59 protein-coding genes are annotated in these 54,441 nt (G+C 62.7%); 41 read left to right on the plus strand and 18 right to left on the minus strand.

Annotation, left to right across the window (positions count from 1 at the left end; all coding sequences use genetic code 11):
- A partial coding sequence (locus FJ959_RS28635) for a porin (protein WP_140633338.1) occupies positions 1-1,046 on the plus strand: 1,046 nt, incomplete at its 5' end.
- A 241-nt stretch (positions 1,047-1,287) separates the two neighbouring features.
- The gene (locus FJ959_RS28640) at positions 1,288-2,355 is read left to right on the plus strand and encodes a site-specific integrase (RefSeq protein ID WP_140517794.1); all 1,068 of its coding nucleotides are present in this window, start codon (positions 1,288-1,290) and stop codon (positions 2,353-2,355) included.
- A gap of 134 nt (positions 2,356-2,489) precedes the next feature.
- Here the strand turns inward: FJ959_RS28640 and FJ959_RS28645 are convergent, their stop codons facing one another.
- Positions 2,490-3,386 carry an alpha/beta hydrolase gene (locus FJ959_RS28645; RefSeq protein ID WP_140633341.1) on the minus strand — a complete coding sequence of 299 codons (897 nt, stop codon included), beginning with the start codon at positions 3,384-3,386 and terminating at the stop codon, positions 2,490-2,492.
- A gap of 175 nt (positions 3,387-3,561) precedes the next feature.
- Entirely contained in the window at positions 3,562-5,607 is a 2,046-nt protein-coding gene (locus FJ959_RS28650; protein WP_140517796.1) for a lytic transglycosylase domain-containing protein, read from the minus strand.
- Between the two features lie 303 nt (positions 5,608-5,910).
- Here FJ959_RS28650 and dapA point away from each other — a divergent pair, with 303 nt between their 5' ends.
- The 3 genes from dapA to FJ959_RS28665 all read left to right on the plus strand — a co-directional run bounded on the left by dapA (position 5,911) and on the right by FJ959_RS28665 (position 8,091).
- Positions 5,911-6,792, plus strand: coding sequence for a 4-hydroxy-tetrahydrodipicolinate synthase (gene dapA / locus FJ959_RS28655; RefSeq protein WP_140517797.1), 882 nt, complete (start codon positions 5,911-5,913; stop codon positions 6,790-6,792).
- Positions 6,793-6,817: 25 nt separating this feature from the next.
- Complete coding sequence (smpB, locus tag FJ959_RS28660) at positions 6,818-7,297, plus strand: SsrA-binding protein SmpB (RefSeq protein WP_140494616.1); 480 nt, start codon at positions 6,818-6,820, stop codon at positions 7,295-7,297.
- A gap of 83 nt (positions 7,298-7,380) precedes the next feature.
- Positions 7,381-8,091 carry a GH25 family lysozyme gene (locus FJ959_RS28665; protein WP_140633344.1) on the plus strand — a complete coding sequence of 237 codons (711 nt, stop codon included), beginning with the start codon at positions 7,381-7,383 and terminating at the stop codon, positions 8,089-8,091.
- Between the two features lie 14 nt (positions 8,092-8,105).
- Here FJ959_RS28665 and FJ959_RS28670 read toward each other — a convergent pair whose 3' ends face one another.
- Both FJ959_RS28670 and FJ959_RS28675 read right to left on the minus strand, forming a co-directional pair.
- Positions 8,106-8,768, minus strand: a complete 663-nt coding sequence (locus FJ959_RS28670; RefSeq protein WP_246678906.1) for a uracil-DNA glycosylase — start codon at positions 8,766-8,768, stop codon at positions 8,106-8,108.
- 11 nt (positions 8,769-8,779) lie between these two features.
- Complete coding sequence (locus FJ959_RS28675) at positions 8,780-9,361, minus strand: NYN domain-containing protein (RefSeq protein ID WP_140494612.1); 582 nt, start codon at positions 9,359-9,361, stop codon at positions 8,780-8,782.
- Positions 9,362-9,694: 333 nt separating this feature from the next.
- On the opposite strand from FJ959_RS28675, the gene rpoZ reads away from it, so the two are divergent.
- The 4 genes from rpoZ (at position 9,695) to FJ959_RS28695 (ending at position 13,451) form a co-directional block, all read left to right on the plus strand.
- On the plus strand, positions 9,695-10,096 hold the full coding sequence (gene rpoZ / locus FJ959_RS28680; RefSeq protein WP_140494610.1) for a DNA-directed RNA polymerase subunit omega: 402 nt from the start codon (positions 9,695-9,697) through the stop codon (positions 10,094-10,096).
- A 128-nt stretch (positions 10,097-10,224) separates the two neighbouring features.
- Positions 10,225-12,453, plus strand: coding sequence for a bifunctional (p)ppGpp synthetase/guanosine-3',5'-bis(diphosphate) 3'-pyrophosphohydrolase (locus FJ959_RS28685; protein ID WP_140633347.1), 2,229 nt, complete (start codon positions 10,225-10,227; stop codon positions 12,451-12,453).
- Between the two features lie 28 nt (positions 12,454-12,481).
- Positions 12,482-13,060 (plus strand): orotate phosphoribosyltransferase, encoded by a 579-nt coding sequence (gene pyrE, locus FJ959_RS28690; RefSeq protein ID WP_140517801.1) that lies wholly within the window; start codon positions 12,482-12,484, stop codon positions 13,058-13,060.
- A 10-nt stretch (positions 13,061-13,070) separates the two neighbouring features.
- Entirely contained in the window at positions 13,071-13,451 is a 381-nt protein-coding gene (locus FJ959_RS28695) for a VOC family protein (protein ID WP_140559458.1), read from the plus strand.
- A 6-nt stretch (positions 13,452-13,457) separates the two neighbouring features.
- Here FJ959_RS28695 and FJ959_RS28700 read toward each other — a convergent pair whose 3' ends face one another.
- Positions 13,458-13,979, minus strand: a complete 522-nt coding sequence (locus FJ959_RS28700) for a GNAT family N-acetyltransferase (RefSeq protein WP_140633350.1) — start codon at positions 13,977-13,979, stop codon at positions 13,458-13,460.
- A 216-nt stretch (positions 13,980-14,195) separates the two neighbouring features.
- On the opposite strand from FJ959_RS28700, the gene FJ959_RS28705 reads away from it, so the two are divergent.
- From FJ959_RS28705 to FJ959_RS28745, 9 genes are all read left to right on the plus strand, one after another.
- On the plus strand, positions 14,196-14,795 hold the full coding sequence (locus tag FJ959_RS28705) for a DUF2062 domain-containing protein (RefSeq protein ID WP_140494599.1): 600 nt from the start codon (positions 14,196-14,198) through the stop codon (positions 14,793-14,795).
- A complete protein-coding gene (gene acpS, locus FJ959_RS28710; protein ID WP_140494597.1) occupies positions 14,792-15,205 on the plus strand; it encodes a holo-ACP synthase in 414 nt (137 codons plus the stop codon). The genes FJ959_RS28705 and acpS overlap by 4 nt, the downstream gene beginning before the upstream one ends.
- A 77-nt stretch (positions 15,206-15,282) precedes the next feature.
- Positions 15,283-16,032 carry a signal peptidase I gene (gene lepB / locus FJ959_RS28715; protein ID WP_140494595.1) on the plus strand — a complete coding sequence of 250 codons (750 nt, stop codon included), beginning with the start codon at positions 15,283-15,285 and terminating at the stop codon, positions 16,030-16,032.
- A gap of 4 nt (positions 16,033-16,036) precedes the next feature.
- A complete protein-coding gene (gene rnc, locus FJ959_RS28720; protein ID WP_140494593.1) occupies positions 16,037-16,762 on the plus strand; it encodes a ribonuclease III in 726 nt (241 codons plus the stop codon).
- The gene (era, locus tag FJ959_RS28725; protein ID WP_140633353.1) at positions 16,759-17,691 is read left to right on the plus strand and encodes a GTPase Era; all 933 of its coding nucleotides are present in this window, start codon (positions 16,759-16,761) and stop codon (positions 17,689-17,691) included. Before rnc ends, era begins: the two co-directional genes overlap by 4 nt.
- A 5-nt stretch (positions 17,692-17,696) precedes the next feature.
- On the plus strand, positions 17,697-18,587 hold the full coding sequence (locus tag FJ959_RS28730) for an aminoglycoside phosphotransferase family protein (RefSeq protein ID WP_140633356.1): 891 nt from the start codon (positions 17,697-17,699) through the stop codon (positions 18,585-18,587).
- A 581-nt stretch (positions 18,588-19,168) separates the two neighbouring features.
- Positions 19,169-20,305: a porin gene (locus FJ959_RS28735; protein ID WP_140633359.1), complete on the plus strand. Its 1,137-nt coding sequence runs from the start codon at positions 19,169-19,171 to the stop codon at positions 20,303-20,305.
- 132 nt (positions 20,306-20,437) lie between these two features.
- Positions 20,438-21,208 carry a DNA repair protein RecO gene (recO, locus tag FJ959_RS28740; RefSeq protein ID WP_140494585.1) on the plus strand — a complete coding sequence of 257 codons (771 nt, stop codon included), beginning with the start codon at positions 20,438-20,440 and terminating at the stop codon, positions 21,206-21,208.
- On the plus strand, positions 21,205-21,723 hold the full coding sequence (locus tag FJ959_RS28745) for a PaaI family thioesterase (protein ID WP_140555803.1): 519 nt from the start codon (positions 21,205-21,207) through the stop codon (positions 21,721-21,723). Before recO ends, FJ959_RS28745 begins: the two co-directional genes overlap by 4 nt.
- Before the next feature lie 45 nt (positions 21,724-21,768).
- Here the strand turns inward: FJ959_RS28745 and FJ959_RS28750 are convergent, their stop codons facing one another.
- Positions 21,769-22,233, minus strand: a complete 465-nt coding sequence (locus FJ959_RS28750; RefSeq protein WP_140580886.1) for an NUDIX domain-containing protein — start codon at positions 22,231-22,233, stop codon at positions 21,769-21,771.
- Positions 22,234-22,488: 255 nt separating this feature from the next.
- Here FJ959_RS28750 and FJ959_RS28755 point away from each other — a divergent pair, with 255 nt between their 5' ends.
- The 8 genes from FJ959_RS28755 to FJ959_RS28790 all read left to right on the plus strand — a co-directional run bounded on the left by FJ959_RS28755 (position 22,489) and on the right by FJ959_RS28790 (position 30,474).
- Positions 22,489-25,233: a DUF2339 domain-containing protein gene (locus FJ959_RS28755; RefSeq protein WP_140555802.1), complete on the plus strand. Its 2,745-nt coding sequence runs from the start codon at positions 22,489-22,491 to the stop codon at positions 25,231-25,233.
- Between the two features lie 52 nt (positions 25,234-25,285).
- Positions 25,286-25,528, plus strand: coding sequence for a type II toxin-antitoxin system VapB family antitoxin (locus FJ959_RS28760; protein ID WP_140520954.1), 243 nt, complete (start codon positions 25,286-25,288; stop codon positions 25,526-25,528).
- Positions 25,528-25,944 (plus strand): type II toxin-antitoxin system VapC family toxin, encoded by a 417-nt coding sequence (locus FJ959_RS28765; protein WP_140633363.1) that lies wholly within the window; start codon positions 25,528-25,530, stop codon positions 25,942-25,944. Before FJ959_RS28760 ends, FJ959_RS28765 begins: the two co-directional genes overlap by 1 nt.
- A gap of 158 nt (positions 25,945-26,102) precedes the next feature.
- Entirely contained in the window at positions 26,103-26,615 is a 513-nt protein-coding gene (locus tag FJ959_RS28770; RefSeq protein WP_140555800.1) for an RNA polymerase sigma factor, read from the plus strand.
- Positions 26,616-26,617: 2 nt separating this feature from the next.
- Positions 26,618-27,409 carry an anti-sigma factor gene (locus FJ959_RS28775; RefSeq protein WP_140555798.1) on the plus strand — a complete coding sequence of 264 codons (792 nt, stop codon included), beginning with the start codon at positions 26,618-26,620 and terminating at the stop codon, positions 27,407-27,409.
- Positions 27,410-27,614: 205 nt separating this feature from the next.
- Complete coding sequence (locus FJ959_RS28780) at positions 27,615-28,712, plus strand: GNAT family N-acetyltransferase/peptidase C39 family protein (RefSeq protein WP_140555797.1); 1,098 nt, start codon at positions 27,615-27,617, stop codon at positions 28,710-28,712.
- 5 nt (positions 28,713-28,717) lie between these two features.
- Entirely contained in the window at positions 28,718-30,181 is a 1,464-nt protein-coding gene (locus tag FJ959_RS28785) for a RimK family protein (protein WP_140494569.1), read from the plus strand.
- Positions 30,182-30,201: 20 nt separating this feature from the next.
- A complete protein-coding gene (locus tag FJ959_RS28790) occupies positions 30,202-30,474 on the plus strand; it encodes a DUF3303 family protein (protein WP_140494567.1) in 273 nt (90 codons plus the stop codon).
- A gap of 18 nt (positions 30,475-30,492) precedes the next feature.
- On the opposite strand, the gene FJ959_RS28795 is transcribed toward FJ959_RS28790, so the two are convergent.
- Positions 30,493-31,410 (minus strand): LysR substrate-binding domain-containing protein, encoded by a 918-nt coding sequence (locus FJ959_RS28795; protein WP_140633366.1) that lies wholly within the window; start codon positions 31,408-31,410, stop codon positions 30,493-30,495.
- 115 nt (positions 31,411-31,525) lie between these two features.
- Between FJ959_RS28795 and FJ959_RS28800 the strand changes: the two genes are divergently transcribed.
- On the plus strand, positions 31,526-32,416 hold the full coding sequence (locus FJ959_RS28800) for a fatty acid desaturase family protein (RefSeq protein ID WP_140633369.1): 891 nt from the start codon (positions 31,526-31,528) through the stop codon (positions 32,414-32,416).
- A gap of 9 nt (positions 32,417-32,425) precedes the next feature.
- Here the strand turns inward: FJ959_RS28800 and FJ959_RS28805 are convergent, their stop codons facing one another.
- From FJ959_RS28805 to FJ959_RS28815, 3 genes are all read right to left on the minus strand, one after another.
- Complete coding sequence (locus tag FJ959_RS28805) at positions 32,426-34,567, minus strand: EAL domain-containing protein (protein WP_140580898.1); 2,142 nt, start codon at positions 34,565-34,567, stop codon at positions 32,426-32,428.
- 63 nt (positions 34,568-34,630) lie between these two features.
- A complete protein-coding gene (locus FJ959_RS28810; protein ID WP_140517817.1) occupies positions 34,631-35,263 on the minus strand; it encodes an HD family hydrolase in 633 nt (210 codons plus the stop codon).
- The gene (locus tag FJ959_RS28815; RefSeq protein ID WP_140624531.1) at positions 35,263-36,123 is read right to left on the minus strand and encodes a folate-binding protein YgfZ; all 861 of its coding nucleotides are present in this window, start codon (positions 36,121-36,123) and stop codon (positions 35,263-35,265) included. Before FJ959_RS28815 ends, FJ959_RS28810 begins: the two co-directional genes overlap by 1 nt.
- A gap of 82 nt (positions 36,124-36,205) precedes the next feature.
- Between FJ959_RS28815 and FJ959_RS28820 the strand changes: the two genes are divergently transcribed.
- The 3 genes from FJ959_RS28820 (at position 36,206) to FJ959_RS28830 (ending at position 38,615) form a co-directional block, all read left to right on the plus strand.
- On the plus strand, positions 36,206-37,537 hold the full coding sequence (locus tag FJ959_RS28820; protein WP_140633372.1) for a dihydroorotase: 1,332 nt from the start codon (positions 36,206-36,208) through the stop codon (positions 37,535-37,537).
- Positions 37,538-37,589: 52 nt separating this feature from the next.
- Positions 37,590-37,817: a hypothetical protein gene (locus FJ959_RS28825; RefSeq protein WP_140494553.1), complete on the plus strand. Its 228-nt coding sequence runs from the start codon at positions 37,590-37,592 to the stop codon at positions 37,815-37,817.
- 66 nt (positions 37,818-37,883) lie between these two features.
- Positions 37,884-38,615 carry a nucleotidyl transferase AbiEii/AbiGii toxin family protein gene (locus FJ959_RS28830; protein ID WP_140633375.1) on the plus strand — a complete coding sequence of 244 codons (732 nt, stop codon included), beginning with the start codon at positions 37,884-37,886 and terminating at the stop codon, positions 38,613-38,615.
- A gap of 19 nt (positions 38,616-38,634) precedes the next feature.
- Here the strand turns inward: FJ959_RS28830 and FJ959_RS28835 are convergent, their stop codons facing one another.
- From FJ959_RS28835 to FJ959_RS28850, 4 genes are all read right to left on the minus strand, one after another.
- Positions 38,635-39,429, minus strand: coding sequence for a hypothetical protein (locus FJ959_RS28835; RefSeq protein ID WP_181171931.1), 795 nt, complete (start codon positions 39,427-39,429; stop codon positions 38,635-38,637).
- Between the two features lie 69 nt (positions 39,430-39,498).
- Positions 39,499-39,756: a hypothetical protein gene (locus FJ959_RS28840; protein ID WP_008874920.1), complete on the minus strand. Its 258-nt coding sequence runs from the start codon at positions 39,754-39,756 to the stop codon at positions 39,499-39,501.
- A 387-nt stretch (positions 39,757-40,143) separates the two neighbouring features.
- Complete coding sequence (locus tag FJ959_RS28845) at positions 40,144-40,518, minus strand: TIGR02301 family protein (protein WP_140494550.1); 375 nt, start codon at positions 40,516-40,518, stop codon at positions 40,144-40,146.
- Positions 40,519-40,580: 62 nt separating this feature from the next.
- Positions 40,581-41,015 carry an NUDIX domain-containing protein gene (locus tag FJ959_RS28850; protein ID WP_140494548.1) on the minus strand — a complete coding sequence of 145 codons (435 nt, stop codon included), beginning with the start codon at positions 41,013-41,015 and terminating at the stop codon, positions 40,581-40,583.
- Positions 41,016-41,138: 123 nt separating this feature from the next.
- Here FJ959_RS28850 and FJ959_RS28855 point away from each other — a divergent pair, with 123 nt between their 5' ends.
- Positions 41,139-41,915, plus strand: a complete 777-nt coding sequence (locus FJ959_RS28855) for an SOS response-associated peptidase (RefSeq protein ID WP_140565025.1) — start codon at positions 41,139-41,141, stop codon at positions 41,913-41,915.
- 65 nt (positions 41,916-41,980) lie between these two features.
- On the opposite strand, the gene FJ959_RS28860 is transcribed toward FJ959_RS28855, so the two are convergent.
- Positions 41,981-42,136, minus strand: a complete 156-nt coding sequence (locus tag FJ959_RS28860; protein ID WP_140494544.1) for a hypothetical protein — start codon at positions 42,134-42,136, stop codon at positions 41,981-41,983.
- Between the two features lie 416 nt (positions 42,137-42,552).
- On the opposite strand from FJ959_RS28860, the gene cysS reads away from it, so the two are divergent.
- From cysS to rarD, 8 genes are all read left to right on the plus strand, one after another.
- Positions 42,553-44,001 carry a cysteine--tRNA ligase gene (gene cysS / locus FJ959_RS28865; protein WP_140633378.1) on the plus strand — a complete coding sequence of 483 codons (1,449 nt, stop codon included), beginning with the start codon at positions 42,553-42,555 and terminating at the stop codon, positions 43,999-44,001.
- Between the two features lie 256 nt (positions 44,002-44,257).
- A complete protein-coding gene (locus FJ959_RS28875; RefSeq protein WP_140633464.1) occupies positions 44,258-44,614 on the plus strand; it encodes an endonuclease domain-containing protein in 357 nt (118 codons plus the stop codon).
- Positions 44,611-44,997 (plus strand): VOC family protein, encoded by a 387-nt coding sequence (locus FJ959_RS28880; protein WP_140555781.1) that lies wholly within the window; start codon positions 44,611-44,613, stop codon positions 44,995-44,997. The genes FJ959_RS28875 and FJ959_RS28880 overlap by 4 nt, the downstream gene beginning before the upstream one ends.
- A gap of 6 nt (positions 44,998-45,003) precedes the next feature.
- Complete coding sequence (locus FJ959_RS28885; protein WP_140633381.1) at positions 45,004-45,495, plus strand: GFA family protein; 492 nt, start codon at positions 45,004-45,006, stop codon at positions 45,493-45,495.
- A complete protein-coding gene (locus FJ959_RS28890) occupies positions 45,492-45,968 on the plus strand; it encodes a GFA family protein (RefSeq protein WP_140633383.1) in 477 nt (158 codons plus the stop codon). Before FJ959_RS28885 ends, FJ959_RS28890 begins: the two co-directional genes overlap by 4 nt.
- Complete coding sequence (gene pip / locus FJ959_RS28895; RefSeq protein WP_140633386.1) at positions 45,965-46,924, plus strand: prolyl aminopeptidase; 960 nt, start codon at positions 45,965-45,967, stop codon at positions 46,922-46,924. The genes FJ959_RS28890 and pip overlap by 4 nt, the downstream gene beginning before the upstream one ends.
- Before the next feature lie 187 nt (positions 46,925-47,111).
- Positions 47,112-48,728, plus strand: a complete 1,617-nt coding sequence (gene cimA / locus FJ959_RS28900; RefSeq protein ID WP_140494530.1) for a citramalate synthase — start codon at positions 47,112-47,114, stop codon at positions 48,726-48,728.
- A gap of 83 nt (positions 48,729-48,811) precedes the next feature.
- Positions 48,812-49,738, plus strand: a complete 927-nt coding sequence (gene rarD / locus FJ959_RS28905; RefSeq protein WP_140494526.1) for an EamA family transporter RarD — start codon at positions 48,812-48,814, stop codon at positions 49,736-49,738.
- Here the strand turns inward: rarD and FJ959_RS28910 are convergent.
- Together FJ959_RS28910 and FJ959_RS28915 are read right to left on the minus strand one after the other, a co-directional pair.
- Positions 49,716-50,714 (minus strand): transporter, encoded by a 999-nt coding sequence (locus tag FJ959_RS28910; RefSeq protein WP_140494524.1) that lies wholly within the window; start codon positions 50,712-50,714, stop codon positions 49,716-49,718. The two genes, rarD and FJ959_RS28910, sit on opposite strands and share 23 nt — an antisense overlap.
- A 177-nt stretch (positions 50,715-50,891) precedes the next feature.
- On the minus strand, positions 50,892-51,182 hold the full coding sequence (locus FJ959_RS28915; protein ID WP_140555775.1) for a muconolactone Delta-isomerase family protein: 291 nt from the start codon (positions 51,180-51,182) through the stop codon (positions 50,892-50,894).
- 119 nt (positions 51,183-51,301) lie between these two features.
- On the opposite strand from FJ959_RS28915, the gene FJ959_RS28920 reads away from it, so the two are divergent.
- On the plus strand, positions 51,302-52,198 hold the full coding sequence (locus FJ959_RS28920) for a LysR substrate-binding domain-containing protein (RefSeq protein ID WP_140633388.1): 897 nt from the start codon (positions 51,302-51,304) through the stop codon (positions 52,196-52,198).
- Positions 52,199-52,243: 45 nt separating this feature from the next.
- Here the strand turns inward: FJ959_RS28920 and FJ959_RS28925 are convergent, their stop codons facing one another.
- On the minus strand, positions 52,244-52,855 hold the full coding sequence (locus FJ959_RS28925) for a TIGR00730 family Rossman fold protein (RefSeq protein WP_140517827.1): 612 nt from the start codon (positions 52,853-52,855) through the stop codon (positions 52,244-52,246).
- A gap of 128 nt (positions 52,856-52,983) precedes the next feature.
- On the opposite strand from FJ959_RS28925, the gene FJ959_RS28930 reads away from it, so the two are divergent.
- Positions 52,984-54,351 carry a LysM peptidoglycan-binding domain-containing protein gene (locus FJ959_RS28930; protein WP_140633390.1) on the plus strand — a complete coding sequence of 456 codons (1,368 nt, stop codon included), beginning with the start codon at positions 52,984-52,986 and terminating at the stop codon, positions 54,349-54,351.
- Positions 54,352-54,441: the final 90 nt, after the last annotated feature.

Genomic DNA, 54,441 nt, shown 5'->3' on the forward strand with positions numbered 1-54,441 from the left:
CCGCTGAATACGTCAAGATTTGCGACGTCTACGGCGCTGGCTACTTCTACATCCCCGGCACCGAGACCTGCCTGCGCATCGGCGGCTACATCCGTTATGACATCGGCGGCGGCGACGTCGGTTCGTTCAATGGTTCGAAGACTGCGGACCACCAGGACGGCTCGGTAAATGACACCTGGCACAAAAATGCCCGCTTCACGCTGAAGACCTGGACCGGCCAGGAAACCGAACTCGGCACCTTGAAGACCTACACCGAGACCCGCTTCAACTTCGGCAACGACAACGCCATCGAGTTCGCCAACACCGCCCACAACAAGGACGTCTCGCTGAACTTCGCCTGGATCCAGCTCGGTGGTCTCCGCGTTGGTAAGGACGAATCGGCCTTCGATACGTTCGTCGGCTACGCCGGCAACGTGATCCAGGATACGCTGGTTCCTTATGGTGACTTCGACACCAACGTCGTTCAGTACTACTTCGACGCCGGCAACGGCTTCTCGGCCGTGGTCTCGCTCGAAGAAGGCGCGGGCGTTGTCGGCACGATCGACAGCTACGTTCCGCATGTCGTCGGCGGTCTGAAGTGGACGCAGGGCTGGGGCGCCATCAGCGGTGTCGTCGCTTATGACAGCAACTACGAAGAAGTTGCCGGCAAGGTTCGCTTGGACGTGAACGTCAACGACGCACTGTCGCTGTGGGTCATGGGCGGCTACGGCACCGATGACAACCTCAACGACGACGCGGGCAATGTTATCGACGCTCATGGTCGCGGTTTCTACAAGCAGTGGGGCGGCAACTGGGCTGTCTGGGGCGGCGGTACCTACAAGTTCAACGAGAAGACCTCGTTCAACGCGCAGGTGTCGTATGACGATTGGAAGAACCTGGGCATCGCGGCGAACATCGCCTACGACGTCGTCCCGGGCTTCACGGTCACGGCCGAAGTCGACTACCTCAATGCAGGCAGGTTCGACGACGCCGACTTCTCCAACTGGACCGGCGCCGACAAGAAGAGCAGCATCGGCGGTATCCTCCGCTTCCAGCGCTCGTTCTAAGGGCTGGTTCCATACAGGTGAAATCCAGCCCGGGCGCATCAACGCCCGGGCTGTTTTTGTTTCGTGACTGGATCAAGGCAAACAGAAGGAACAGGGGGTAACGGTAGCTGAATAGAGTCCGTGGGATGGTTTCGTGGGATCCGCTGATGGCGGATGAAATCACAACTGCGTGATTCAAATCTCTTGAAAGGACGCTCCCAAGCGGATAGGGCTGAATCTATCCCACTCGGGGGTGTGGCAAATGATGACGACCGAAGCGATTCAAGAGGGCGAGCCCTCCGATCATTTTTCGATGTTTTCTTCTCAGAACTCAAAGTTTAACTACACCTACAATAGGATACGAGAAGTAAAATCGCATAGGGTTGGAGATCTTTTTTCGGCATATCGAGATATATTGTGGGATGATGGGCGACATAAATACAATGTCAGCTCGTTCATCGGCGAGATAGACGAGATTCTGCTCGGGGAGCGTTTCAGCGCCTTTGACCAGAGTACCCTGGACAACCTTATCGGCACCTTGCGCCAGCGCGGCAACAGCAACGCAACCATCAATCGGAAGATGGCTGCCCTCAGCAAACTGCTGCGCAAGGCCTACAAGATGGGAGATATCCACAGCCTGCCCGAGTTCCGCCGCCAGAAGGAGCGGTCGGGACGGATTCGTTTCCTTGAAAGGGACGAGGAGGCCAGGCTGTTTGCTGCCATCAGGAGCCGCAGCGAGAATGCCTACCGGCTTTCCGTCTTCCTGGTCGACACTGGCTGCCGCCTTGGCGAGGCGCTCGGGCTGATCTGGAACGACATCCAGGAGCATCGCGTCTCCTTCTGGATCACCAAGTCCGGCCGAAGCCGCACCATTCCGATGACCGAGCGTGTCAAGGAAGTGATCAAGCTGCCTCCCGGCGAAGGCCGTCGGCCGAAAGGCCCGTTCACCACATTCAGCCAGGCTCAATACCGTGCCATCTGGAACGATGCGAAGGCCGAAGTCGGTCTGGCCGCCGACGACCAGGTGGTGCCGCACATTCTGCGCCATACCTGCGCCTCGCGTCTTGTTCAGGGCGGTATCGACATCAGGCGCGTGCAGATGTGGCTCGGCCACCAGACCCTGTCGATGACGATGCGCTATGCGCATCTGGCCACCAATGACCTCGACGGCTGCGTCACCGTGCTGGAAGTACCCCGGTCTGGCGGCGCCGACAGCGTGAAGGCAGCGCCCGAACCGTCCCCGCGCGCTGCCGCGCGCGGTGCGGCAGACCAGCCGGCAGCCGTGAAGACCACGGCTAAGGCAATGAAGAAGGCCTCAAAGTCCCGATAAGTTCACGCTTTGAAGACGCTGTGGACAACCAATTCCGTGGATCCCCCGATCTGCGGGTTATTTCAGGCATGCTATTCCGGCTTCGGAACCTACCTTGGTCGCCCTGCTGTCGTTTGCCTCGCCGGCAACGGTTTTTAAAGGCGGGTCGGCAGCCGCTCGGCTCTGTCGAGGAAAGCGGCGATGTCGCCCGGCAAGGTTCCGGTTTCGAGAAAAGGGGCGTGACCCTGGCCTTCGACGGTGATCGTCTGCATTGCCGGATGGCGCTCCCGCATCTGCCGCTGTGTGTCCACCGACAGCAAACTCGAATTGGCGCCGCGTATGGCGAGCATGGGAAGGGCCGACAGCGCGTCGAATTGCGGCCACAGCGCCGGCAGCGGCTGCGTCAGGTCGAGATTTGCAACAGTGTCGACCAGCTTCGGGTCGAAATCCGGCAGCAGGCCCTGATCCGTTTCGCGGTAGAGCGCCAGCACCATGCGATCCCAGTCCGCATCGGCGAGCGCTGAAAAATCCCGGCCATGAACGCGGCGTTGGGCTGCCACTGCTTCGGCGAAGGTCTTCGGCTTCGGTTTGCGTTCGAGATACGACTGGATATAGGCAAGGCCGGCCGGCTCGATCACCGGTCCGATATCGTTCAGCACGATCGCTTTCAATATGGCCGGCCGCAGCGCACCCAGGACGTGAATGACCAGGCCGCCGCGCGAGGTGCCGACGAAGGCGGCTTCCTCGATTCCCAATGCCGCCAGTCCGGCAAGAATGTCGCCGGCTTCGACGCCGACATTGTAGCGGCTGACATCGGGATCATAATCGGACTGCCCGCGGCCGCGACAGTCAAAGGCGACGACCTTGCGTGGGCTTCCCGCTTTGCCGGCCAAATAGAGCGCGAGTTCGTGGAAGTCGCGTGCATTGCGGGTGAGCCCGGGCAGACAGACGACTGGCCAATGTCGCGAATTTGCGTCGCCATAGATCCGGGCATGGAGCTTCAGCCCATTGGGTCCCGCGTAGAAGAAATCGGAGAAACCTTCGCTCGCCATTGGAATGCTGCCCCTTGCTCTCGCCGGATGGTCCGTCTGCTACAGGCGAGGGAAGGGATGGTCAAATGGAGCAGTTACTTCTCCTCTTGCGGGCCGAAGGTGGCGAGGCCCTTCACTCAGCCAAGGCGAGTGGATCCGCGCGAGGCCAACTCCTCTCGCAAGGAAACGAAAGCCGTCAACTTCGCCCGTTCACAAGATCTCCCACAATGTCATACTTGCCGGAAATGCGCATCTTGTACACCTCGTAGTTCTCCATCACGCGCTGCACATAACTCCTTGTTTCCGTGTAAGGAATCCGCTCGATCCAGTCAACGACGGCGTCGATGTCCTTGCCGCGCGGATCGCCGTATTTCGCCACCCATTGGGCAGCGCGGCTGGGGCCGGCATTGTAGCCGGCGAAGGTCAGCACATAGGAGCCGTTGAAGCGGTCGAGCTGCTGGCCGAGGAAGGCCGAGCCCAGCGTCGCATTGTAGCCGGCATCGGTGGTCAGGCGTGCCTGCGAGAATTGCAGCCCGGCCTTCTTCGCCAGTTGCTTGGCGGTTGCCGGCATCAGCTGCAGCAGCCCGCGCGCGCCGGCGCTCGATATGGCGCCGATGTTGAATTCGCTTTCCTGGCGGGCGATGGCATAGGCCAGCGCCTTGCCCGAACCGGAAATATCGGCGCTATCGGGGATGACCCCCAAAGGATGCGACAGCGCGCCGACATCGATGCCACGCGCGCCGGCGATCTTGCCGATCTTGAGCGACATGAAGTGGTTGCCCTGCTTTTCCGCCAGCACGGCCAGGAGCGCCAGTTCGCCCGGGCTGGTCAACTGTCCTGCAAGGTCACGATAGAGCGTTTCGGCATAACGGTCGTAGCCCGCCTCCTGCAGCCGCTTGATGGCGGCGACGGCTTCGCGACCGGCAAAACTCTGGCGGTCGGCGGCACTCGGTGTGGGATAGACGATGTTCAGCGTCGGGCGACCAATGCGCTCGGCGGCGAGCTGGCCGTAGAATGTCGTGCCATAGGCCGCCGCGCGCGCAAAATAGTCCTTTGCGTTACCTGGACCACCAACTTCGGCGGCGCGGCCGAGCCAGTAATAGGCGCGCGACAATGTCATCGGCCCCTGCGCAAGGTCGGCGATGCGCGCGAAATGTGTTGCGGCAAGCCTGGGATCGTTCAGACCGCGCAGCGCGTACCAGCCGGCATGGAATTCGGCTTCGGCGGCGTTCGCTGTGCTTTCGGCCGCATGCATGGCGACGATCCTGTAGGCGGCTTTCATGTCACCCTTGTCGACCAGCTCGCGCGACAGTACCCGGCGCTCCACCCACCAGGCATCCGGGTCGACCAGCGCTTCGCGATCCGTCGGCGCCTTCATCACGATGGCGGCGGCGTCGGCAATATTGTCTTGCTTGCGAAGATATTCGGCTTGCGCGAAGAAATAGCCGGCAGAACGCTGTGAAGCCGGCACCGCCTTGAGCAGCTTGGGGGTGTTCTTGTCGCCCTTGTCGGCCGCCGCCCAGGCGGTGGCCAGTTGCTCCGCTTGCGCCGGGCCGGCGACGCGCTGCGCCGCGCCGACCCGGTCGGCGTAGAACATGCGCTCCATGCGGAATCGGTGATCGGCGGCCGGGATCAGCCCGCCGAACTCCTTGATCAGCGCTGTCTCGTCCTTGGCCTCCAGGATCGCGGTGCGCCAGAACGGCACCAGCACCGAACGCGCCGCCTCTGCCTTGCCCAGGGCCACATAGGCGCGGGCAAGAAGCATCACGCCTTCGAATGTCTGCGGCTGGCTGCCGTCGAACGCCTGCACAACGATGTCGGGGGCGGGGTTCTCGCGATAGAGTGCGCGTTCGCTGTTCTTGCGCAGCGCGGTTGTCCCCGGCCAGTTGGGCAACATCTTCGCTGCGGCCGCAATGTCGCCGCTCGGCATCTTGTCGCCGCCATACAGCGCGATTGCCCAGGCAAGGATGTGCTGGTCGAGCGAACCGGCGGAAAGGGCATCGCGCGCGGCGCGGGCACCGGGAATGTCGCCCGCCGCCAGTGCGTCCAGACCGCTCTTCAACTGCACGATGCTGGCAGAGGGGGCCGTATCGCGTGGACCCGCATCTTGCGAGCTTTGCATGCCGGGCACCGGAATGGCCGATGTCAACTGCACGTCGACGCTGCCGCCGATCGCCATCTCGGGCATCAGCGCGACGACCGCGCCCAGGAGCGCGAAAAGATGAGGCCGCCTAGTCGGCATCGTTCAGCCTTTACACATCACCAGCAGGCGCGGAAGCTTCGCGATCTGGACCAGACCGTAAACTTAGGTCATGAAGGGCCAGTTAACAAAAGGTTATCGAGGCCGTTCGAATTGCGTTTGCTGGCAGAATGGCAATGCTTGCCGCGCAACCATGTCGAGACTATGGTGCGCCGCCTCGCTTTCGGTTAGAAGGCGCGACATTAAGACCAGAGACGAAAACACCCATGCCTATCGCCCAAAAGTGGCTACCGGTTTTGGGATAACGATATGCGTGAACAAGAAGTCCCAAGGAGTTGGACGAACATGCTGAGAGGCTCGCTGACCGCGCTCGTGACACCGTTCGAAAAGAGCGGGCGTTTCGACGAGAAAGCCTTTCGCGCCTTTGTCGACTGGCAACTTGCGGAGGGCACGACAGCCCTTGTTCCCGTTGGCACCACCGGCGAGTCGCCGACGCTGTCGCATGACGAGCATCGTCAGGTGGTCAAGGTCTGCATCGAGGCGGCCAGGGGCCGCGCCCCGGTCGTCGCCGGCGCTGGCTCCAACAACACCGCGGAAGCGATCGGCCTGGTCCAATATGCCGAACAGGCAGGCGCCGATGCTGCACTTGTCGTCACTCCCTACTACAACAAGCCGACGCAGCGCGGCCTCTATGAGCACTTCGCCGCCGTCGCCAGGGCAACCAAGCTGCCGATCATCATCTACAACATCCCGCCGCGCTCGGTCATCGACATGATGCCGGAGACGATGGGCCGGCTGGCGCACGACTTCAAGAATATCGTCGGCGTCAAGGACGCGACCGGCAAGGTCGAACGGGTTTCCGAGCAGCGTATGACCTGCGGCAAGGATTTCATCCAGCTTTCCGGCGAAGATGCATCCGCGCTCGGCTTCAACGCGCATGGCGGTGTCGGCTGTATCTCGGTGACGGCCAACGTCGCGCCGCGGCTTTGTGCTGAATTCCAGGAGGCGACGCTGTCCGGCGACAGCGCCAAGGCGCTGGAATTGCAGGATCGCTTGCTGCCGCTGCACAAGGCGATCTTTATCGAACCCGGCGTATCCGGCGCCAAATATGCGCTTTCGAAGCTCGGCAAGGTCGAGAACGTGCTGCGTTCGCCGCTGGTCACGGTCGAACAGTCGACGGCCGAAAAGATCGACGCGGCGATGAAGCACGCCGGCTTGATAAATTAGGGATGAGGCGCCACCTCTCCGCATTATGAATCAAGTCAGAAAAGCCGATCCCAACAACAAGACCGTTGCGGAAAACCGCAAGGCGCGGTTTTCCTATGAGGTGCTCGACACGATCGAGGCCGGCCTGGTGCTGACCGGCACCGAGGTCAAGTCGCTGCGCCAGGGCCAGGCCAACATCCAGGACAGCTATGCCTCGGTCGAGGGCGGCGAGATTTGGCTGATCAACTCCTATCTACCGGAATATCTGCAGGCCAACCGCTTCAACCACGAGCCGCGCCGGCGCCGCAAACTGCTGCTCAACAAGCGCGAGATGGCCAGGCTGTCGCAGAGCGTCGACCGCGAAGGCATGACCCTGGTGCCGCTGAAGATCTATTTCAACGACCAGGGCCGGGCCAAGCTGCTGCTCGCCGTAGGTCGCGGCAAGAAGCTGCATGACAAGCGCGAGACGGAAAAGCAGCGCGACTGGTCGCGTGAGAAGGGCAGGCTCTTGAAAGAGCGCGGGTGACCGCCACCAGGCGGTAGCCAAGCGGATAAGTGTTTGGCTTTCAGGGTTCTAGCCAAGGAGGCAGAATACCGGAGGGGACAGTCTTGAAGAACCGGATCATCCTCTGGGGATCGGTCAGCCTGGTTTTTGCAATGCTCATGGTCGCTGGCGGCTTCTTCTATTTCCATGCGTTTTCTCCGGATCGCGGCAAATATCCTGTCAGGGGCATCGACGTTTCGCATCATCAGGGCCGGATCGACTGGCGACGCGTTGCCGCCGCCGATGTCGCCTTTGCGGTCATCAAGGCGACCGAGGGCGGCGATCATGTCGACGATGCCTTTGCCATCAATCTGCGCGAGGCTCGTGCTGCCGGGCTCGCTGTCGGCGCCTATCACTTTTTCACCTTCTGCCGGCCGGGCGCCGACCAGGCGAAGAATTTCATCGCCGTGGTGCCGCACGACCAGCCTTTGCTGCCGCCGGTTGTCGACATCGAGTTCGGCGGCAATTGCCCGCAGCGTCCTTCGCCCGAACAACTCGACACCGAACTCCAGGCCTTCCTCGGTCCCGTTGAAGCCGCCTTTGGCAAGAAAGCCATCATCTATCTGACCGACGATGCAGCAACGGCCTATGCAGGACAGATCGCCGCCCGTCCGCTCTGGCTTCGCTCACTGCTGCTCGAGCCGGGTCGCGACGATTGGGTCTACTGGCAGTACCACAACAGTGGCCGGGTCGAGGGCATCGTCGGTGACGTCGACCTGAACGTCCTGCAAGGCGGTCAGGAGACGCTGGCCGCGTTGTTCGCGCCGGCGTTGTAAGGCAATTCCAGACCCTACGAATCCAGGAACGCCGCAATTTCCCTGAAAACGCTGACGAACATCGCTTCGGTCAGCACGCCGGTGTTGGTGTTGTAGCGCGAGCAGTGATAGCTGGAAAACAGCGTGATGCCCCCGGCCTCCTGCCGCCCGCCATGCTTGAAGGGATAGGCGGCGACGCGCTGGCCCAGTGCCCGCACGGTCGACTGGTGCGCGATCGAACCAAGTGTCAGCACGGCCCGCATATTGGGAAACCGTGCGATCGTCGGCACAAGGAAAGTCCGGCAGGTGGCGATCTCGGCGCCCACAGGCTTGTTCTCGGGCGGCACGCAGCGGACGGCGTTGGTGATTGCCGTTCCAACGAGCTCCAACCCATCGTCAGGCCGCGCCTTGAACTCGCCGCGCGCCAAGCCGTGCGCGATCAACGTGCCGTAGAGCAGGTCGCCGGCATAGTCGCCCGTGAAAGGCCGGCCGGTGCGGTTCGCTCCGCGCAGGCCGGGCGCAAGCCCGACGATCAGCAGCCGGACCGAATCGTCGCCTTCGGGCGGCAGGAAGGTCGGAACCGGCGCGTTGAACCACGATGGCTCGCGTTGCCGCCACTCGGCAATGAAACCGTGCAGCCGCGGACAGAGCGGGCAATCGCGATCGGGTTCCGGGGAGGCGGCCAGATGTGCGGCCAACGCAGCCGCCCTCAGTACTCGTCCTCTTCCGTCTCGGCCGGTTCGGGTCGGCGCACCGGCCTTTCGGAAGGATCGCGGCCCACCTCGTTCTTCAGCGTCATCAGGTCGATGAAATGGTCGGCCTGGCGGCGCAGATCGTCGGAGATCATCGGCGGCTGCGAGGCCATGGTCGAGACGATCGACACCTTGCGCCCGCGCCGTTGCAGCGCCTCGACCAGCGTGCGGAAATCGCCGTCCCCGGAGAAGATGACATAGTGGTCGACGACATCGGCCAGTTCCAGCGCATCGACGGTCAATTCGATGTCCATGTTGCCCTTGATCTTGCGGCGGCCGGTCGAGTCGGTGAATTCCTTGGCCGGCTTGGTGACGACCTTGAAGCCGTTATAGTCGAGCCAGTCGATCAGCGGCCGGATCGAGGAATATTCCTGATCCTCGACCAGGGCGGTGTAATAGTAGGCGCGCAGCAGGTAACCGCGTTTCTGGAAGCTCGACAGGAGCTTGCGATAATCGATGTCGAAACCGAGCGCGCGCGACGTGGCGTAGAGATTGGCGCCGTCGATGAACAGGGCGATCTTTTCACGGGGGTCGAACATGGAAAAATTCCTTTTCGAAATAAGCGGCCGTCAAAACGAAATGCGACTATCAGTAGGGTTCGCAATAAACCGGCTGACCTTACGCTTTTCGAAATAACGCCAGTTTTGTGGCAATCCAAGGGTGCGTTGCCGCACTGCAAGCAATTGTGATCGCCGGCTTGGTACCGGGCGCACCGGAGCTCGACTGAAACCGGTTTTGGGGGAAATCCGACAAAGCAATGACAGATCCTGCGTTCTCCGGCCCCGGCATTCCATAATGCTTGTATTTCGGCGGCGTTCGGGTTATTGACCGCGCCTGTTTTCCATTAAATCCAGGCATGAAAGGGGCAATCCATGGCCCGCGTAACCGTTGAAGATTGCATCGACAAGGTCGACAACCGCTTCGAGCTGGTGCTTCTGGCCGGCCACCGTGCTCGTCAGATCAGCCAAGGCGCGCAGATCACCGTCCCGCGCGACAATGACAAGAACCCGGTCATCGCACTGCGCGAGATCGCCGACGAGACATTGTCGCCCGACGACCTCAAGGAAGACCTGATCCATTCGCTGCAGAAGCATGTCGAGGTCGACGAGCCCGAAGCCGATGGCGAGGCGATCGCCGATCAGACCGGCGCAGCCGTCACGGCCGCCGATACCGATGATGCGGAGGACAACATCGCCTTCGATCGCATGACCGAGGAAGACCTGCTGGCCGGCATCGAAGGCCTGGTGCCGCCGGAAAAGAGCGACGACTACTAAGACTGCTTTGCGGAGGCGCCTGGAACAATCTTCCGGCACTTCCGTCCCGGCAGTTTCGTGGCTATCTATGACATGCGCCGTGCAGCAGTGCGGCGCATGATTCATTTCATCGCCGAGAGATTCCGCCCATGATGCGTCAGTATGAGCTTGTCGAGCGCGTCCAGCGCTACAAGCCTGACGTCAACGAGGCGTTGCTCAACAAGGCCTATGTCTATGCCATGCAGAAGCATGGCCACCAGAAGCGCGCTTCCGGCGACCCCTATTTCTCGCATCCGCTCGAAGTCGCCGCCATCCTCACCGAAATGCACATGGACGAGGCGACGATCGCCGTCGCCCTGCTGCATGACACGATCGAGGACACCACGGCGACCAGGGCCGAGATCGACGAACTGTTCGGGCCCGAGATGGGCAAGCTGGTCGAGGGTCTGACCAAGCTGAAGAAGCTCGACCTCGTCTCCAAGAAGGCCGAGCAGGCCGAGAACCTGCGCAAGCTTCTGCTGGCGATCTCGGAAGACGTGCGCGTGCTTCTGGTCAAGCTCGCGGACCGCTTGCACAATATGCGCACCCTCGACCATGTGCCGGAAGCCAAGCGCCTGCGCATCGCCGAGGAGACGATGGATATCTATGCGCCGCTGGCCGGGCGCATGGGCATGCAAGGCATGCGCGAGGAGCTGGAGGAGATCGCCTTCCGCTACATCAATCCGGAAGCCTATCGCGCCGTCACCGCCAGGCTCGCCGAGATTTTCGAGCGCAACAAGGATGTGCTGTCCGAGATCGAGAAAGCGCTGTCGGCTCTGTTCGAGAAGCATGCGATCAATGCAGGCGTCAAAAGCCGGCAGAAGAAGCCGTGGTCGGTGTTCCGCAAGATGGAGGCCAAGGCGCTCTCCTTCGAGCAATTGTCCGACATTTTCGGCTTTCGCGTCGTCGTCGACAATGTCGAGGACTGCTATCGCGCGCTTGGCGCCATCCACACCGCCTGGTCGATGGTGCCCGGCCGTTTCAAGGACTACATCTCAACACCGAAGCAGAACGACTACCGCTCGATCCACACCACCATCGTCGGGCCGTCGCGTCAGCGCGTCGAGCTTCAGATCCGCACCCGCGAGATGAACAAGATCGCCGAATATGGCGTCGCCGCCCATTCGATCTACAAGGATACCGGCGGCAAGGCGAACGGCACGGCCCATTCGATCTCGAAGGAAACCAATGCCTATGCCTGGCTGAGGCGCACGATCGAACAGCTCGCCGAGGGCGACAATCCCGAGGATTTTCTCGAGAACACCAAGCTGGAACTGTTCCAGGATCAGGTGTTCTGCTTCACCCCCAAGGGCATGCTGATCGCGCTGCCGAAAGGTGCCACGCCGATCGACTTCGCCTATGCGGTTCACACCGATGTCGGCGACACCTGCGTCGGCGCCAAGGTCAACGGCCGCATCATGCCGCTGATGACGGAGCTGAAGAATGGCGACGAGGTGGAGATCATCCGCTCCAAGGCGCAGGTGCCGCCGGCCGCGTGGGAATCCGTCGTCGTCACTGGCAAGGCGCGCGCCGCCATTCGCCGCGCCACCAAGAACGCCATCCGCAAGCAGTATTCGGGTCTTGGCGCGCGCATTCTCGAACGGGCTTTCGAGCGGGCCGGCAAGAATTTCACCAAGGAAAACCTGAAGCCCGTCCTGCACCGGCTGGCGCGCAAGGACATCGAGGACGTGCTGGCGTCCGTCGGCCGCGGCGAATTGGCGTCCACCGACGTCATGAAAGCCGTCTTCCCAGATTACAAGGACGAGCGCGTCACGCCGGCGGCGCCCAAGCAGCGCGAGGAAGGCTGGTCGAAGATTCGCAACGCTGCCGGCATGCTGTTCCAGATCCCGGGCCGTGCCGCGCGCAAGGACAAGGACCAGCCGCGCGACGGCGCTGTGCCGATCCGTGGCGTGCGCGGCGACCTGCCGGTGCGTTTCGCGCCGGAAGGGGCGGTGCCTGGCGACCGCATCGTCGGAATCGTACAGCCGGGCACCGGCATCACCATCTATCCGATCCAGTCGCCGGCGCTGCAGGCTTTCGACGACCAGCCCGAGCGCTGGATTGACGTGCGCTGGGACATCGACGAGCGCACCAAGGAACGCTTTCCCGCTCGTGTTTCCGTCACCGCCATCAATGCACCGGGATCGCTCGCCGACATCGCTCAGGTCGTTGCCTCGAACGATGCCAACATCCATACGCTGTCAATGGTGCGCACGGCGCCCGATTTCACCGAAATGCTGATCGATCTCGAAGTCTGGGATCTGAAGCATCTCAACCGGCTGCTGTCGCAGCTCAAGGACAATTCGAGCGTCAGCGATGCACGGCGTGTCAATGGCTAACTCGGCTGATCTACACGGGGATAGACGGATGAATACGGACGAAGTGCTGGATATTTTTCGCCAGGCTGGTGCTGTCCTGGAGGGGCATTTCATCCTGACGTCGGGTCTGCGCAGCCCTGTCTTCCTGCAGAAGGCGCGCGTGTTCATGCATGCCGATAAGACCGAGCGGCTGTGCAAGGCGCTGGCCGAAAAGATCCGCGCCGCCGTGCCGGGTAAAATCGACTATGTCGTCGGCCCGGCCATCGGCGGGCTGATCCCGGCCTACGAGACTTCGCGCCATCTTGGCGTGCCGGCGATCTGGGTCGAGCGGGAAGGGGGCGAGTTCCGGCTGCGCCGCTTCGAGATCGCGCGCGGCGCGCGTGTCGTCATTGTCGAGGACATCGTCACCACTGGATTGTCTATCCGCGAGACCATCGACTGCCTGCGCGAACTTGGCGCCGAGGTCACGGCGGCGGCCTGCATCATCGACCGCTCGGCGGGCAAGACCGATGTCGGCGTGCCGCTGATCGCCCTCGCCGAGTACGAGGTGCCGGCCTATCCGGCCGATCGGCTGCCGCCGGAACTCGCCGCCATACCGGCGATCAAGCCGGGCAGTCGCAATATCTGAGAGGGGCGGGATGATCATCAGTATCGATCATTTCGTGCTGACGGTGGCCTCACTCGAGGCGACCTGCGCCTTTTACCAGCGCGTTCTGGGCTTTAAGCGCATCGATACGCCGGGCCTGCCGACAGCCCTGGCTTTCGGCAACCAAAAGATCAATGTCCACGAGGTCGGCCGCACCTTCGAGCCGAAGGCGAAGTCGCCGACGCCCGGAGCCGGTGATTTCTGCCTGATCACCGATCGGCCGCTCGGCGAACTCCTCGCCAGTCTCGAAGCCGATCGTGTGGCGGTGGAACTTGGACCAGTAGAGCGGATCGGCGCACGCGGCCGCATGATGTCTGTCTATTTCCGCGATCCCGACGACAATCTGATCGAGGTCAGTGAATATCTGGAATAGCCGCCGTTAAATCCGCGCGAGATCGAGCAGCATTGCGCAGCGCCGGCTCACCGGCATGCCGTGCGCGGCTTCCTGTCTCAGCCACCCGGCGAGCCGCGCATCGATCTGCGCATCCTCCAGGACGCGGAATCCGAACTTTCGGTAGAACGGCACGTTCCAAGCAACATCGCGAAATGTCGTCAGCGTGATCGTTGCAAGGCCGCGCCGCCTGGACTCCTCGATGACGGTCTCCAGCAGGGCTCGGCCGATGCCCGAGCCTTGCCACTCAAAACGAACGTCGAATTCCAGGATATGCAATGCATCGTCCTCAACGCTGGCGCTCAAGAAGGCGATGGCGCGGTCGCGCTTGTCCGTGGCGACCCAGCATGTGCCCTCCGTGGTCAGCGCGCGGTGCCGCTCGACGCTCATGTTGCCGTTTTCGGCGATCCAGGCGAGGTCCGGTATGGAACGAAACGCCAGCCCGGCGGATTGCTCGATATCGGGCAACTCTTTCGCCTCGTCGTCGCGCGCTGGTCGAATGGTGGCCATGCCGGCCGTCCTTCTTTTCCTCAGTTTCGCCTCAATGGCGATCTTGTTACCCCCTGCGGCAGACCATCGCGGCAGCGTTTCGTTGTTCCGAAGGCAGCCTGTCGCTATATCAAAGTCGTTGTTGCCTTTCTGCGCCCCGGAAGCGCAAGATAAGTTGCTGTGACCTGGCTTGGGTGGCAGGACGGCGGGTATTGGTAGATCAGGAATTGGAATAGAGTGCTTTTTCGACGCCGCGAGCCTGATGGCCTCTTGGAGCGGGTGCGTACCTATCTATGGCCGCGCCGGTCGTTTTCGCGCTCGCTGCAGTACTTCTCCAAGCGCATCCTGCGGCTGAAGGCCACGCCGCATGCGGTGGCGGCCGGCGTCGCCGCTGGCGTCTTTGCTTCGTTCTTTCCGGTGGGTTTCCATTTCGCCATTGCCGCGGTGCTGTGCTGGCTCATAGCCGGCAATCTGGTGGCGGCCGCACTTGGCGCCGTATTCTTCGGCAATCCACTGACGTTCCCGCTGCTGTGGGGCGCCTCCTGGGAGACCGGCAAGCTGATCCTGCACAGCCGCCTGCCGGCGCACGGCCCGCCAGCACATCTGGGCGAGATGCTGCACAACCTTTCCTTCGCGCAATTGTGGGCCCCGGTGCTGAAGCCGATGCTGATCGGTGCGATACCGCTTGGACTGGCCTTTGGGGTTCTGTTCTACGCCATCACGCGCTGGGGCATGAACGCCTTTCGCGAGCAGCGGCGCAAACGGCTGGCAGAGCGCGCGGCCCGCCATGAGCAATCGTCTCACCCAAACGCAAGCATCGGTTCCACCGCGCGATGATCATCGGCATCGGCAGCGATCTGATCGATATCAGACGCATTGAAAAGTCCTTGGAGCGCCATGGCCAGCGCTTTATCCAGAGAATCTACACCGAGGTCGAGCAAGCCCGCTCCGAAAACCGTCGGGCGCGGGCGGCCTCCTACGCCAAGCGCTTCGCAGCCAAGGAGGCCTGCGCCAAGGCACTGGGCACCGGCCTGGCGCAGGGCGTGTTCTGGCGCGACATGGGTGTCGTCAATCTTCCGAGCGGCGCGCCCACCATGGCACTGACCGGTGGCGCCGAGGCGCGGCTGAACGCGATTCTGCCAAAGGGCCATCGGGCGATGATCCATCTCACCATCACGGATGATTTTCCGCTTGCTCAAGCCTTTGTGATCATCGAAGCGTTGCCCGTCGAACAAGCGCCACATTGATTGCATCTGACCACCGGCATGACGTTGCCCAGCGCGCGCCGAGACTCTATACCATCCAACGCACAATCGAGGACGACATGAGCGTGGCTGAAAAACCCCAGAAGAAATCCGGCGGGCTTGGCGAAACCGTCAGCGTCATCGTCCAGGCGCTCTTGCTTGCCTTGGTCATTCGCACGCTCTTGTTCCAACCCTTTTCCATCCCGTCGGGTTCGATGCGGCCGACGCTGCTCGAGGGCGACTATCTCTTCGTCACCAAATGGTCCTACGGCTATTCCCGTTATTCGCTGCCCTTCGGCCCGGACATCTTCTCGGGCCGCATCTGGGGCTCCGAGCCGAAGCGCGGCGATGTGGCTGTGTTCAAGTTCCCGCCGGACCCGTCCGTCGACTATATCAAACGTGTGGTGGGCCTGCCTGGCGACAAGATCCAGGTGAAGGACGGCCAGCTGTTCATCAACGGCGTCGGCGTGCCGCGCGTGAAGACCGGACAGATCGACAATCCCGACATCACCGAAAAGGATTATCCGATCGACGTCTATCGCGAGACGCTGCCCAACGGCGTCAGCTACGACACGCTGGATCTGTCGCCGAACTCGATCGGCGACAACACGCGCGAGTTCGATGTTCCGCCCGGTCACTATTTCATGATGGGCGACAACAGGGACAACTCCGCCGACAGCCGATTCTCCGTCGGCTACGTTCCGGCCGAAAACCTGGTTGGCCGGGCCAACCTTGTTTTCTTCTCGATCGCCGGCAAGGCGAGCCCGCTCGAAATCTGGAAGTGGCCGTCGCTTATGCGTGCTTCGCGCCTCTTCCACTTCGTTAATTAGGGTCATGGCGGCGACAAGACGGCTGACCGCCGACGCGCTCGCCGAAGCGCTGGTGGAGCGCACGGGCCATGCCTTTGCCGACCGCCGGCGCCTGCAGCGTGCCTTGACCCATGCCAGCGCCCGCGGCGCCAATGCCGGCACCGACTATGAGCGCTTTGAGTTCCTGGGCGACCGGGTTCTCGGCCTCGTGGTGGCCGATATGCTGCTGGCCGCGTTTCCCGATGCGGCGGAAGGCGAATTGTCGCTGCGGTTCAACGCGCTGGTCAATGCCGAGGCGCTGTCGGAGATCGCCGAACATATTGGTCTGCCGGAGCTGATCCGCGCCGGATCCGACGTTCAAGGGCTCGAGGGACGCAAGCGCGTCAATCTGCGCGCCGACGCACTGGAATCGCTGATCGCCGTGCTCTACCTCGACGGAGGGCTGGAAGCGGCGCGCGCTTTCATCCACAAATATTGGCAGCCGCGCTCGCAGGCGTCGGGCGCCGGCCGACGCGACGCCAAGACCGAGTTGCAGGAATGGGCGCATCAGGCGGCAAGCGCCGTGCCCGTCTACCGCATCGATAGCCGCGAGGGGCCGGATCACGATCCGCTGTTCACCGTCAGTGTCATGGTTGGTGGGTTTCAGCCGGCTGTCGGCAGCGGCCGCTCCAAACGCGAGGCCGAGCAGGCCGCCGCCGCCGCCCTTCTCATTCGTGAAGGTGTCTGGATCGATCAGGGAGACGCGGCATGACAGCCACGGAAGACACGGTTCCGGCCGCGCCTGCGGCCGTTACGCATTCCGGCTTCGTAGCGCTGATCGGTGCGCCCAATGCCGGCAAGTCGACGCTGGTCAATCAGCTTGTCGGCGCCAAGGTGTCAATCGTCACCCACAAGGTGCAGACGACGCGTGCCATCGTCAGAGGCATCGCCACGCACGACAACGCGCAGATCGTCTTCGTCGATACGCCGGGCATCTTCAAGCCGAAGCGGCGTCTCGACACGGCAATGGTGACGACAGCCTGGGGCGGCGCCAAGGATGCCGATATCGTGCTGCTCCTGATCGATGCCGAGCGTGGCATTAGAGGTGATGCCGAAGCCATTCTCGAACGCCTGAAGGATGTGCGCCAGCCGATGGCGCTGATCCTCAACAAGGTCGACCGCGTCAAGCCGGAGGCGTTGTTGGCGCTGGCGGCAGCAGCGAACGAAAGAGTGCCGTTCAAGCGCACCTTCATGGTTTCGGCGCTGACCGGCTCGGGCTGCAAGGACCTCCTCGATTACCTTGCCGAGGCGCTCCCGGTGGGGCCCTGGTATTATCCGGAAGACCAGATCTCCGATCTGCCGATGCGCCAGCTCGCCGCTGAGATCACTCGCGAGAAGCTCTATCTCAGGCTGCATCAGGAACTGCCCTATTCCTCGCACATCGAAACCGAGAAATGGGAAGAGAAGAAGGACGGCTCGGTGCGCATCGAGCAGGTCATCTATGTCGAACGCGACAGCCAGAAGAAGATCGTGCTCGGCCACAAGGGCGAGACCATCCGCGCCATCGGCCAGGCGGCGCGTATGGAAATCGCCGGCATCCTCGAGCAAAAGGTGCATCTGTTCCTGTTCGTCAAGGTGCGCGAGAACTGGGGCGACGATCCCGAGCGCTACCGCGAGATGGGGCTCGAGTTTCCGCACTAGGATGGATGGTTAGCAAGTCGAATATCGACGCAGCTTTGGTCAGCCGGTTGATCGCGGCGCAGTTTCCTCGCTGGAGGGATCTTGCGGTTCGGCCGATTGAACCTGGCGGATGGGACAACAGAAGCTTTCGTCTCGGCGACGAGATGACCGTTCGGTTGCCCAGTGCCGCCGCCTATTCCCTGCAAGTGGAGAAGGAACATCGCTGGCTGCCGAGGCTGGCGCCGCTGTTGCCGCTGCCCATCCCTATACCGCTGGCGATGGGAGCCCCGGCCGAAGGCTATCCGTGGCATTGGTCCGTCTACAGGTGGATCGAAGGTGAGACTGCAAAGCGCGAGCGTATCGCCAACCTGTCGGAATTCGCGGCGGACCTGGCCGGCTTTCTGGTTGCGCTGAAGCGGATCGACCCGGCTGGCGGACCGGGGCCGGGCCAACACAATTTCTTTCGCGGCGGGCCGCTGAACGTCTATGACGGGGAGACGAGACAAGCGATCGCGGCGCTCGACACCCGTATCAACGCCGGCGCGGCAAGCGCTGTCTGGGAAACGGCTCTTGCCGCCCCTTGGCAAGGCCCGCCCGTCTGGTTCCACGGCGATGTCAGCTGGGGCAATCTTCTGGTTGAACACGGCAGGCTAAGCGCGGTGATCGACTTCGGCACCTCCGGCGTCGGCGAGCCCTCATGCGATCTGGCGATTGCCTGGACATTGTTCGAGGGAAAGAGCAGGGGGGCCTTCCGCGCTGGCCTCGGCGTCGACGACGCGACCTGGGCGCGCGGCCGCGGCTGGGCACTGTGGAAGGCGCTGATCACCGCCGCCGGCGAGATAGACGTCAACTCGGCCGAGATCGAACAATCCTGGCGCGTGATCGACGCGGTGCTGGCCGACCACAGGCGCCGGTAATAATGACCCAAACCGTTGGCTGGTGGCTATCGACCAGGGACGCCGAGGTTCCGTTGGGTCGACTTCTCAGTTGGCCAGCGCGGATTCTTGCAGACGAGTCCGCCGACGTCGGATTGATCTTCCCATCATGGCCTGTGGTCCGTCCCGGCGTGTCCGTGACCCGCTGAAAAGACTCCTTCGAGGGGATCGGCTTCGGTTTCACGTGGCTGGGGAATGGCTAGGTAGAAACGACCATGGAAGTGGGTTTATTTACGCGAAGTTTCTCAAACAATTGGTGTTCGTAGAATATCATCATAAAATTGGAACATACAGGGAATTATTACGGAAATATGACAATGTTCCACTTGTGCGGTGCCGTAGTCTGAAGTGAATTCTCCAGTGCTATTTCTGCAACACGGATTTAATCTATGTCATCAATCCCGAATGTTTGTGAAATTGTCATTGAAGGCGGAAGATTGATGGGTATGTTCGCCGCGAAAAGGGGACGCGGTGCGGGCCTTTTTCGTTGTGGTGAGGCGGGAAAATATATCCGCCAACCAAAATCCGAAGCCATTTTTAACTTTGACTGGAGAGGTCAGAAAATGAACATCAAGAGCCTTCTTCTCGGCTCAGCCGCGGCACTGATCGCGGTCTCCGGCGCTCGCGCCGCTGACGCTGTCGTCGTCGCCGAGCCGGAACCCGCTGAATACGTCAGGATCTGCGACGTCTACGGCGCCGGCTACTTCTATATCCCCGGCACCGAGACCTGCCTGCGCATCGGCGGCTATCTCCGCTATGACATAGGCGTCGGGGACAGCGGCACGCTGGATGGCGTCAACAACGTTGCCGATCACATGGACGGCGATAGCCACGACACCTATTACAAGAACATGCGCTTCGCGCTGAAGACCTGGACCGGCCAGGAAACCGAGCTCGGTACGTTGAAGACCTACACCGAGACTCGCTTTCAATTTGGCAACAGCAGCGGCGACTATGAGACTGGCGGCACTGGCTGGCAGGCCGGCAACAAGGCGACCACCCTCAACTTCGCCTGGATTCAGCTCGGCGGCCTGCGCGTCGGTAAGGATGAAACGGCATACGATTCGTTTATCGGCTATGCCGGCAACGTCATCCAGGACACGATCATCCCGTACGGTATCAAGGATACCAACGTCGTGCAGTACTATTTCGACGGTGGCAGCGGCTTCTCGGCCGTGGTCTCGCTCGAAGAAGGTACCGGCGTCAACACGATCGACAGCTATGTTCCGCATGTCGTCGGCGGCTTGAAGTACAAGGGCGACTGGGGTGCGGTCACCGGCGTCGTCGCATATGACAGCAATTACGAGGAAGTGGCCGGCAAGGTTCGCTTGGACGTCAATGTCGGCAAGGAACTGACGCTGTTCGTCATGGGCGGCTACGGCACCAACGACAACATCAACGACTTCGGCACGGGCCGCACCCAATACAAGCCGTGGGGCGGAAACTGGGCGATCTGGGGTGGCGGCACCTACAAGTTCAACGACAAGACCTCGTTCAACGCCCAGATCTCCTATGACGACTGGAAGAACCTCGGCGTCGCTGCCAACGTCGCATACACGATTGTGCCCGGTTACACGATCACGGCTGAAGTCGATTACCTCAATGCAGGAAAATTCGACGACGCCGACTTCAACAACTGGACCAAGGCCGACAAGAAGAGCAGCGTCGGCGGCATCCTCCGCTTCCAGCGCTCGTTCTAACGGATCGACTGACCCCACCAGACCCGCCCGCAGCTGTGCTGCGGGCGGCTTTTTATGCACCCTTGCGAGAGCCAGCCCAGGCACCAAGCCCGTACCTTGATTTCGCCACCCGATCGGTGAAATGCTCCAGGCATGGAATGGCGCGACGAGGGAATCATTCTCGGCACCCGCAAGCATGGCGAAACCAGCGCCATCCTCGAGGTGATGACGCGTGCGCATGGCCGCCATCTCGGCCTCGTGCGTGGCGGGCGCTCGCGCAAGCAGCAGCCTGTTCTCCAGCCCGGCAACCGTGTCGACCTGCTTTGGCGGGCGCGCCTTGATGAGCACCTCGGCACGTTCCAGGCCGAAGCGATCGAGATGAATGCGGCCAGGTTGATGGAGAGTGCGGTCGCCGTGTATGGCCTGCAGACCATGGCCGCGCATCTGCGCCTGTTGCCCGAGCGCGACGCCCATGGCGGCCTCTACGAGGCGCTGTCGGTGATGATCGTGCATCTCGATGACGTCGATGCGGCCGGCGAACTGGTGGCCCGTTTCGAGCTCCTGATCCTCGACGAACTGGGTTTCGGTCTCGATCTCAGCCAGTGCGCCGCGACCGGCACGCGGCAGGATCTTGCCTATGTCTCGCCGAAATCGGGCCGAGCGGTGTCGCGGGAAGCCGGCGCGCCCTGGCGCGACAAGATGCTGGCGCTGCCGGCCTTCCTGCGTGGCTCCGGCCTGCGCGCCGATCCGGCGGCGATCCAGGATGCCTTCCGGCTCACCGGCTTCTTCTTCACCCGTCACGTCTACGAGCCGCGCGGCATCGAGCAGCCGGACGCGCGCTCCGGCTTCCTCGCCGCGCTGCGCAAGCACCACACGACAAAAGGCCTGTCGGGAGAAACCGCCGCGAGAGAAATCATCACATGAGCGAAGTGGAACTTTATCCAGGCCGGGTCTCGCCGCTCGGCCTCGGCACCATTCCGCATGCCGACATGCTTGCCTACACCGGCCTGGAACTTTTGCAGCGCATCATCGATGGCAAATATCCGGCGCCGCCGATTTCCTTCCAGCTCAGCTTCGCGCTGACCGAAGTCTCGGAAGGCCGTGCCGTGTTTCGGGGTGTGCCGAACGAGCGCCACCTGAACCCGTTGGGGGGCGTGCATGGCGGCTGGGCGGCGACACTGCTCGATTCGGCGCTTGCCTGCGCCGTGCAGACGCTGCTCGCAAAAGGCGAGGCCTATACGACGGCGGAATTCAAGGTGAACCTGACGCGGCCGATCACGCCCAGGACCGGAGAGGTGGTCTGTGAGGGCAAGGTCATTCACAAGGGCCGCACGCTGGCCGTTTCGGAAGCGACGCTGAAGGACGCCGGCGGCAAGCTGCTGGCTTTCGGCACCGAGACATGCTCGATCTTCCCGGCCTCCAATCTGGCGGCACGATAGGAATCGTCCTAAGGCGCACTGGGCGAGCGGTGATAACAGCGGATGTTATCCGGCATTTTGCCGTTCCACGAAATCGTCCAGGATCGCGCGCTGGCCTTTGAGTATCTTGAGACCGGCCTCCAACTCTGAAAACCAACCGGCCCGGTCCACTTCGGGAAATGCCTTCATGGATCCCGACCGTGGTGGCCACTCCATGGTGAACATGTTGCTTTTGATGGCATCGGTGTCGACGTCGGCCTCGACGCTCCACGCACTCACGATCTTGCCGCCAGGCTGCCGATAACTGCCGACAGGCTGGAAGTCGCCGTTGATGGCGACGCCGAGTTCTTCTTCCGCCTCACGTTGGGCGGCTTTCAACTCGTCCTCGCCTTCGTCGACGAGCCCTTTGGGGATAGACCATGCCCCCTCGTCTTTTCTTGCCCAGAACGGTCCACCCGGATGGACGAGCAGGAACTGGAGGGCCCCGGCGTTTCGCCGGTAGATCAGCAGTCCTGCGCTTCGTTGCGGCATACGTATTCCCATGACGTCGCTTGGAGAACCCTTTGCAGCCAAGGTATCATAGGCCATCGGCTGCGGGTTTGGCAGGCAATGTTCCGGAAACCGGCCATTCGCAAGCGATGCCGAGGGCCAATGGGCGCAAGCCGCTGGCTTTCGACGCCGAAACATGCTCGATCTTTCCAGCCGCCGATCCGACGGCCGTTGGCTGGTCGTTTGCAGGCCACATTTGATTGTCAGTAGCAACTGGTCTGGTTTGGGGGAGCCGCCATGTTTGAAAGCCTGATCGGCCTTGTCGCCATCATCGCGCTGTTCGTCATCATTTCGCGCCAGCAGAGCCGCATCGGACTGATCGAGCGTGAGCTAGGCGCACTGCGGAGCCTCGTCCTTTCCGGCGCCGTGCCGCCTCTCGCCAAGCAGTCCGAACCGGCGGCGACCGAGGGCCAGCCGGCCGAAGCCGTTGTTGCTGCGGCCGTGGTCGTTTCGCCAACGGCCAGCGAGGCAGCCACCGGGCAGGCGCTGCCGGCTCTGGAAACCGACGCCGCGACGGACGAGGTCAAGCCGGGACCATGGACACCAGGCGAGGCGGCGCCCAAGGCAGCAGAATCCGAGCCTGTCGCAGCGGTGAAAGCGCCCGGCAAACCCGATATCGAAACGGCGCTCGGCACCCGCTGGGCGGTCTGGGTCGGCGGTTTGGCACTGGCGCTGGGCGGCCTGTTTCTCATCCGCTACACGATCGAAGCCGGAATTTTCGGCCCCGGTGTGCGGCTGACCATGGCCGGGCTGCTCGGCCTTGTGCTGATTGCAGCCGGCGAATTCATTCGCCGCACCGGCTTCAGGGTGCCCGTGCAAGGCGCCGCAGGCGCCTACATCCCGGCGATCCTGACTGCGGCGGGCGCCTTCATCCTGTTCGGCGCCGTCTATGCCGCACATGGCATCTACGGATTTATCGGGCCGGCGCTCGCCTTCACGCTGCTCGGCGCCATCGGCATAGCGACGATTGCCGCCGCCCTTGTCCACGGCCAGGCGCTGGCTGGTATCGGCCTCGTCGGCGCCATGGTGACGCCGATGCTGATTGCCTCTCAGGCGCCCAATCCCTGGGCCCTGTTCGGCTATCTGGCGATCGTGCTTGCCGCCAGCGGCGTCATTGCCCGCATGCGCGATTGGAAGTTGCTGATGACGGCGGCCTTTGTCGGTACCGGCATCTGGACGATCCTCTATATGACCGATGCGCCGGGCGCGAATTTATCCGTGATCCTGTTCGTGAACACCGTCACGCTGGCCGTGCTCGCCTTCGTCTGGCTCGGCCGCCGCAGCGACGAAGGCGGATCAGCCACGGCTTTCGACTGGCCGTCCGTCGCGCCGGGCCTGTTTGTTGCCCTCTCGGCGCTGGGCCTTTCGGTCGATCCGGCCTTCGTCGCTGCCGGCGATGCCTTGCCGGGAGCCGTCGTGCTCGCCGCGATGGTGGCCGTCGCGCTCTACCGCCCCCCGGCGCTGCCACTGCTCTATGCGGCGGGACTGGTGACGGTGCTGATCTATCTCGGGATCATCCCGCCGACTTCGATCGCTTCTGATTTTTCAGGCGACGTCTTGGGCATCGATGCCGTGCCCCTGGCGACATCGAACGCACTGACCTTGCGCATCGGTGTTGCGCTTGGCCTTGTCTTCATCGGCGCCGGTTTCTGGGCCGCCCGCAAATTTGCCGCTGCGACCCACTTCCGCGCTGCGTCATGGGCGGCGTGGGGCGTCATCGTGCCGTTGGTCGTCCTGCTGGCACTCTGGTTCACGTTCGGCAATCTCGACCGCGATCTTGCCTACGCCGCCGTGGCGGCGCTGCTGGTCGTGGTTTTCGCTGCCGGCGGCGAGTGGATCGCGCGCGGCGAGCAACCGCCGTTGCAGGGCAGGGCGGCCGTATTCTTCGCGCTCGGCGGAGCCGCGCTCGCAGGCCTGCTGATGCTGCATATGGCCTTCAGTTCCGGCTGGACAACCATCCTGCTTGGTGCGGCCGCAATCGTGCCGGCGCTGGCCACGCGCTGGCGTTCCTATCCGGTGCTCGGCTGGATTTCGGTCGGCGCGGTCGCGGCGGTGCTTGGACGTGTCATCTTCGATCCGACCGTCGTTGGCCCCGAGTTCCTGTCGACGACCCCGGTTTTCAACTGGCTGCTGCCGGGCTATGGCGTGCCGGCGCTCGCCTTCGCTTTCGCCGCCTGGCAACTGGCCCGCACCACCGACGGCCGGCCGCGCCTGGCCATGGAAGCTTCGGCGGCGCTGTTTGCACTGCTGACGCTTGCCATGCTGGTGCGCCACGCCATGCATGGCGGTGTCCTCAACAGCGATGCGCCCACACTTGCCGAACAGGCCATCTACACGCTGATCGCGATCGGCGCCGGCGCCATACTCGTGGCCATCGACAGGCGCTCGCCAAGTTCCGTGCTGCGCTACGGGTCCATGGCGGCGGGCGTGATCTCGGTCGCCTTCATCGTCGTGCAGCATTTCCTGGTGCTGAACCCGCTTTTCACCGACGAGTCGACCGGGCAGATCCCGGTCTTCAACCTGTTGTTCCTCGCCTATCTGCTGCCGGCGGTCGCGGCCGGAGGGCTTGCGCTCTATGCCCGCAACAAGCGGCCGAAATGGTATGCCGCCATGCTGGCGCTGGTGGCGGCCCTGCTTGCCTTCGCCTATGCCACGTTGTCGGTGCGGCGCCTGTTCAAGGGTGAGTTCATCGGCTTGTGGAGCGGCCTTGGCCAGTTGGAAACCTACACCTATTCGGCACTCTGGCTGATCATCGGCGTGGCGCTGCTGACCGCCGGCGTCTGGCTGAAATCGCAGGTGCTGCGCATCGCCTCGGCCGCATTGATTGCGGTCGCCGTACTGAAGGTGTTCCTCTTCGACATGTCGGAGCTGGAGGGTGTGCTTCGCGCGCTGTCCTTCATCGGCCTTGGCGCCGTGCTGATTGGCATCGGCCTGTTTTACCAGCGGCTTTTGACCAGGGTGGCGAAGGGGCGTGAGGGTTAGGATTGTTTGAATATTCAAAATGGAATATATGAATATTCACGGAGATATTCATATGCCGCTCTATATCCGCGACGATGAGGTAGATGCGCTGGCGACGAAATTGCAGCGCGAGACGAATGCGCCGAGCAAAACGGAAGCCGTGCGAACCGCGCTTTTGCACGAACTTGAACGAAGCCGCGCCCGCAAACCGCTGCGGGAGAGGATTGCCGTTCTTCAAGCGCAAGCAGCGGCGTTGGGGCCGTCCGACACCACCTTCGATATGAAGGCATTCATGGACGAGATGTGGGAAGACTGATGTTTGTCGACGCATCGGTTGTCGTTGCAATTCTCGCCAAGGAATCGGGTTGGGAGGAATTGCTGAAGCGGATCGCCGACGTCGACGGTCAGCTGTACATTTCAGCGCTTGTTCGGCTCGAAGCTACGCTTGCCCTCGGGCGAGTGAATGCCGGTGCCAAAAAGCCGACTCCCGGAATGCTGTCTGCGGCGCGCAATCTGGTCGATGCGTTCATTGTTGAGATCGACGCTCGCAATGTAACCATCAACGAGGATATCGGTGGGCGCGCCATTGATGCCAGCATCCGGTACGGCAAAGCGGTCGGTCATCCGGCCGACCTTAATTTTGGTGATTGCTTTTCCTACGCCTGCGCCAAGGCTCTTGATGTTCCGTTGCTCTTTAAAGGCAATGACTTTCTCAAGACCGATTTGGCGTAGTTGGTCTCCTGTTGATTGCGGGAATAAACCCGCCGCTCCCATCGTTACATCATTGCTTGGGTGACCGGGGCGGTGGACCGCTTCGCACTGGCTGCTTGCGTCGCGCCGCGAAGGCGCGTTCAATCTGATGAATAGGGCAATTCCGAAAACCAGCGGTCATGGACGAAAAGAAGGCAGCAATCCTCGGCGAAATACCGCGCCTGCGCCGCTACGCACGCTCGTTGTTGCGCGACCGCGATGCCGCCGACGATCTCGTCCAGGACTGTCTCGAACGGGCCCTCATGCGGCTCGACAACTGGCAGACGGGAGAAAGCCCCAGGAGGTGGCTGTTTACGATCATGCATCATTTGTTCATTGACCAGATGCGCAAAGTGAACCGGCGCGGCGAAGCCGCGATGCTGCCGCTGGAAGCGGGCGAGGCGATTGCACAGCCGGCCGAGCAGGTGGAAAGCATCGCCTCGCGCGAGATCGTTGACGCATTGCAGGCGATCAGCCCCGACCGCCGTGCAGCGCTCGTTATGGTCGCGATCGAAGGCTTTTCCTATGCCGAGGCCGCCAACATCCTGGGCGTGCCGGCCGGAACGCTGATGTCGCGCATTGCGCGCGGGCGCGAGGAGTTGCGCGGACTGCTGGACGACACGGCACGCCGCCGTTCGATAAGGATCGTCTAGAAATGATCCGCCGCGATTTCTCCGAACGCGACATCCACATGGCACTCGACGGCGAGTTGCCGGCCGATGAGCGCGCCGCCTATGACGCATGGCTCGACGCCACTCCCGAGATGAAGGCGAAAAGCGCCCGTTTCATCGCCGACAGGACGGCATTGCGAGATGCCTTCGCTGGCGTGATCGACGAGCCGGTGCCGGTGCGGTTGCGCAAGGTGGTGCTTGGCGAGACGCCAGCCAGGACGCCAATGCCACGCTCGCGCTGGTGGCTTGCTGCCGCCGCTGCCGGTCTACTGGCCGCGGGCGGGTTTGGCGGCTACTTTGCCGGCAGCGACGGTATTGGCCGGGAAGATCAGGCCGAGGATCAGTTGGCCGAGCAGGCGATCGCCGCGCATGTCATCTATGCCGCCGAGAAGCGGCATGCGGTGGAAGTGCCGGCAAGCGACAGGGACCATCTGCTGACCTGGCTGTCCAACCGGGTCGGATTGAAGCTGGTTGCGCCGGACTTGACCGGCAGCGGGTTCCAACTGGTCGGCGGCAGGTTGCTGCCGGCTGGCGAGAGCAAGGCGGCAATGCTGCTCTATGAAGACGACAAGGGCGAGCGCATATCGCTCTTTGTAACGGCCGAATCGGTGGAGAACGCCAGGGGGACCTACGCTTCGGCGCAAGCCGGCCCGCAGGCGGTCTACTGGCTGGACAAGGGCTATGGCTGCGCTGTCGTCGGCTCAGTGCCGCGCGAGCAATTGGCCATCGTGGCCAAGAGCGCCTACAGCCAGCTTCTGGCCGGCTTGGCGAGTTGAACAGCATCGTTTTTGGCGCCGCCGCCTACTCGAAAACGGTGACCTGGTTCAAAGCCTTTGTCCTCCCGGGCTGGCGCCGAATCTGTCACAATTCGGCCCTAATCGAGGTGCGATAGCGCTGGATGGGCGCTGCCGTTTTGGGCTGGTGTCTGGACGTTTCGAATAGGGCCTTCATCACAACCCAATCGAGGTTTTCCAAGCCCGCATGCCTGCCGAGATCCGCACGGCCCGCGCGACTGACGTCGATGATCTCGCCGCCATCGAGAAAGCTGTTTTCTCCAGCGACCGCATTTCCCGTCGCTCCTTCCGACAGTTCATCGAGCGCGAGACCGCCGAGACGCTGGTCGCCGAAAGAGATGGCCGCGTCGCCGGTTATGCGATTGTGCTGTTTCGCAAGGGCAGCGGCGTGGCGCGCCTTTATTCGATCGCCACCAGTCCCTTTTTTGGCGCCCTCGGCATCGGCCGCCGGTTGCTAGTGGCGGCGGAGGAGGCGGCCTTCGAACACGACCGCATGATGCTGCGCCTAGAAGTGCGGGAGGATAATGCCCGCGCCATCGGCATCTACGAGCAGGCCGGCTACCGCAAGATCGGCCGCGAACCCGGTTACTACGAGGACGGCGCCACGGCACTGCGCTACGAGAAGACCTTGCGCGGCGAACTTCCGGCCGCCACGAGCGTGCCATTCTACCAGCAGACCTGCGAATTCACTTGCGGTCCCTGCTGCCTGATGATGGCCATGGGCAATTTCGATCACGACTTCGTACCGGACCCGGTCAGGGAAATTCGTCTTTGGCGCGAAGCGACGACCGTCTTCATGATGTCGGGCCCGGGTGGCTGCGAGCCGTTCGGCCTCGCGGTCGCCGGCTATGAGAGCGGCCTTGCGGCCGAGATTTACGTGTCGTTCTACGGCGCGTTGTTCCTCCAGTCGGTGCGCAGCGCGGACAAGCGCCGGGTGATGGAACTGGCCCAGGTCGACTTTCGCCGACGCGCGGAACTTTACGGCATCCCGGTGAATTACCGTTCATTCACCATCGACGACATTCGCGCCGCGATCGCGAAAGGAAAATTGGTGCTGGTGCTGATCAGCGGCTTCCTGATGTTCGGCAAGAAGGTGCCGCACTGGGTGTTGGCCATCGGCGACGACGGTGACCATATCCTGATCCACGATCCCTGGGTTGAGGACGAGAGGCAGGAGACCATCCTTGATGCCGCCAACATTCCCGTGCCTTACGGCATCTTTATGAACATGGCGCAGTTCGGCCGCGACGGACTGCGCGCCGCCATCACTCTGGGGAAGCGCTGATAACAATGACCTGGGTTATCTTAACTGGCCGGCAGAGCGATCTCGACCAGGTGGCGACACCGCACAAGATTATCACCAACCGCGACTATCTCGCGCATCCGGCGCTGTTTCGCGGCCAGCGTCCCAAGGTCATCAACCTGTCGAACAATTACGGCTACCAGAGCCGCGGCTATTATGCCTCGCTGCTGGCGGGTTCGCGCGGCCACAAGGTCATCCCGACCGTAGAAACCATGATCGATCTGTCGGAGCGCAAGCTTTACGAACATGCGCTGCCCGAACTGGAGCTGGCGCTCAACAAGTGCCGCAAGGATCTTGGCGGCGCTTTTCCGGCGAAGGTCTGCATCTTCTTCGGCATTGGCCCGTCCAAGGTGTGGGACCGATTCGCCAAGCTCCTGTTCGACTGGTTCCGCGCGCCGGCGCTCGAGGTCCACATCAAGGACAGCGCCGAGTGGGCCTCGATCCGCAAGATCGGCTTTCATCCCCTGGCGCGCATGACCGAGGAGGAGGAGAGCTTCTTCCTGCAATGCCTGGACACCTATACCAATCGCGAATGGCGCGACACCAAGGGCCGCACGCCGGCGCGCTACACTTTCGCCACGCTGGTCGATCCGCATGAGGAATTGCCGCCCTCGGAAATCTCCTCGCTGCGCTACTGGGCCAGGATCGCCGAAAAGATGGGCGTCGAAATCGAGCCGATCACCAAGAGGGACCTCGCCAAGCTCGCCAATTACGACGCGCTGTTCATCCGCGAGACCACCTCGATCTCCAACCATACCTATCGTTTCGCGCGCCGCGCCCAGCAGGAAGGCATGCCGGTCATCGACGACCCGCTGTCGATGATCCGCTGCACCAACAAGGTCTATCTCAACGAGCTGATGGCCTACAACAAGGTGCCGGTTCCGCCGACCGTGATGATAGCCGGCACTTCCGACCTTGAACTCGCGGCGCAGACGCTGGGTTTTCCGCTGGTGCTGAAGATCCCGGATTCCTCCTTCTCGCGCGGCGTCAAGAAATGCGCCAATTTCGAGGAATTGAAGACACTCGCCACCGAATGGCTGGAGGATTCCGATCTTCTGATCGCGCAGAAATTCATCCCGACCGAATATGACTGGCGTGTCGGCGTGCTCGGCGGCCAACCGCTGTTTGCCGTACATTACCTAATGGCCAAGAAGCACTGGCAGATCGTCAACCACAAGGCCAGCGGCAAGCCCGACCAGGGCGGCATCAAGACCTTCACGCTGAAGGAGACGCCGCCCCATGTCGTCGAGACGGCAGTCAAGGCGGCGCGCTGCATCGGCGACGGCCTCTACGGCGTCGACCTCAAGGAGACCAAGGACGGCGTCTTCGTCATCGAGGTCAACGACAATCCCAACCTCGATCATGGCTGGGAGGACTCCGGCGAGAAGGACGAGGTCTGGGTACGGCTGACGCAATGGTTCCTGGAACGTTTGGAGCGGCCGGGCCGATAATCATCCAATCGGGGGCAGAGATGCTGTTTTTGGTGACCGAGGATTTTCGCGGCTGCGACCGCAAGGAGATCTACCGCCGCTTCCGCGATTACGGTCGCCTGAAGCCCAACGAGCTTCTGGTGCACCATAGCTGGATCGCGGCGGACATGAGCCGCTGTTTCCTGCTGGTGGAGACCGACGACGTCACGCTGCTGCAGCGCTGGGTGATCGAGTGGGCGGATCTGGTGGAGTTCGAGATCGTGCCGGTGGCGGCGAACAAGGACATGGTCGAGGCATTGAGCGGGCACCTCTGACCATCGCCGCTTGCTGGCTCAGCGGAGCGCCGGCGAGCCCACCGCGCGCTGGCATTCATCGACCAGCCAGGCGCGGAACGCCGCCACGACGTCTCTTCTTGCGCTCCGCTGCGGAATTGTCAGACAATAGGGCTGACGCAGCGCAATCGCCTTGGCGACAGGCCGGAACAGCCGGCCGTCCTCCACGGCTTCGGCGCAATAGATCCCTTGCGCCAGCGCCACACCCAGTCCCGAAATGGCGAGGTCGAGCGCCGCGCGCGAGGAGTTTGCCGACAGGCCGCGCTGAATGCCGCGCCCAGGCGCGATGCCGGCCGCCTCGAACCAGCTGCGCCATGAGGGAAAGGATGCGCCGGTCGGTCCCCAGTCGGTGTGGATCAGGGGCAGCCCGGCGAGCGGACCGCCATCCGCCTCCAGCACGCTGGCGAGCTTTGGCGCGCAGACGGGATAGACCGCGTCCTGGACAATGTCCTCGATCGGGTGCTCACGATAGTGCGGACCGTAGGAGAGCCTGAGGTCGATCAGGTCGCGGTCGAACGACACCGGGTCGTCATCGCCCCTGAGAGATATGTCGACGGCACCGTGGATGGCGATGAAGCCGGCAAGGCGCTCGGAAAGCCAGCCCATGGCCATGGACGGCGGGACCGAGACGACGAGCCGCGGGCGGAACGCATCGCCTGCAAGCTGGCGCGAGACGCTGCCGATTTCCTGGAAGGCCATGGTCAATCGAGGCAGCATCTCGACGCCAGCCTCGCTCAGGACGACACGCCGGTTGGCGCGGTGGAAGAGCTTGCGGCCGACTTGCTCCTCGACCATGCGGATGAGCTGGCTGACTGCGGCGGCCGAGACCGAAAGCTCTTCCGCCGCCGCGGCGAAGCTGCCGGTGCGCGCCGCCGCCTCGAAGGCCTGAAGACCTCGCAACGATGGCATTGCAACCATGGCGGTGACCAAAAAGATAAGTTCAGCTTATCTATATTGCAGAAATCCTCGTTGTTAGAAAGGTTTCTTGCTGGGGTATGCTGACCGAATGAATTCAATCAGCCGGGATGCCCCTATGGATCATCGTGACGTGATCGCCTCGCTGACGAATGAGGAGCGCAGCCGGCTAACCGGCAAGTCGGATGGGCCCGGCCTTGTTCAGCTCGCTTTCCACCTCGGCGCGATCCTGCTCCTCGGATGGTTGATCGCCGCCAAGGTGCCGTTCTGGCCGCTGCTGATGCTGCCGCAAGGCATACTGATCGTGTTCCTGTTCACGCTGCTGCATGAGACGGTGCATCGCACGGCTTTCGAAAGGCAATGGCTGAACGACGCAGTCGCGCGTGTCTGCAGCCTGGCGATCGCGCTGCCGGCCGACTGGTTCCGCTATTTCCATTTCGCCCATCACCGTTTCACACAGGATCCCGAACGCGATCCGGAGCTGGCTTTCCCGAAGCCGGAAACCTGGCGGCAGTACCTGGTCCACGTTGCCGGACTTCCAGTGTGGTTGGGGCATTTGAAGACGCTCTACGCCAATGCCGTGGGACGTTGCCAGGACAGCTACGTGCCCCCCAAGGGGCGTCCGAAGGTACGCGCCGAGGCGCGCGCGATGATTGCCTTCTACGCCGTCGTGCTGATGCTCGCGCTGTGGTTCAAGACGACGGTGCTGCTCCATGTCTGGATCTTTCCCGCGCTGCTCGGCCAGCCGTTCCTGCGGCTCTATCTGCTGGCCGAGCATGGCCGCTGCCCCTTCGTCGCAAACATGCTGGAGAATACCAGGACGACGCTGACCAACTGGGCTGTGCGCAAGCTTGCCTGGAACATGCCCTTCCATGCCGAGCATCACGCCTATCCGGGCGTGCCCTTCCACCGGTTGCCGGAGTTTCATGCGCTGATCGAGCGGCATCTGAAGGTTGTCGAGCCGGGTTATATCGGCTTCCATGAAAAATACATCGAGACGCTGCGCTGATTTATGGCGTCAGCCGGTCTGGCTGCGCACCGCGCTCGATTTCAACAGGTGCTGAATCTCCGCCGCCTTTGACGGCACGCCGATCAGATAGCCTTGCGCCTCCACGCAGCCGTTTCGGCGCAGCATGTCGAGCTGTGCTTCGGTTTCTACGCCTTCGGCGGTGACGGTGATGCCCAGTTCGGCGCCCAGTCCGATGATGGTGCGCACGATCGCTGCGGTGTCGAGATTGCCGATATCGGAGATGAAGGAACGATCGATCTTGATCTTGTCGACGGGAAAGCGCCTGAGATAGCCGAGTGAGGAATAGCCGGTGCCAAAGTCGTCGAGCGCGATGCGGATGCCGAGTTCACGCAACTGTCGCAGCGTCTTCAGGACGGCTTTGCTCTCGTCCATCAGCACGGTTTCGGTGATCTCCAGTTCCAGTCGTCTGGCCGGCACGCCCGAAAAGGCCAGGGCGGAGATGACGCTGCGAGCAAAGCCGCCGCTTTTGAGCTGCACGGCGGAGACATTGACCGCAATGCGCAGGCCAGGTGGCCAGGCTGCCGCCGTCGCACAGGCCTTTCGCAGCGCCCATTCGCCAAGCGGCACGATCAGCCCGGTTTCCTCGGCGACCGGAATGAATTCGTCCGGCGCCACAGTGCCGCGCGACGGCGAATGCCAGCGCATCAGGGCCTCGGCGCCGACAATCTCGCCCGAAGCTATGGCCATGATCGGTTGGAAATCGAGATCGAATTCCCGGCTCGGCAGCGCCGTATCGAGATCGGCTTCGAGCGCCCGGCGCGCGCGCACCGTGGCATCCATGCCGGGCTCGAAGAAACGGTACAGGTTGCGCCCTTCGCTTTTTGCCCGGTAGAGCGCCATGTCGGCGTTTGTCAGCAATGTATCGGCGTCCCTGCCATCGCCGGGAGAAAGCGCGATGCCAACGCTGACGCCAACATGCATGTCCCGGCTCTTGTCATGAAATGGTTTGGCGATGGCCTCGACAATGCGTTTCGCCAGTTTTTCCGCGCTCGCCAGGCCCTCGACGTTGAATTGGACGATCACGAACTCGTCGCCGCCAAAACGGGCGACGATATCTGCGTCGTTGTCCACGCAGCGCAGCAGTCTTGCGGCCACGCCTTTCAGCAGCCGGTCGCCAGCCGGATGTCCCAGCGTATCGTTGACGACCTTGAAGCGGTCGAGGTCGAGCGAGAAGATTGCCAGCGGTCCCGCGGCCGCATCCTCCAGTGCCCGGTCGAGCCGGTCGCGAAACACCGAGCGATTGGGCAACCCGGTCAGCACGTCGTGATGCGCAAGATGGGTCATGCGCTCCTCGGCAAGCCTGCTCTCGGTCACGTCATCGAAAGTGGCGACCCAGCCGCCGCCGCTCATCGGCCGGCGGGCAACCATCAGCGTTCGTCCGTCGGCGAGCCGGCGGGGGGTCGACCGAGTCTGGCCGGCCAGCACGCGAGCCTCGGTCCTCGAAACCTCGTCCTCGACATCTATGGGCGCATAGACGCCAAGGCGCACCAGCCGTTCAAGGAGTTCGCGGTGAGTCGTGCCGAGCGGCAGATCCGCCTCGGTCACACCATAAAGCTCCAGGATGCGCTGATTGCGCACGATCAGCCTGCCGCCGGCGTCATACATCAGCAGGCCCTGCGACATGTTCGCGAGCGCCGCGTCGAAGCGGCGATGCTGTTCCTTGAGATCCTGTTCGGCGCGCCGTTGTTCGGTGATGTCTTCGTAGATCGAAACCCAGCCGCCCGATGCCAATGGCCGGTGCGAGATGCTGATGATGCGTCCATCAGAGAGCGCCTCCTCATAGGTCGAGGGTTTCGCTCCATCGATATAGGGCTTGCGGATGGCGTAAAGTTCTTCGGCGCTTTGCGAGGCGATGCCGACATCGACGCTGTGCCGCAGGATGTCGATGAAACGGATCCCCGGCTGCGCCACGTTGGCGTCGAGGCAGAAGATGTTGATATAGTTGCCGTTGCAGATGATCATGCGCTCGTCGGCGTCGAACATGCAAAGACCATGCGACATGTTCTCGACGGCAGCTGAAAAGCGTTCGTTCTGCGCACGCAGCTCGTCTTCCATGCGGCGCGAGCGGTCCATGCCTCCGGCCTCCCGTTTCGGGACGGCCGGACCATCCTTGATGTCACCGACGGGCATGGGCGCGCCTGCGGACGTGATCGAACACCGCAGTGTCAGCCGTTCCGGTTAATTTAGCGTTTTCTATCCTACCGCCGTAGCTACCTTGCGCCGCGACTTCTCGATCGCGGAAAAACGCTTCAGGAAGGCGTTCTGTGCCCAGGTTACCGAGCGCGGCGTGAAATCGAAGCGCTCGGCACTGAAGCCGCGTGGACGACCGAAGAACTCGGTCGCCTCCGCGGTCGAAAAGCCGGCGAGCAGCGTGGCCTCGAAATAGGCGGCGATCTGGTCCGCGCGCTTGATCTCCTTGCGCAGGCCGGCGCCTGGTTCCGGCGGTAGCGAGAAGCGCAGATGGATGGCGCGCTGCAAGCGCAGTTCACAGTCCTTATAACTGCCGCCCATCACCGATTTGAACGGCGAGATCATGTCGCCGATGACATATTCGGGCGCATCGTGCAGCAATGCCATAAGCCGGGCGTCCGCCGGCGCATCGGGCATCAGGTCGCAAAACAGCGCTTCCACCAGCAACGAATGCTGGGCGACCGAGAAGGCGTGCTCGCCGCGGGTTTGGCCGTTCCAGCGCGCGACGCGGGCGAGCCCGTGGGCGATGTCCGAAATCTCGATATCGAGGGGTGAGGGGTCGAGCAAGTCGAGCCGGCGGCCGGACAGCATGCGCTGCCAGGCGCGTGGCGGCGCACCGATGCGGTCGGCCGCCATCAGGCCTCCTCCGTGCCGGCGGCTTCCTGGGGAAAGCTGAATTTGGCGAAAGGTGGAATGGCAACCGTAACCGGCACGTCTCCGGCCAGGATCGGCTGGCCGGCGTCGAGCGCTGTCTTGACCCTGTCGATACGGGCGATGCCGAGGCCGATCGTGCCGGCATTCGAGCCGAGAGTGCCCACCGATCGCCCGTCGACGGTCAATTCGGCGCCGGCCTCAGGCAAGGCCCGTTCGGCCCTGACGATCAGCACCCGCCGCCTTGCCGTGCCACGATGCTGCATGCGCGAGACGACCTCCTGGCCGACATAGCAGCCTTTCCTGAAGCCGACGCCACCGGTCTCGTCGAGCAGCACGTCATGCGGGAAGGCGTCGCCGAGCTGGTAGTCGGTGCCGCTCTCGGCAATGCCATGCGCGATGCGCAAGGCCTGCCATGCGGCACCGTCGTCAGTCTCTTGAGCGCTGCCATAGGAGCGGGTGACGCTTTCATCGCGAAAGCGCCGGTCGGCCAGCACGGTTGAATCCTTTTGTGAGGGAGCTGACTCATTTCCCCAGGCAATGGAGACAAGCGTCTGTTCGGATTTGGCAATCTCGACCTTGGCGCGCAACTTGTACAGCATCAGCCGGCGTACGAAATCGTCAGCGATGTCGGCGCGGCATTCGAGGCGGAACGCGTTTTCGCCGGCCCGTGAGATCAGGAAGTCAAACAGGATCTTGCCTTGCGGTGTCAAAAGCGCGCCCGGTTTTGCCTCGCCGGCGCCGAGCGCGTCGAGGTCGGTGGTCAGGATGTTCTGCAGGAAGTGTTCGGCATCAGGGCCGGAGATGGAGATGAGCGCGCGGTCTTTCAGCAGGGCAAAGGGCATGGGGCGAATAAAAGCCTGATCTTGCAAAACGGTTGGCCATTACGTAAGCCGCTGACACTTCCCCTGCAAGAGATCGATCAGCATGGCCAACACCTACGACCTCATCCTGACAGGCGGCATGATGGTCAACCATGACGGCGAGGGGCAACGCGATGTCGGCGTGAAGAATGGGCGCATCGCCGCCATCGGCGATCTGCGCCAGGCCTCGGCCGGCGAGACGATCGACTGCCGGGGCCTGCATATCCTTCCGGGCGTCGTCGACAGCCAGGTGCATTTCCGCGAGCCGGGACTGGAGCACAAGGAGGATCTGGAGACTGGATCTCGGGCGGCGGTGCTCGGTGGCGTCACCGCCGTGTTCGAAATGCCCAACACCAGTCCATTGACCACCAGCGAAGAAACGCTTGCCGACAAGGTCCGACGCGGCACCGGCCGTATGCACTGCGACTTCGCCTTCTGGGTCGGCGGCACCCGCGACAACGCCAACGATGTCGCCGAGCTCGAGCGCCTGCCGGGCGCGGCCGGGATAAAGGTTTTCATGGGCTCGTCCACCGGCGACCTGCTGGTCGAGGACGATGAAGGCGTCGCCTCGATCCTCAGGAACACCCGCCGCCGCGCCGCTTTCCATTCGGAAGACGAGTTCCGGCTGCGCGAACGCCTTGGCGAGCGCATCGGGGGCGATCCTTCATCGCATCCGGTCTGGCGCGACGAGATCGCCGCCTTGCGCTGCACCGAGCGGCTGGTGCGCGTCGCGCGGGCCGCCCGTGCCCGCATCCACGTCCTGCACATCTCCACGGCCGAGGAGATATTGTTCCTCGAACAGCACAAGGATGTCGCCACCTGCGAGGCGACACCGCACCATTTGACACTGTCGGCGGACGACTACAAACGGCTCGGCACGCTGATCCAGATGAACCCGCCCGTCCGTGCCCCGCGCCATCGCGACGGCGTCTGGCACGGAATCGCGCAAGGCATTGTCGACGTACTCGGTTCCGACCATGCCCCGCACACATTGGCCGAAAAAGCAAAACCATATCCGGCATCGCCCTCGGGCATGACCGGGGTGCAGACGCTGGTGCCTATCATGCTCGACCATGTCAATGCCGGTCGGCTGACCTTGCAGCGCTTCGTCGATCTTTCAAGCCACGGCCCGCAGCGCATCTTCGGCATGGCCAGGAAAGGCCGTATCGCCGCCGGCTATGATGCCGATTTCACAATCGTCGACATGAAGCGGCGCGAGACCATCACCAATGCACAAGCCGGCTCGAAGGCCGGCTGGACGCCTTATGACGGCAAGGAAGTCACCGGCTGGCCGGTCGGCACTGTCATTCGAGGCCAGCGCATCATGTGGGAGGGCGAGATCGTGACGCCGGGCCAGGGCAGGGCAGTGGAGTTCTCCGAGGCGTTGCCCGCATAGCCATTTCACATCGTTGGATTTCTTAGGCACGATCCACTAAGTTGAGTGGGTTATGCGCACAGATATCACGCCAATGATTGTTCCCGCTGAGTTTCCGGAGCTCCAGGCACTCGTCTGGAGCCGCGATGCAACGCGCCCAATTCCTGCCGAGGAAGCTTTCGCCATCTACGAGCGCAACTGGCGGTTTGTCGATCAAGAGCGCCTTACAACATCTGAAAGGCTGCTTATCCAGAACCTGGCGGAAAAATTCGGCCAGGGCATTCTTTTGACCACTGGCTGAAGTTTCGTTTCCTTCCTGATTTCTCCGCAACTGGAATATTCACAAGAACATACGCGAGCGGAAATCATGAAGGAATTCAAGAAGCCCGAACACCGGATCATCGCTGAGGCTCTCGGCTTGATGGACCACCATCTCCTGACCGCGAACAAATGCTGGTTTGGGGGTGGGACGGCGATTGTCATGAAATTCGGCGAGTACCGACGATCCCTGGATGTTGATTTCCTGTGTGCCGATGCCGATGGTTATCGTGAATTGCGGACCCATGCGGTCCAACGAGGGATCAGGGCATTTTTCCCCGAACCCGTCGAAGCCGTCCGAGATTTCCAGATCGATCAGTATGGTTTGAGGACAATCGTAAGATTGCAGGGCCAACCGATCAAATTCGAAGTGATCCGCGAAGGGCGCATCCAACTTCAAGGTCATGTCGACAATGATCTAAAGGTGCCCGTCCTCGTTGCAGCGGACATGTTTGCCGAGAAGCTGCTGGCCAATGCCGATCGGTGTCAGGATCGCGCGACCGCATATCGCGATGCCATCGATCTTGGGATCTTGATTGGCATCTATGGACGCATCCCGGCGCAGGCTCGCGTCAAGGCGCAGACCGCCTACGGCCCTGATATCCAGAACAAGGTTGCCTGGGTCGCAAACAAGCTTCAGGACCAGGACGAGCTACGCAACGCTGCCGAAGTCCTGCAAATGAATCCCGACATGGCCACAAAGGCGATCTCGGCTCTTCGGGATGAAGCTATCCGCCTATGGCCCGATGCAGGCATTCGCCGAGACGATCCGCACGAATAGGCACTCGCGTGTCCGAGTTTCAATCCCCTGCGACGAAAAACGTCCATTGCCCAGCGGGCGTGATGCCGACGCGGTAGAAGATGTAGGCGCCGAACTGCTTCATGTCGTCGAAGTCGCTCGCGGTGACGATCTTGAACAGCTCGACCCGTTGCCTGGCGTCGAGCTTGTCCAGGGGTAGAGCGAAGAAATACGGCCAGACATAGAGCTCTTGTGGCGTCCCGGCATCGACATGGACATAGCCGGCATTGAGCACCTCCTCCAGTATGGCAAGAATCTCCTGGCCATCCTGGTCGCCGGAGAGCCCCTTGAGGAAGGTAATGGCATCGCCATCTATGTCGGTCAGTGACAATTGGGTCATGCCGTCGCCCTTGCCGATCAAAGGCCTCAGTCTTTCGACGTCGCCGCTCTCGCAGGCTTCGATGATCAGGTCATGCATGCGCCGCACCGGTTCAGGCAGCTTGCCGAGGTCGTAGACGACCTCCGGCGTGGGCGCGTCGGGATCGACGCGCGGCCTGTTGGTGGCACCGTCGCCGTTCGGCGGGGTGACCGGCTCGGCCTTGTCCGGAGTGGTTGGCTGGCTGGTCGAAGATGGCGTTCCGACCGGATCGGGTATCGGCACGGTGCTTCCCGGCGACGACACGTCGTCGTCCACCATCGGTTGGACCGGCGACGGGAATTCTTCGCGCTTGATCTCGCTCAGCGCATAAGCGGGGCTGCTTGCCAGACACCCAACCAAGGGAATTGCGGCACTGCACGCGGCGAAACAGATGCAAAGGACCAAGCCGCGCGGCTTGCCTGACATCGAAAAATCCACTGCCCGTTTCTCCCTGCTTCCGGGCATGATGCCCGAGCGGCATTTGCCGTCAAAGAACCGGACGTCGGTTCAGTGCCGCAGCCGTTCGGGTTCGAAGGCGCCAGCAATGACCTTTTCACGCATGCGGTCGAGCAGGGCAAGGGCCGATGTCTCGCCGTTGGCGCGCAGCATTTCGCCGAACGCGGTTTCAAGCGCCGCTTCGGCGATGATCTCGGGTTCTATGCCTGCCGAAAGACCTTCGGCCCAGGCCTCGCTGTGGCTCTCCACCGCGGTCAGGCGCTTTTCTTCCCTGACCAGCGCGTCGATGTCGTTGACACCATGTTCCATAAGCGATGTCCACCCTTGCAAGCAGCGATCCTTCGATGGATCAGGCTTGATCTGTTCCGTTTACACGCAGCCGCAAATAAGTCTTTGTAAATACGACATTTTTTTGATCGTTCTTTACAGGAGGCCGGTTGCGCTTGCGAAGCTGCATTCAATCCTGGTCAAACTTAGCCGATTAGGCGTGCCTGCGGGGTGAAAACCTTCAGTTTGAGTTAATTCCACATCCGCGCGCTAACGTTTCATTAACGCTGTTGCATAAGCGCAACAAAAGGATTGCACCATGACAGTTCTCGACACAAGCTGGATATGCCCGCAGTCGCCGCCAATGGACCGGATATCTGTTGATGAAGGCCGGATGCGCTCTTGCGAGGGCACTTTGGGCGATATGGGCTAGTTTCCGTAGCGCGAGGCGATGTCGCGCGACAGGGTCTCGCCTTCCTTCATGTAGCGGCCGATGGCTTCGGTCGCCGACGCGGTGCATTGCGTGTAGGTGCCGCCGAATGAGCGGTAGCCGCGATTGAAGCTGGCGATGAAGCGGGCGCGCCGTTGCGGATCCGGGTTCTCCGATTCGAGCAGCTTCTGCATCTCGCCGCGCCACTGGTCGCCCTTTTCGCCGCACAGATTGCGCAGGAAATGCAGCGACCCCAGAACCTCCGCCAGCCGCATCAGCCCCGGTTCGAAGGGTGCCTCGGCGCTGAACGCCGGTCGTGCCGCCACAGGGCTGACGGCAAGGCATGTCGCGAGAAGGAGAGGAAGGCAACGCATAAGTCAATCTGGCCAAACAATTTGCCGCCTGCAAGGCGATTGTGCCGGGCGAATTCCGGATTTCAGGGTCGCTCAGGGGTTTGCGACGGCCGTCCGAGCAGTTCCTCGGCGACCGCGAGCACCGAACCGGCAAGCGGCAGATCAGCCATTTCGGCCAGCGTGTAGAAGGCGGCGGTCTCGGCGTCGTCGCTGGCCACGGCCTCGCCCCCGGCATGGGCCGCACCGAATACCGTCAGCAGGTAATCGACCGGATGCCCGTCGAGCGTGCCGTCGATGAGGATTTCGCGCAGCCGTCGGTAGTTTTCGGCCTGCAATTGCGTCTCCTCCAGCAATTCGCGCCGTGCCGCCTGTTCCAGCGTCTCACCGGCTTCGACCTTGCCGCCCGGGAATGCATAGAACCCTTGCGAGGGTTGTCGCGCCCGCTTGACCAGAAGCACGGCGTCGCCGCGCACAACGGCGACCGAGACCGCGGGAATGACTTTTCGCACTTCGTCCATGGATATCCGATCGCCCTGATTTACGGCAGCCTGTTGTGGACCGGCCGACGCCGGACAGCTTTAACGGTTGCAGTGCAGCTGTTCCATCGCCACTTTCGAAACCGGACATCAGGACCAATAGACATGTGCGGACGTTTTGCCTTGACCGCGACACCGGACCAGACAGCCGCTTTCCTCGGGCTGGCGGAGGTGGAGCAGTTTCCTACGCGCTACAATATAGCGCCGACGCAGCCGGTGCTGATGGCGATCTCAGGCCCGCCGCGGGCGCCGGGTTCCAACCTGCCGGACCGCCGGCCGATGCTGGTGCGCTGGGGCCTGATCCCCGCCTGGGTAAAGGATGTCGGCGAATTTCCGCTGCTGTTCAACGCACGCTCCGAAGGCGTGATCGAAAAGGCCTCGTTCAAAGCCGCCATGCGCCATCGCCGGGCGCTGGTGCCGGCATCAGGTTTTTACGAATGGCGCCAGGCGCGGCCCGGAGAGGCGGGCGGCAGGAAGGGGCAGCCTTACTGGATCAGGCCGCGGCATGGCGAGTTGGTCGCCTTTGCCGGGCTGGTTGAAACCTATGCGGAACCGGGCGGCTCGGAGTTGGACACCGGCGCCATTCTGACGGTCGAGGCCAATGCCGACATCGCGCATATCCATGACCGCATGCCCGTGGTGATCGCACCTGAAGACTTCACCCGCTGGCTCGATTGCCGCGGACTTGAGCCGCGCGACGTCGCCGACCTGTTGCGGCCGGCGCAACGCGACTTCTTCGAAGCGATTCCGGTCTCCGACCTCGTCAACAAGGTCGCCAACACCGGGCCGGAGATTCAGGAGAAGGGGGAGATCGGGCCCGAGCCCGAGAAGGTCAAGCGCCGGAAACCCGGCGCGGACGACAGTCAGATGACGCTGTTTTAGCAGGAACTCTGTTCGAGGTGCGGTTTGGCGCCTCGTTCCGACCCTTGGGCCGATCGCGCACTGCTTCAGGCAGCGCGGGGCGATACGATTTTCTGCACCGGCTTTTTCTTCTTCGCGGTGTGGAGCAGGGCGGCGACGATCGCGGCCGGGCCGATTGCGCGATAATGGTTTGCCAGCGCTGGTTGCTTGGCGCGGTTGGCTTCCTGCTTGCTTCGAGGCATGTGTCTCTTCCCAGATAACGTTTCCGTGTCTGCGTTTGGCGGCCGAATCCGACCAAATCGTGACGCAGGTTGATCTAGCCGGCGTATGTTTCATGACTGTGCCGACATGTTTAATAAAATGTTTCAGTGGCTGATTCCGTGTGATCGGGCGACGCATTTGCCAGTTCTGGCGTCGTTTTTCTCGGGATAAGCGACTTGACGGCAACACTGGCCAAGGCGATAAAGCCGCCTATGAAAACGTCTTTCGCCATTTGTGGCATTTGCATTATTGGCTAGCTTCGCGCTGGTCCGGACGTTTTCGCCTCATCTTCCCCTAGATTGGACAAACGCCCCGGCCAGCAGGCTGGAGTCCGTTTTGCGCCTCGGCGCGGAGCTGGCTTCATCCAGGCAAAAGTTCTGAACCGGAAAGGCATGGAATGTCTGACGCACCGAAGGGCCTGCGCCTCTACAACACGCTGACGCGCGCGAAGCAGGATTTCGTCCCGATCGACGCGCTGAACGTGCGCATGTATGTCTGCGGTCCGACCGTCTACGACTTCGCCCATATCGGCAATGCCAGGCCCGTAATCGTCTTCGACGTGCTGTTCCGGCTGCTGCGCCATCTCTATGGCGAGACGCACGTCACCTATGTGCGCAACATCACGGATGTCGACGATAAGATCAACGCACGCGCGCTGCGCGATTTCGGCGGCGAGATATCAGCCGGCGGACTGTCGCTCAACGAGGCGATAAGGCGGGTGACGGAGAAGACCGCGGGCCAATTTCACAAGGACGTCGCGACGCTCGGCTGCCTGGAGCCAACAGTCGAGCCGCGCGCCACCGAGTTCGTCGAGCCCCGCGCCGACGGCAAGGCAGACATGATCACCTTGATTCAAAGCCTGGTCAAACGCGGCCATGCCTATGTTGCCGCAGGCGAAGTGCTGTTCGACACCGCTTCGATGCCCGACTACGGCCAGTTGTCGAAGCGAAATCTCGACGAGCAGCAGGCGGGTGCTCGCGTTGCAGTCGAGGCGCACAAGAAGAATCCTGGCGACTTCGTGTTGTGGAAGTTGTCGTCCCCGGAGGAGCCGGGCTGGCAGAGCCCATGGGGCAGGGGCCGGCCGGGCTGGCACATCGAATGCTCGGCCATGTCCGCCGCCTATCTGGGCGAGGTCTTCGATATTCATGGCGGCGGTCTCGACCTGATCTTCCCGCACCACGAGAACGAGATCGCCCAGTCACGCTGCGCGCACGGCACCGATGTGATGGCCAACATCTGGATGCACAACGGCTTCCTGCAGGTCGAAGGGCAGAAGATGTCGAAGAGCCTCGGCAATTTTTACTCGATCAACGAGCTGCTGGAGACCGAAACGTTCGGCGGCCGCAAATGGCCCGGCGAGGTGCTCAGGCTGGCTATGCTGATGACCCATTATCGCGAACCGATCGACTTTTCCGTGCGCAAGCTCGAGGAAGCGGAGAACACGCTGCGCAAGTGGAAACGCGCGGCCGATCTGGCGCCGGCGGTCGGGCAATTGCCGGACGAGGTCGTGCAGGCGTTGTCGGATGATCTCGCCACCTACGCCGCCTTCCAGGTTTTGACCCAGTTGGCCGGCGAGGCGGTCGACTTCAGCGGCGATGGCGAAAACGCCGCAGCGGCCTCGCTGAAGGGTGCGCTTGCCTTCCTGGGTTTCGATGTCGGGGCGGCCAAGGTCGACGAGGCCGCGGTCGCCAAGGCGATCGCCAGGCGCCTGGAATTGATCGCCGCCAAGAGCTGGGTCGAAGCCGACCGCATCCGCGACGAGTTGTTGGCGCAAGGCGTGCAGTTGAAGGACGGCAAGGACCCGGTCACGGGCGCGCGTGTGACAACGTGGGAGGTGAAGCGGTGAGGGCGACTGTTCTTGTGGCGGGAATGGAGAGGTTGGCGCGAAGCACCCCCCTCTGTCCTGCCGGACATCTCCCCCTCAAGGGGGGAGATTGGATATCACCGAGGCTTTCGCCAATCGCTGACGTTGGAGGTTGGGTACCGTCAGCGAAACTGCCGATCTCCCCCCTTGAGGGGGAGATGTCCGGCAGGACAGAGGGAGGCGCCTCGCCGTGATCCATTATCGTGTGTCTCCTGTCAATCGAGGCAATGCGCGCAAGATGCGCAAGGCTATGACCGACGCCGAACTGAAGCTTTGGAATGAGATACGCGCACACCGACTCATGGGGCTGGCGTTTCGACGTCAAATGCCAATAGCGGGCTACATCGTCGATTTTGCTTGCCCTAACAGGAAGCTGATCGTTGAGCTGGATGGTTCTCAGCACGCCTCTCATGAGGTCTCGGCGTCTGACGCCGCACGAACAGCCAAGCTCACAGCGCTCGGCTGGACCACCCTGCGCTTCTGGAACGATGACGTGATCCGCGATATCGACAATGTCTGTCAGCACATCGTGATTGCGGCCGGCCTGGCTGGCGCGGAAGTGCCGGAACCAGCAACGGAGGAGTTCGTTCCATGATCGACCATCTCGGCATCGACGTTGCCGACTTTGACGCTTCGAAGGCTTTCTATGACAAGGCGATGGCGCCGCTTGGCGCCTCGCTGCTCTATATGGTGCCGCTGGAATACACCGGCGGCGCCAAGGTCGGTGGCTACGGCCGCGATCGGCCGGTGTTCTGGCTCCAGGAAGGCAAGGAGGGGCAAAAGGCCCGCCAGCACGTTGCCTTCACCGCGCGCAGCCGCGCCGAGGTTGATGCTTTCCATGCTGCCGCTCTCGCCGCCGGCGGCAAGGACAATGGCGGGCCGGGCCTGCGCCCGCACTATCATGCGGACTACTATGGCGCCTTCGTCTTCGATCCCGACGGTAACAATGTCGAGGCCGTCTGCCATGATGCGGAGTGACCTGCCATGAGCCTCGACAACCGGCCGATCTACACCGGCGGCTGCCAGTGCGGCGCCGTGCGCTTTCGCGTCGAGGGCGCACTCGGCGATGCCTCGGTCTGCCATTGCCGCATGTGCCAGAAGGCGAGCGGCAATTTCTACCTTCCGCTGGTCTCGGTGCGCGGCGCCAAGGTGGACTGGACGCGCGGCGAGCCCAAGCGCTTCCGCTCGTCGAACGCTGCCTGGCGCGGCTTCTGCGCCGAATGCGGAACGCCGCTGACGTTCGAGGCGCCGGACGGCATGGCGCTGGCGATTGCGGCCTTCGACGATCCGGCTGATATCGCGCCGACCATCCAGTGGGGCACGGAGGCAAAGCTGCCTTACGTCGATTCCATTCCAGAATTGCCGGGCGAGGATACGATGGCGGACATGGGTTCAGCCCCCTATCTGGCAGAGCTTGTCTCCTACCAGCATCCCGACCACGACACCGAGCAATGGCCGCTGGAGAAAACATCATGAGCGAGACCATTCGAACCGGCGGCTGCCAGTGCGGCGCCGTGCGCTTCCGCATCAAAGGCAAGCTTGGACGCCCGTCCATCTGCCACTGTCGCATGTGCCAGAAACAGTTCGGTTCCTTTTTCGGCGCCCTGGTGACAGCGCCGAAGGACGGCGTCGAATGGACCAGTGAGGAGCCGAGCTATTTCCAGTCCTCGGTCAACATCGATCGCGGTTTCTGCGCCCGCTGCGGCACGCCGCTGACCTACCGCCAGCCCGGCGGCCTGGAGATCGCCATCGGCGCCTTCGACGATCGCTCCGACCTGGCGCCGCAGATCCAGGTCAATTACGCCGGGCGGCTGCCTTGGGTGGAGACGATCTTCGACCAGCCCGTCCACCAGGACCCGGACTATTACGCTAGGCAGGAGGAGATCATCTCCTTCCAGCATCCCGACCATGAAACGACGGACTGGCCGTCCAAAGGTTTGCAACTATGAGCTCTGAACTGCGCACGCTTTATCCCGAGATCGAAGCTTTCGAGAGCGGTATGCTCGACGTCGGCGACGGCCACCAGGTCTATTGGGAACGCTCCGGCACCAAAGGCGCCAAGCCGGCGGTGTTCCTGCATGGCGGGCCGGGCGGCACCATCTCGCCAAAGCATCGGCGGCTGTTCGATCCCGATCTCTACGACGTCATCCTGTTCGACCAGCGCGGTTGCGGCAAGTCGACGCCGAATGCCTCGCTGGAGGCCAACACCACGTGGCACCTGGTCGCCGATATCGAGCGCTTGCGCGAAATAGCCGGCTTCGACAAATGGCTGGTCTTCGGCGGTTCCTGGGGTTCGACGCTGGCGCTCGCCTACGCCGAGACGCACCCGCAACGCGTCAGTGAGCTCGTCGTGCGGGGCATATATACGCTGACCCGCCCCGAACTCGAATGGTACTATCAGTTCGGCGTCTCCGAGATGTTTCCCGACAAGTGGGAGCGCTTCCTGGCGCCGATCCCCGAGGCCGAGCGCGGCGACATGATGGCCGCCTATCGCAAGCGGCTGGTGGGGTCCGACAGAAACGCGCAGATCGAGGCGGCCCGCGCCTGGAGCCTGTGGGAAGGCGAGACGATCACGCTTTTGCCCGAGCCGGAGACCAGCGGACCGTTTGGTGAGGACGACTACGCCGTCGCCTTCGCCCGCATAGAGAACCACTACTTCGTCCATGCCGGTTGGCTGGAGGAGGGACAGTTGCTGCGCGATGCCTGGAAGTTGAAGGACATTCCCGGCACCATCGTCCACGGCCGCTACGACATGCCGTGCCCGGCACGCTACGCCTGGGCGCTGCACAAGGCCTGGCCGAAGGCGGATTTTCACCTGATCGAGGGTGCCGGCCATGCCTATTCCGAGCCAGGGATATTGGACCGGCTGATCCGGGCGACGGATGGGTTTGTGGGGAAAAACTGATGTCGGCGCTCACCCCCCTCTGGCCTGCCGGCCATCTCCCCCTCAAGGGGGGAGATTGGCCATCACCTGGGGTTTCGCAAATTTTCAGCGCCGCAGGTGATGGCGGGACATTCGAACTGCCGATCTCCCCCCTTGAGGGGGAGATGTCCGGTAGGACAGAGGGGGGCGTTCAAGCGCCCACAGGACGATGAAAAAGCAACGCCTCTACCTCTTCGACACAACACTTCGCGATGGCCAGCAGACGCCCGGTATCGACTTCTCGGTCGAGGACAAGATCGCCATCGCCAAGCTGCTCGACGAATTCGGCCTCGACTATGTCGAGGGCGGTTACCCCGGCGCCAACCCGACCGACACGGCCTTCTTTAGGGAGAAGCGCACCGCGCAGGCAAAGTTCGTCGCCTTCGGCATGACCAAGCGGGCGGGGGTGTCGGCTTCCAACGATCCTGGGCTTGCCGCACTCGTCCAGTCGCGGTCGGACGCCATCTGCTTTGTCGCCAAGAGCTGGGACTATCATGTCCGTGTGGCGCTCGGCTGCACCAATGAGGAGAATCTGGAGTCCATCAAGGCCTCGGTGGAAGCCGCCATTGCCGCGGGGAAGGAGGCGATGGTCGATTGCGAGCATTTCTTCGACGGGTTCAAGGCCAATTCGGATTATGCGCTGGCGTGCGCCAAGACCGCTTATGATGCCGGCGCGCGCTGGGTGGTGCTGTGCGACACCAATGGCGGCACGCAGCCCTCGGAACTACGCGCAACCGTCGAAAGGGTCGTCGCCGCGGGCATTCCCGGCGACCATCTCGGCATCCATGCCCATGATGACACCGGCCAGGCGGTGGCGAATTCGCTGGCCGCGGTCGAAGCGGGCGTGCGCCAGATCCAGGGCACGCTGAACGGCATTGGCGAACGCTGCGGCAACGCCAATCTGATCTCCATCGTGCCGACGCTGGCGTTGAAGCCGGCCTTCGCCGACCGTTTCGAGACGGGGATTTCCGCCGAGGCGCTTACCGGCATTTCGCGCTTGTCGCGCGCCTTCGACGAACTCTTGAACCGCGCTCCGGAGGCGCAGGCGCCCTATGTAGGCGCTTCCGCCTTCGCCACCAAGGCCGGCATCCACGCTTCGGCGCTCGCCAAGGAACCTGCGACCTACGAGCATGTGCCGCCGGAAGCGGTTGGCAACCGCCGCCGCGTCATGGTTTCCGACCAGGGCGGCAAGGCCAATTTCCTGGCCGAGCTGAAGCGGCGCGGCATCGATGTGCCGAAGGACGATCACCGGCTCGACGCATTGATATCGGTGGTCAAGGAGCGTGAGGCCTCCGGCTATGCCTATGAGGGCGCCGACGCCTCCTTCGAGCTTCTGGCACGCAAGATGCTGCACGGTTTGCCCGAGTTCTTCCATGTCACCTCGTTCCGCTGCATGATCGAACGCCGCTTCGATGCCAATGGCCAGTTGAAGACGGTGTCGGAGGCGGTGGTCAAGGTGCTGGTCGAGGGCGAGGAGAAGATGTCGGTGGCCGAGGGGCACGGCCCCGTCAATGCGCTCGACATCGCACTGCGCAAGGATCTCGGCAAATACCAGGGCGAAATCGCCGATCTGGAACTCGCCGACTTCAAGGTGCGTATCCTCAATGGCGGCACCGAGGCGATCACTCGCGTTCTGATCGAATCGCATGATGCGACCGGTGCCCGCTGGTGGACGGTCGGCGTTTCCGAAAACATCATCGACGCCTCGTTCCAGGCGCTGATGGATTCCATCATCTACAAGCTGATGAAGAACCGGGACATGGCGGGTCTGGTGGCGGCGGAGTAAGTTTGAACCATCAGCGAAAGTCCATTGATCCATCAGAACTTTGCGATGGTCTTGCCAAGGTTACTGGGCCATAGCGTTGGGCCATGGCCGCTGAAGCAATTACCCAGGACGCAGTTTCAAAAGCCCGCCGCGGCTTCCTGCTGGCGCTGGGTGCCTATTTCTTGTGGGGTTTGCTGCCTTTCTACATGAAAGCGGTTGCGCACCTGCCGCTTGCCGAGGTGATTGCCCACCGCATCGTCTGGTCGGTGCCGATCGCCGCCGCGGTTCTGGTCTGGGCCGGCCGCACGGCGGATTTCAAGGCGGCAATCCGTTCGCCCCGCACGATCGCCATGGCGGCGCTGACGGCGGCGCTGATCTCGGTCAATTGGGGCGTCTACGTCTGGGCGATCGCCGTCGACCGCACCGTAGAAACCGCCCTTGGCTATTACATCAATCCCCTGGTCAGCGTCGTGGTCGGCGCCCTGCTGCTCGGCGAGCGGCTCGATCGGCTGCAGATCGCGGCCGTGGTGCTTGCGGCGATCGCGGTCGCCGTGCTGACGATCGAGGCTGGCAAGTTGCCATGGGTATCGCTGGCGCTGGCCTTTTCCTTCGCCGCCTACGGTTTTTTCCGCAAGACGCTGCCGATCGGCCCCAGCCAGGGTTTTCTGCTCGAAGTGCTTCTGTTGTCGGTGCCGGCCTTGGGTTATATCGCCTGGCTGATCGCCACCGGACAGGACCATTTCGTTTCCGGCAACGGCGTCGATGCGGCGTTGCTGGCCGGTTGCGGGCCGGTGACCGCGGTGCCGCTGCTGCTGTTCGCATTCGGCGCCAGGCTTTTGCGTCTCTCCACCATAGGTATCATGCAATATATTGCGCCGACCATTGTGTTCCTGATCGCCGTGCTGATCTTCAAAGAGCCGTTCGACACCACCCAGGCTGTCGCCTTTGCCCTGATCTGGGCGGCGCTGGCCATGTATTCCTGGTCGATGCTGGCGACGGCGCGCCGGGCTACATCTGCCCGAGCCGCCTGACGAAGAGATAGGTCGCTCCGGCGATCAGCATCGAAACCGCAGTCACCACCCAGAAGCCTATCGGCGTGTTGACCAGCGGCAAGCCGCCGACATTCATGCCGAACAGGCCCGAGATGATCGTCATTGGCAACAGCACCGCGGTCATCACCGACAGCACGTAGAGCAGCCGGTTCGACTGCGTCGTCAGCTTGGCCATCAGCTCGTCCTGCAACAGCCTGGCGCGCGCCTGCAACTGCTCGCCATCATAGTGCAGCGTCTGCGCGCGGTGCGAAAGCCGTGCTGCCATGTCGTTGATCGAATCGGGCAGGTCGTTGCGGTGCGAATGGTCGAGATGGCGAAACAGATTGGTCAGGGTCGCCATCTGCCGGTGAATCACCACCAGGTGCCGGCGCGCATCGACGAGCGCCTGCCGCTCATTGTGCCATGCGTCGCAGACGATGCGGTCCTCGATGCCGTCGAGACTGTCGCCAAGTGCAGCGAGTTCCACCGCCATGCCGTCGAACGACTGGCCCACGACCGCCTCGATCAGCTCGGCCGGCGAGCGAAACTTGCGCGAGCCGTTCTCGATCGCCTTGCGGATATTGTCGACCGACTGCAAGGGCTGCTTGCGGGCGCCGACCAGCATGGTGTCGTTGAGGGCGAAACGGAAATGGCCGAGCCCGCCGGCTTCCGCCGAATAGTCGTGACGCAGGTCCGGCAGGTCGCCGTAGAGCCAGTCATCCTCGAGGTCGATGTGACAGCCATGGCTGGCGGACAGGAAGGCCTCGCGCACTGGCGCCGGCAGGGCCTGTTCGGCGGCGATCTCGTGGCGTGCGCGCATGTCGGAAAGCTGGTAGCTGCGCCACGTCCATTGCGCGCCGGCGGCATCCTTGGTGCGCAGGCCGTCGGCGGTGAAATGATAGATGAAGAACAGCCCATGCTCGTCTGGCAGGTAGGGCGACAGGTCGGCGCCTTCCGGGGCGAGAGCAGTATCCATGGTGTAGTGCCGGATGCATATTTCGAGCATCGCACCGCTTGGCGGCGCGTGATTGCAACATCTAGCATGGGCGGCGGGGTTTCGTGTGACGGTTCCTTGACAGCCGATCACACTCTCTCGAGCGGCCGCGTCAGTGCGGCGGCGCCTTTCGCCGCCACCGCATTGCGACTGCCACACTTAGCGCTTCGGACCGAAACCGGGATAAGGGTTCAGCGGCACGATTGCGGCAATGTCCATCATGCCGGCCTTGACCAGCGGCAAGCTGCCGAGATGACTGCGCACGTCGGCATCGCTGGCCGCCTCGAACATCATGCCGCTCCCGGGAATGTCGCCACGGTTCCAGACCTGGCGAACCGCGCCCTGGGCATAGAGCGTGCGCCGCTGCTCGGCCTCGCCGGGCAGCAGCGGCGCGAAATCGGCATCGGTAAACTTTTCGGTGTTGCGGGTGAGAAGGGCAAAGAACTGCATGTCGGTCTCCTGTTTGTCAGCGGTTGATGACAGCAGGTATCGCGCTGAGTGGTCAGACTGTCAAAAACCGATTAGGCTAAAGTTGAGACCTTTGGGGACTGGATGCCGCGAAGCAAAAAATGTTCGACTTGCGCCAGATCAGATATTTCGTCGCAGTCGCGGAAACCGGCAATGTCGGTCGCGCCGCCGAACTGCTGCATATTTCGCAGTCGCCGCTGAGCCGGCAGATCATGCAGCTTGAACAGCAGCTTGGCGTGATCCTGTTCGAACGGGTAAAACAGCGCGTCCATCTCAATGCCGAGGGCCGCGCCTTTCTCGCCGAGGCCCGCGCGCTGCTGTCGAACGCGCGCCGGCTGGAGGAACTTGGTCGAAACCTTGCCAGCGGGTCTGTCGGGCGTCTTGCCATCGGTTATGTCGAAGGCGCCGTGCATTCCGGGCTTGTCGCCGCGATGCTGCGCCAATTCCGCCGCGACCGGCCGGATTTTCATCTCCAGTTGAGAAGCCTGCGCTCGGCGGCGCAGATCGAGGAACTGCGGCAGCGGTCGTTGGATCTGGGCCTGGTCTATTCGCCGCCCGCCGCAGACGATCCCGATATCGCCAGCACGCCGCTGCGCCACGAGCCGCTGGTGCTGGCGATGCCCGAAGACGATCCGCTCGCCGAAGTGGCCGATATCCAGCCGCACTATCTCGACGGCCGCGTCTGGATCACCGTCGTGCGCCAGCCCGACGACACCAATCGCGGCCAGTTCCTGGCCGCCTGCGCCAAGGCGGGTTTCCTGCCCGATATCGCCTATGAGACGGCGGACCCGTTGACCTCGCTCGGCCTTGTCAGCGCCGGGCTCGGCCTTGCCACCGTGCAGGCGAGCCTGCGCACCGCATCGCCGGCCGGGATCCTGTTTCGGGACCTGCCATGGTTCGAGCGCAAGGTCTCGATCCATCTCGCCTGGCGGCGCCAGGATCGGCGGGCGGTAATCGATGATCTGCGGCTGGCCGGCAGTAGGGCAGTAGGGCAGTAGGGCAGTAGGGCAGTAGGGCAGTAGGTTCTGTCTTCAGCTACTGCCTTACATCTTGTCTATCACCGACTGCACGCCCTCCGTCGGCGCATCGACCGAGGAGCCTGCCACCATGATGGCGGCGACGATTGCCTCGGGGTCATTGACGACCAGCGGCTTGACCCGCTGTGCGGTGTGAATGAAGCCTTCGGTTGCCATATGGTCGATAAGCGCCAGCATCGGATCCCAGAATCCGCCGACATTGCCGAAGACGATCGGCTTTCGGTGATGGCCAAGTTGCGCCCAGGTCATGACCTCGACGATCTCCTCGACTGTGCCGATGCCGCCCGGCAGCGCCACAAAGGCGTCGGATTTCTCGAACATCTTATGTTTGCGCTCGTGCATGTTTTCGGTGATCACGAGCTCGTCGAGCCGGTCTAGCGCGGTTTCGGTTGCTTCCCTGTTGATCAGGAAGCGGGGAATGATGCCGGTGACCTTGCCGCCGGCCTTGAGCGCGCCTTCAGCGACGGCGCCCATGATACCTTTGGTGCCGCCGCCATAGATCAGCCTGAGGCCGGAGCGCGCAAGCGATCGCCCGAGCAGGTGACCAGCCTTGACATAGGTTTCATCACGGCCCGGAGACGAGCCGCAATACACGCAGACGGATCGAATCGTATTCATGCCGATGATTGGTGATTGGGTCTGAAAGCGCGGTCAAGCCCTAAGGGCCGAGAAGTCCGGGCTTTTTCTTGTCGGTGATGGTAAAACAGGCTAGACCGGCGTTAGGTGGCTAAGGGGCAGGGAAGTAGATGGCGATCAATCCGTTGAAGGCGTTTCTGTTCGCGGCGGGTGGGACCGTTGCGGTCGCGGGAACCGCCTATGTGTCGGGCGCGCTCGACCCATATTTCAATCGCACGCCGCCGGCGGACGTCGCGGCGCAGGCTCCGCCTGTGGCGCCGAAGCCGGCCAATCCGGGCACGGAAGCGCGGCTGCCGCAGGCTGCGGCACCGTCCGCTCCCACCTCTGAGGCAACCGCGCCTGCCGTCGCGGGTCCGATCGCCCCGACCTTCGACGTGGTGCGCGTTGAAGGCGATGGTTCGATCGTCGTCGCCGGCAATGCCGCGCCCAATTCAAAGGTCGAGATCCTCAACGGTTCGACCGTGATCGGCTCGACGGTCGCCGGTCCGGATGGCGCCTTCGTCATCGTGCTCGATGATCCGCTGAAGCCTGGTGACTATACGATTGCCTTGCGCTCCACCGCCGGCGATGTCGCGACCGCTTCCGCCCAGACGGCCGTCGTCTCCATTCCCGCCAATGCGAGCGGCCAGGTGCTGGCCATGGTCGAGGAACCGGGCAAGCCGGCCGAACTGCTGACCGTGCCCCAGCCGCAGACAACACCGGAAGCGCCTGCAGCCGCGGCTCCGGCGCCAGGCGCGTCCGCCGCCATCGAAGCAACGCCTGCGACTGCGGCGCCGACAACGCCGCCCGCGCCATCCGTGGCCGAACCCAAGATCGTTGTCGAAGCGGTCGAGATTGACGGCAGCAAGATCTTTGTCGCCGGCCTCGCCGACCCGGGCCGCAAGGTGCGCGCCTATGCCAACGACATCCTGCTTGGCGAAGCGCAGACATCGCCGAATGGCCATTTCCTGGTTGAGGCGAGGCGCGACGTACCGGTCGGCAGTTACACCATCCGTGTCGATGGCCTCGATGCCGACGGGGTGAAGGTGGTGGCCCGCGCCGCCGTACCGTTCGAGCGCGAACCGGGCGAGGCGGTCGCCGCCGTGGCGCCTGCTGGATCCAAGGCGGCCGATGCAAAGTCTGCCGAACCGTCGGCTGCCGCTGAAGCGCCCGCCAACCCGGCGGAACCGGCTCCGGCCGATGCAGTGGCCACGCCGCCTTCCGATGTGGCCGAGACTGTTTCACCTAAGCTCGAACATGCCAATGGCGCCGTGATCATCCGCCGCCACGATACGCTGTGGCGGATTTCGCGGCGCGTTTACGGTTATGGCATGCGCTACTCGACAATCTATCTCGCCAACCAGGACCAGATCCGCAATCCCGACCGCATCTGGCCGGGACAGGTGTTCAAGGTCCCGCCACGGTCTAAGGAAGGCGAGGCCGCCGACCTCAAGGCGATGGGTGACCAGATGACGACGCATTCGGCGAAGACGGAGTAGGCAAGCGTCAGCGGGGCGGCTGCAAGCCGTTCCGAAGCCGATCCTTCGCAGCCCTCCGCCTGCAATCTCCCCATCCGGCCAGCTTGCCTC

It is taken from the genome of Mesorhizobium sp. B2-2-4 (assembly GCF_006442375.1).
In the GTDB taxonomy this organism is placed as follows: domain Bacteria; phylum Pseudomonadota; class Alphaproteobacteria; order Rhizobiales; family Rhizobiaceae; genus Mesorhizobium.

Excerpts from the sequence above, each read along its gene's own strand:
- FJ959_RS28855 (WP_140565025.1), top strand. The coding sequence starts at position 41,139 with ATGTGCGGACGTTTTGCCTTGACCGCGACACCGGACCAGACAGCCGCT.
- FJ959_RS28885 (WP_140633381.1), top strand. The coding sequence starts at position 45,004 with ATGAGCCTCGACAACCGGCCGATCTACACCGGCGGCTGCCAGTGCGGC.
- FJ959_RS28830 (WP_140633375.1), top strand. The coding sequence starts at position 37,884 with ATGAAGGAATTCAAGAAGCCCGAACACCGGATCATCGCTGAGGCTCTC.
- FJ959_RS28755 (WP_140555802.1), top strand. The coding sequence starts at position 22,489 with ATGTTTGAAAGCCTGATCGGCCTTGTCGCCATCATCGCGCTGTTCGTC.
- FJ959_RS28910 (WP_140494524.1), bottom strand. The coding sequence starts at position 50,714 with ATGGATACTGCTCTCGCCCCGGAAGGCGCCGACCTGTCGCCCTACCTG.
- acpS (WP_140494597.1), top strand. The coding sequence starts at position 14,792 with ATGATCATCGGCATCGGCAGCGATCTGATCGATATCAGACGCATTGAA.
- FJ959_RS28730 (WP_140633356.1), top strand. The coding sequence starts at position 17,697 with ATGGTTAGCAAGTCGAATATCGACGCAGCTTTGGTCAGCCGGTTGATC.
- FJ959_RS28915 (WP_140555775.1), bottom strand. The coding sequence starts at position 51,182 with ATGCAGTTCTTTGCCCTTCTCACCCGCAACACCGAAAAGTTTACCGAT.
- FJ959_RS28825 (WP_140494553.1), top strand. The coding sequence starts at position 37,590 with ATGCGCACAGATATCACGCCAATGATTGTTCCCGCTGAGTTTCCGGAG.
- FJ959_RS28675 (WP_140494612.1), bottom strand. The coding sequence starts at position 9,361 with ATGTTCGACCCCCGTGAAAAGATCGCCCTGTTCATCGACGGCGCCAAT.
- FJ959_RS28850 (WP_140494548.1), bottom strand. The coding sequence starts at position 41,015 with ATGGACGAAGTGCGAAAAGTCATTCCCGCGGTCTCGGTCGCCGTTGTG.
- FJ959_RS28770 (WP_140555800.1), top strand. The coding sequence starts at position 26,103 with ATGGACGAAAAGAAGGCAGCAATCCTCGGCGAAATACCGCGCCTGCGC.
- FJ959_RS28785 (WP_140494569.1), top strand. The coding sequence starts at position 28,718 with ATGACCTGGGTTATCTTAACTGGCCGGCAGAGCGATCTCGACCAGGTG.
- FJ959_RS28695 (WP_140559458.1), top strand. The coding sequence starts at position 13,071 with ATGATCATCAGTATCGATCATTTCGTGCTGACGGTGGCCTCACTCGAG.
- FJ959_RS28925 (WP_140517827.1), bottom strand. The coding sequence starts at position 52,855 with ATGAATACGATTCGATCCGTCTGCGTGTATTGCGGCTCGTCTCCGGGC.
- FJ959_RS28800 (WP_140633369.1), top strand. The coding sequence starts at position 31,526 with ATGGATCATCGTGACGTGATCGCCTCGCTGACGAATGAGGAGCGCAGC.
- FJ959_RS28745 (WP_140555803.1), top strand. The coding sequence starts at position 21,205 with ATGAGCGAAGTGGAACTTTATCCAGGCCGGGTCTCGCCGCTCGGCCTC.
- FJ959_RS28645 (WP_140633341.1), bottom strand. The coding sequence starts at position 3,386 with ATGGCGAGCGAAGGTTTCTCCGATTTCTTCTACGCGGGACCCAATGGG.
- pip (WP_140633386.1), top strand. The coding sequence starts at position 45,965 with ATGAGCTCTGAACTGCGCACGCTTTATCCCGAGATCGAAGCTTTCGAG.
- cimA (WP_140494530.1), top strand. The coding sequence starts at position 47,112 with ATGAAAAAGCAACGCCTCTACCTCTTCGACACAACACTTCGCGATGGC.
- FJ959_RS28875 (WP_140633464.1), top strand. The coding sequence starts at position 44,258 with ATGCGCAAGGCTATGACCGACGCCGAACTGAAGCTTTGGAATGAGATA.
- smpB (WP_140494616.1), top strand. The coding sequence starts at position 6,818 with ATGAATCAAGTCAGAAAAGCCGATCCCAACAACAAGACCGTTGCGGAA.
- FJ959_RS28880 (WP_140555781.1), top strand. The coding sequence starts at position 44,611 with ATGATCGACCATCTCGGCATCGACGTTGCCGACTTTGACGCTTCGAAG.
- dapA (WP_140517797.1), top strand. The coding sequence starts at position 5,911 with ATGCTGAGAGGCTCGCTGACCGCGCTCGTGACACCGTTCGAAAAGAGC.
- rpoZ (WP_140494610.1), top strand. The coding sequence starts at position 9,695 with ATGGCCCGCGTAACCGTTGAAGATTGCATCGACAAGGTCGACAACCGC.
- FJ959_RS28805 (WP_140580898.1), bottom strand. The coding sequence starts at position 34,567 with ATGCCCGTCGGTGACATCAAGGATGGTCCGGCCGTCCCGAAACGGGAG.
- era (WP_140633353.1), top strand. The coding sequence starts at position 16,759 with ATGACAGCCACGGAAGACACGGTTCCGGCCGCGCCTGCGGCCGTTACG.
- FJ959_RS28840 (WP_008874920.1), bottom strand. The coding sequence starts at position 39,756 with ATGGAACATGGTGTCAACGACATCGACGCGCTGGTCAGGGAAGAAAAG.
- FJ959_RS28920 (WP_140633388.1), top strand. The coding sequence starts at position 51,302 with ATGTTCGACTTGCGCCAGATCAGATATTTCGTCGCAGTCGCGGAAACC.
- FJ959_RS28775 (WP_140555798.1), top strand. The coding sequence starts at position 26,618 with ATGATCCGCCGCGATTTCTCCGAACGCGACATCCACATGGCACTCGAC.
- lepB (WP_140494595.1), top strand. The coding sequence starts at position 15,283 with ATGAGCGTGGCTGAAAAACCCCAGAAGAAATCCGGCGGGCTTGGCGAA.
- recO (WP_140494585.1), top strand. The coding sequence starts at position 20,438 with ATGGAATGGCGCGACGAGGGAATCATTCTCGGCACCCGCAAGCATGGC.
- FJ959_RS28810 (WP_140517817.1), bottom strand. The coding sequence starts at position 35,263 with ATGGCGGCCGACCGCATCGGTGCGCCGCCACGCGCCTGGCAGCGCATG.
- pyrE (WP_140517801.1), top strand. The coding sequence starts at position 12,482 with ATGAATACGGACGAAGTGCTGGATATTTTTCGCCAGGCTGGTGCTGTC.
- FJ959_RS28930 (WP_140633390.1), top strand. The coding sequence starts at position 52,984 with ATGGCGATCAATCCGTTGAAGGCGTTTCTGTTCGCGGCGGGTGGGACC.
- FJ959_RS28815 (WP_140624531.1), bottom strand. The coding sequence starts at position 36,123 with ATGCCCTTTGCCCTGCTGAAAGACCGCGCGCTCATCTCCATCTCCGGC.
- rarD (WP_140494526.1), top strand. The coding sequence starts at position 48,812 with ATGGCCGCTGAAGCAATTACCCAGGACGCAGTTTCAAAAGCCCGCCGC.
- FJ959_RS28845 (WP_140494550.1), bottom strand. The coding sequence starts at position 40,518 with ATGCGTTGCCTTCCTCTCCTTCTCGCGACATGCCTTGCCGTCAGCCCT.
- FJ959_RS28750 (WP_140580886.1), bottom strand. The coding sequence starts at position 22,233 with ATGCCGCAACGAAGCGCAGGACTGCTGATCTACCGGCGAAACGCCGGG.
- FJ959_RS28735 (WP_140633359.1), top strand. The coding sequence starts at position 19,169 with ATGAACATCAAGAGCCTTCTTCTCGGCTCAGCCGCGGCACTGATCGCG.
- FJ959_RS28860 (WP_140494544.1), bottom strand. The coding sequence starts at position 42,136 with ATGCCTCGAAGCAAGCAGGAAGCCAACCGCGCCAAGCAACCAGCGCTG.
- FJ959_RS28760 (WP_140520954.1), top strand. The coding sequence starts at position 25,286 with ATGCCGCTCTATATCCGCGACGATGAGGTAGATGCGCTGGCGACGAAA.
- FJ959_RS28795 (WP_140633366.1), bottom strand. The coding sequence starts at position 31,410 with ATGGTTGCAATGCCATCGTTGCGAGGTCTTCAGGCCTTCGAGGCGGCG.
- FJ959_RS28765 (WP_140633363.1), top strand. The coding sequence starts at position 25,528 with ATGTTTGTCGACGCATCGGTTGTCGTTGCAATTCTCGCCAAGGAATCG.
- FJ959_RS28685 (WP_140633347.1), top strand. The coding sequence starts at position 10,225 with ATGATGCGTCAGTATGAGCTTGTCGAGCGCGTCCAGCGCTACAAGCCT.
- FJ959_RS28650 (WP_140517796.1), bottom strand. The coding sequence starts at position 5,607 with ATGCCGACTAGGCGGCCTCATCTTTTCGCGCTCCTGGGCGCGGTCGTC.
- cysS (WP_140633378.1), top strand. The coding sequence starts at position 42,553 with ATGTCTGACGCACCGAAGGGCCTGCGCCTCTACAACACGCTGACGCGC.
- FJ959_RS28780 (WP_140555797.1), top strand. The coding sequence starts at position 27,615 with ATGCCTGCCGAGATCCGCACGGCCCGCGCGACTGACGTCGATGATCTC.
- FJ959_RS28640 (WP_140517794.1), top strand. The coding sequence starts at position 1,288 with ATGATGACGACCGAAGCGATTCAAGAGGGCGAGCCCTCCGATCATTTT.
- FJ959_RS28820 (WP_140633372.1), top strand. The coding sequence starts at position 36,206 with ATGGCCAACACCTACGACCTCATCCTGACAGGCGGCATGATGGTCAAC.
- rnc (WP_140494593.1), top strand. The coding sequence starts at position 16,037 with ATGGCGGCGACAAGACGGCTGACCGCCGACGCGCTCGCCGAAGCGCTG.
- FJ959_RS28790 (WP_140494567.1), top strand. The coding sequence starts at position 30,202 with ATGCTGTTTTTGGTGACCGAGGATTTTCGCGGCTGCGACCGCAAGGAG.
- FJ959_RS28700 (WP_140633350.1), bottom strand. The coding sequence starts at position 13,979 with ATGGCCACCATTCGACCAGCGCGCGACGACGAGGCGAAAGAGTTGCCC.
- FJ959_RS28890 (WP_140633383.1), top strand. The coding sequence starts at position 45,492 with ATGAGCGAGACCATTCGAACCGGCGGCTGCCAGTGCGGCGCCGTGCGC.